The sequence below is a fragment of the Alpinimonas psychrophila genome, from assembly GCF_014137865.1.
GTDB lineage: Bacteria > Actinomycetota > Actinomycetes > Actinomycetales > Microbacteriaceae > Alpinimonas > Alpinimonas psychrophila.
Window position 1 is genome coordinate 919465 of record NZ_JACGWU010000001.1, and the last position, 55273, is coordinate 974737.

General features: G+C 59.6%; 60 protein-coding genes, 2 tRNA genes and 1 riboswitch (1 of these 63 cut by a window edge). Of the genes, 39 read left to right on the plus strand and 23 right to left on the minus strand.

Annotated elements, in window-relative coordinates; translation table 11 throughout:
• Positions 1 to 286, plus strand: partial view of a YhgE/Pip family protein gene (locus FB555_RS04300; RefSeq protein WP_182484158.1) — the final stretch only. The gene continues 1493 nt to the left of window position 1, outside the view; only the last 286 of its 1779 coding nucleotides appear in the window; its start codon lies beyond the left edge, outside the window; it ends in the stop codon at positions 284 to 286.
• Positions 287 to 337: 51 nt separating this feature from the next.
• Here the strand turns inward: FB555_RS04300 and FB555_RS04305 are convergent, their stop codons facing one another.
• From FB555_RS04305 to FB555_RS10930, 6 genes are all read right to left on the minus strand, one after another.
• Positions 338 to 1147 carry an SseB family protein gene (locus tag FB555_RS04305; RefSeq protein WP_246323512.1) on the minus strand — a complete coding sequence of 270 codons (810 nt, stop codon included), beginning with the start codon at positions 1145 to 1147 and terminating at the stop codon, positions 338 to 340.
• 12 nt (positions 1148 to 1159) lie between these two features.
• Positions 1160 to 1912 (minus strand): bifunctional 1-(5-phosphoribosyl)-5-((5-phosphoribosylamino)methylideneamino)imidazole-4-carboxamide isomerase/phosphoribosylanthranilate isomerase PriA, encoded by a 753-nt coding sequence (gene priA / locus FB555_RS04310; RefSeq protein ID WP_182484159.1) that lies wholly within the window; start codon positions 1910 to 1912, stop codon positions 1160 to 1162.
• Between the two features lie 47 nt (positions 1913 to 1959).
• Positions 1960 to 2592, minus strand: a complete 633-nt coding sequence (gene hisH / locus FB555_RS04315; protein ID WP_182484160.1) for an imidazole glycerol phosphate synthase subunit HisH — start codon at positions 2590 to 2592, stop codon at positions 1960 to 1962.
• The gene (gene hisB, locus FB555_RS04320) at positions 2589 to 3197 is read right to left on the minus strand and encodes an imidazoleglycerol-phosphate dehydratase HisB (protein WP_182484161.1); all 609 of its coding nucleotides are present in this window, start codon (positions 3195 to 3197) and stop codon (positions 2589 to 2591) included. The genes hisH and hisB overlap by 4 nt, the downstream gene beginning before the upstream one ends.
• Positions 3198 to 3272: 75 nt before the next feature.
• Positions 3273 to 4358, minus strand: coding sequence for a histidinol-phosphate transaminase (locus FB555_RS04325; RefSeq protein ID WP_182484162.1), 1086 nt, complete (start codon positions 4356 to 4358; stop codon positions 3273 to 3275).
• A 32-nt stretch (positions 4359 to 4390) separates the two neighbouring features.
• Positions 4391 to 4924 (minus strand): LysM peptidoglycan-binding domain-containing protein, encoded by a 534-nt coding sequence (locus FB555_RS10930; protein ID WP_246323513.1) that lies wholly within the window; start codon positions 4922 to 4924, stop codon positions 4391 to 4393.
• Positions 4925 to 5191: 267 nt separating this feature from the next.
• On the opposite strand from FB555_RS10930, the gene lexA reads away from it, so the two are divergent.
• Positions 5192 to 5899 carry a transcriptional repressor LexA gene (gene lexA, locus FB555_RS04335; RefSeq protein ID WP_182484163.1) on the plus strand — a complete coding sequence of 236 codons (708 nt, stop codon included), beginning with the start codon at positions 5192 to 5194 and terminating at the stop codon, positions 5897 to 5899.
• Positions 5900 to 5971: 72 nt separating this feature from the next.
• On the opposite strand, the gene ettA is transcribed toward lexA, so the two are convergent.
• The 4 genes from ettA to msrA form a co-directional block, all read right to left on the minus strand.
• Entirely contained in the window at positions 5972 to 7654 is a 1683-nt protein-coding gene (ettA, locus tag FB555_RS04340) for an energy-dependent translational throttle protein EttA (RefSeq protein WP_182484164.1), read from the minus strand.
• 22 nt (positions 7655 to 7676) lie between these two features.
• On the minus strand, positions 7677 to 8162 hold the full coding sequence (locus FB555_RS04345; protein WP_182484165.1) for a DUF6993 domain-containing protein: 486 nt from the start codon (positions 8160 to 8162) through the stop codon (positions 7677 to 7679).
• A gap of 128 nt (positions 8163 to 8290) precedes the next feature.
• The gene (gene ssb / locus FB555_RS04350; protein WP_182484166.1) at positions 8291 to 8764 is read right to left on the minus strand and encodes a single-stranded DNA-binding protein; all 474 of its coding nucleotides are present in this window, start codon (positions 8762 to 8764) and stop codon (positions 8291 to 8293) included.
• 120 nt (positions 8765 to 8884) lie between these two features.
• A complete protein-coding gene (gene msrA, locus FB555_RS04355) occupies positions 8885 to 9409 on the minus strand; it encodes a peptide-methionine (S)-S-oxide reductase MsrA (protein ID WP_182484167.1) in 525 nt (174 codons plus the stop codon).
• Positions 9410 to 9429: 20 nt separating this feature from the next.
• Between msrA and FB555_RS04360 the strand changes: the two genes are divergently transcribed.
• The 27 genes from FB555_RS04360 to FB555_RS04490 all read left to right on the plus strand — a co-directional run bounded on the left by FB555_RS04360 (position 9430) and on the right by FB555_RS04490 (position 32909).
• The gene (locus tag FB555_RS04360; RefSeq protein ID WP_182484168.1) at positions 9430 to 10362 is read left to right on the plus strand and encodes an EamA family transporter; all 933 of its coding nucleotides are present in this window, start codon (positions 9430 to 9432) and stop codon (positions 10360 to 10362) included.
• A gap of 45 nt (positions 10363 to 10407) precedes the next feature.
• Entirely contained in the window at positions 10408 to 11148 is a 741-nt protein-coding gene (locus tag FB555_RS04365) for a hypothetical protein (RefSeq protein ID WP_182484169.1), read from the plus strand.
• 12 nt (positions 11149 to 11160) lie between these two features.
• Positions 11161 to 11844: a DUF1345 domain-containing protein gene (locus FB555_RS04370; protein ID WP_246323514.1), complete on the plus strand. Its 684-nt coding sequence runs from the start codon at positions 11161 to 11163 to the stop codon at positions 11842 to 11844.
• A 79-nt stretch (positions 11845 to 11923) separates the two neighbouring features.
• Positions 11924 to 13294 (plus strand): NAD-dependent succinate-semialdehyde dehydrogenase, encoded by a 1371-nt coding sequence (locus tag FB555_RS04375; protein WP_182484170.1) that lies wholly within the window; start codon positions 11924 to 11926, stop codon positions 13292 to 13294.
• A 38-nt stretch (positions 13295 to 13332) separates the two neighbouring features.
• Complete coding sequence (locus FB555_RS04380) at positions 13333 to 13674, plus strand: metallopeptidase family protein (RefSeq protein ID WP_182484301.1); 342 nt, start codon at positions 13333 to 13335, stop codon at positions 13672 to 13674.
• Positions 13675 to 13746: 72 nt separating this feature from the next.
• Positions 13747 to 14511: a DUF1684 domain-containing protein gene (locus FB555_RS04385; RefSeq protein ID WP_182484171.1), complete on the plus strand. Its 765-nt coding sequence runs from the start codon at positions 13747 to 13749 to the stop codon at positions 14509 to 14511.
• Positions 14512 to 14574: 63 nt separating this feature from the next.
• The gene (locus FB555_RS04390; protein ID WP_182484172.1) at positions 14575 to 16077 is read left to right on the plus strand and encodes an ABC transporter substrate-binding protein; all 1503 of its coding nucleotides are present in this window, start codon (positions 14575 to 14577) and stop codon (positions 16075 to 16077) included.
• 74 nt (positions 16078 to 16151) lie between these two features.
• A complete protein-coding gene (locus FB555_RS04395) occupies positions 16152 to 17129 on the plus strand; it encodes an ABC transporter permease (protein ID WP_182484173.1) in 978 nt (325 codons plus the stop codon).
• On the plus strand, positions 17126 to 17950 hold the full coding sequence (locus FB555_RS04400) for an ABC transporter permease (RefSeq protein WP_182484174.1): 825 nt from the start codon (positions 17126 to 17128) through the stop codon (positions 17948 to 17950). The genes FB555_RS04395 and FB555_RS04400 overlap by 4 nt, the downstream gene beginning before the upstream one ends.
• Entirely contained in the window at positions 17947 to 18780 is an 834-nt protein-coding gene (locus FB555_RS04405; protein ID WP_182484175.1) for an ATP-binding cassette domain-containing protein, read from the plus strand. Before FB555_RS04400 ends, FB555_RS04405 begins: the two co-directional genes overlap by 4 nt.
• Complete coding sequence (locus tag FB555_RS04410) at positions 18777 to 19559, plus strand: ABC transporter ATP-binding protein (RefSeq protein ID WP_182484176.1); 783 nt, start codon at positions 18777 to 18779, stop codon at positions 19557 to 19559. Before FB555_RS04405 ends, FB555_RS04410 begins: the two co-directional genes overlap by 4 nt.
• A 34-nt stretch (positions 19560 to 19593) precedes the next feature.
• Positions 19594 to 19669 (plus strand) — tRNA-Arg (locus tag FB555_RS04415).
• A gap of 233 nt (positions 19670 to 19902) precedes the next feature.
• Positions 19903 to 21111: a substrate-binding domain-containing protein gene (locus tag FB555_RS04420; protein WP_182484177.1), complete on the plus strand. Its 1209-nt coding sequence runs from the start codon at positions 19903 to 19905 to the stop codon at positions 21109 to 21111.
• Positions 21112 to 21119: 8 nt separating this feature from the next.
• Positions 21120 to 21875, plus strand: coding sequence for an ABC transporter ATP-binding protein (locus FB555_RS04425; protein WP_182484178.1), 756 nt, complete (start codon positions 21120 to 21122; stop codon positions 21873 to 21875).
• Positions 21872 to 22600, plus strand: a complete 729-nt coding sequence (locus tag FB555_RS04430; RefSeq protein ID WP_182484179.1) for an ABC transporter ATP-binding protein — start codon at positions 21872 to 21874, stop codon at positions 22598 to 22600. The genes FB555_RS04425 and FB555_RS04430 overlap by 4 nt, the downstream gene beginning before the upstream one ends.
• A complete protein-coding gene (locus FB555_RS04435; RefSeq protein ID WP_182484180.1) occupies positions 22597 to 23472 on the plus strand; it encodes a branched-chain amino acid ABC transporter permease in 876 nt (291 codons plus the stop codon). The genes FB555_RS04430 and FB555_RS04435 overlap by 4 nt, the downstream gene beginning before the upstream one ends.
• Positions 23469 to 24572, plus strand: coding sequence for a branched-chain amino acid ABC transporter permease (locus FB555_RS04440; protein WP_182484181.1), 1104 nt, complete (start codon positions 23469 to 23471; stop codon positions 24570 to 24572). Before FB555_RS04435 ends, FB555_RS04440 begins: the two co-directional genes overlap by 4 nt.
• The gene (locus FB555_RS04445) at positions 24569 to 26128 is read left to right on the plus strand and encodes an AMP-binding protein (RefSeq protein WP_182484182.1); all 1560 of its coding nucleotides are present in this window, start codon (positions 24569 to 24571) and stop codon (positions 26126 to 26128) included. Before FB555_RS04440 ends, FB555_RS04445 begins: the two co-directional genes overlap by 4 nt.
• The gene (locus FB555_RS04450; protein WP_182484183.1) at positions 26125 to 26766 is read left to right on the plus strand and encodes a TetR/AcrR family transcriptional regulator; all 642 of its coding nucleotides are present in this window, start codon (positions 26125 to 26127) and stop codon (positions 26764 to 26766) included. The genes FB555_RS04445 and FB555_RS04450 overlap by 4 nt, the downstream gene beginning before the upstream one ends.
• A gap of 14 nt (positions 26767 to 26780) precedes the next feature.
• On the plus strand, positions 26781 to 27527 hold the full coding sequence (locus FB555_RS04455; RefSeq protein ID WP_182484184.1) for a 3-hydroxybutyrate dehydrogenase: 747 nt from the start codon (positions 26781 to 26783) through the stop codon (positions 27525 to 27527).
• Positions 27524 to 28435, plus strand: coding sequence for an alpha/beta fold hydrolase (locus FB555_RS04460; protein WP_182484185.1), 912 nt, complete (start codon positions 27524 to 27526; stop codon positions 28433 to 28435). Before FB555_RS04455 ends, FB555_RS04460 begins: the two co-directional genes overlap by 4 nt.
• Before the next feature lie 14 nt (positions 28436 to 28449).
• Entirely contained in the window at positions 28450 to 29511 is a 1062-nt protein-coding gene (locus FB555_RS04465) for an alpha/beta fold hydrolase (protein ID WP_182484186.1), read from the plus strand.
• Between the two features lie 114 nt (positions 29512 to 29625).
• Positions 29626 to 30774, plus strand: a complete 1149-nt coding sequence (locus FB555_RS04470) for a glycosyltransferase family 4 protein (RefSeq protein ID WP_182484187.1) — start codon at positions 29626 to 29628, stop codon at positions 30772 to 30774.
• Positions 30771 to 31409, plus strand: a complete 639-nt coding sequence (locus FB555_RS04475; protein WP_182484188.1) for a DedA family protein — start codon at positions 30771 to 30773, stop codon at positions 31407 to 31409. Before FB555_RS04470 ends, FB555_RS04475 begins: the two co-directional genes overlap by 4 nt.
• A gap of 9 nt (positions 31410 to 31418) precedes the next feature.
• The gene (orn, locus tag FB555_RS04480; protein WP_182484189.1) at positions 31419 to 32039 is read left to right on the plus strand and encodes an oligoribonuclease; all 621 of its coding nucleotides are present in this window, start codon (positions 31419 to 31421) and stop codon (positions 32037 to 32039) included.
• A 32-nt stretch (positions 32040 to 32071) separates the two neighbouring features.
• A tRNA-His gene (locus FB555_RS04485) sits at positions 32072 to 32147 on the plus strand.
• A 123-nt stretch (positions 32148 to 32270) separates the two neighbouring features.
• A complete protein-coding gene (locus FB555_RS04490) occupies positions 32271 to 32909 on the plus strand; it encodes a GNAT family N-acetyltransferase (RefSeq protein WP_182484190.1) in 639 nt (212 codons plus the stop codon).
• On the opposite strand, the gene FB555_RS04495 is transcribed toward FB555_RS04490, so the two are convergent.
• The 8 genes from FB555_RS04495 to FB555_RS04530 form a co-directional block, all read right to left on the minus strand.
• Positions 32910 to 33170 (minus strand): hypothetical protein, encoded by a 261-nt coding sequence (locus tag FB555_RS04495; protein ID WP_182484191.1) that lies wholly within the window; start codon positions 33168 to 33170, stop codon positions 32910 to 32912. It lies immediately after the preceding gene.
• Between the two features lie 9 nt (positions 33171 to 33179).
• A complete protein-coding gene (locus tag FB555_RS04500; RefSeq protein ID WP_182484192.1) occupies positions 33180 to 33749 on the minus strand; it encodes an AAA family ATPase in 570 nt (189 codons plus the stop codon).
• On the minus strand, positions 33739 to 34524 hold the full coding sequence (locus tag FB555_RS04505; RefSeq protein WP_182484193.1) for an energy-coupling factor transporter transmembrane component T family protein: 786 nt from the start codon (positions 34522 to 34524) through the stop codon (positions 33739 to 33741). The genes FB555_RS04500 and FB555_RS04505 overlap by 11 nt, the downstream gene beginning before the upstream one ends.
• A complete protein-coding gene (locus FB555_RS04510; protein ID WP_220475753.1) occupies positions 34521 to 36119 on the minus strand; it encodes an ABC transporter ATP-binding protein in 1599 nt (532 codons plus the stop codon). Before FB555_RS04510 ends, FB555_RS04505 begins: the two co-directional genes overlap by 4 nt.
• A 26-nt stretch (positions 36120 to 36145) precedes the next feature.
• Positions 36146 to 36796, minus strand: coding sequence for an ECF transporter S component (locus FB555_RS04515; RefSeq protein WP_343046399.1), 651 nt, complete (start codon positions 36794 to 36796; stop codon positions 36146 to 36148).
• A gap of 40 nt (positions 36797 to 36836) precedes the next feature.
• Positions 36837 to 36947: riboswitch (TPP riboswitch) on the minus strand.
• Positions 36913 to 38121, minus strand: a complete 1209-nt coding sequence (gene dinB / locus FB555_RS04520; protein WP_182484195.1) for a DNA polymerase IV — start codon at positions 38119 to 38121, stop codon at positions 36913 to 36915. (Overlaps the previous riboswitch by 35 nt.)
• Before the next feature lie 6 nt (positions 38122 to 38127).
• A complete protein-coding gene (locus FB555_RS04525) occupies positions 38128 to 40185 on the minus strand; it encodes an acetoacetate--CoA ligase (RefSeq protein ID WP_182484196.1) in 2058 nt (685 codons plus the stop codon).
• 47 nt (positions 40186 to 40232) lie between these two features.
• Positions 40233 to 41003 (minus strand): IclR family transcriptional regulator, encoded by a 771-nt coding sequence (locus tag FB555_RS04530; protein ID WP_182484197.1) that lies wholly within the window; start codon positions 41001 to 41003, stop codon positions 40233 to 40235.
• Positions 41004 to 41125: 122 nt separating this feature from the next.
• Between FB555_RS04530 and FB555_RS04535 the strand changes: the two genes are divergently transcribed.
• The 7 genes from FB555_RS04535 (at position 41126) to FB555_RS04565 (ending at position 49378) form a co-directional block, all read left to right on the plus strand.
• A complete protein-coding gene (locus FB555_RS04535) occupies positions 41126 to 42994 on the plus strand; it encodes a PEP-utilizing enzyme (protein ID WP_182484198.1) in 1869 nt (622 codons plus the stop codon).
• Complete coding sequence (locus FB555_RS04540) at positions 42994 to 44112, plus strand: PEP/pyruvate-binding domain-containing protein (protein WP_182484199.1); 1119 nt, start codon at positions 42994 to 42996, stop codon at positions 44110 to 44112. The genes FB555_RS04535 and FB555_RS04540 overlap by 1 nt, the downstream gene beginning before the upstream one ends.
• Complete coding sequence (locus tag FB555_RS04545) at positions 44109 to 44627, plus strand: acetyl-CoA carboxylase biotin carboxyl carrier protein (protein WP_182484200.1); 519 nt, start codon at positions 44109 to 44111, stop codon at positions 44625 to 44627. The genes FB555_RS04540 and FB555_RS04545 overlap by 4 nt, the downstream gene beginning before the upstream one ends.
• On the plus strand, positions 44624 to 46054 hold the full coding sequence (locus FB555_RS04550; protein ID WP_182484201.1) for an ATP-binding protein: 1431 nt from the start codon (positions 44624 to 44626) through the stop codon (positions 46052 to 46054). The genes FB555_RS04545 and FB555_RS04550 overlap by 4 nt, the downstream gene beginning before the upstream one ends.
• The gene (locus FB555_RS04555; protein WP_182484202.1) at positions 46051 to 47661 is read left to right on the plus strand and encodes a biotin carboxyl carrier protein; all 1611 of its coding nucleotides are present in this window, start codon (positions 46051 to 46053) and stop codon (positions 47659 to 47661) included. Before FB555_RS04550 ends, FB555_RS04555 begins: the two co-directional genes overlap by 4 nt.
• Positions 47658 to 48548, plus strand: coding sequence for an HAD-IIA family hydrolase (locus FB555_RS04560; protein ID WP_182484203.1), 891 nt, complete (start codon positions 47658 to 47660; stop codon positions 48546 to 48548). The genes FB555_RS04555 and FB555_RS04560 overlap by 4 nt, the downstream gene beginning before the upstream one ends.
• 77 nt (positions 48549 to 48625) lie before the next feature.
• Positions 48626 to 49378, plus strand: coding sequence for an SDR family NAD(P)-dependent oxidoreductase (locus tag FB555_RS04565; protein ID WP_182484204.1), 753 nt, complete (start codon positions 48626 to 48628; stop codon positions 49376 to 49378).
• A gap of 237 nt (positions 49379 to 49615) precedes the next feature.
• Here the strand turns inward: FB555_RS04565 and FB555_RS04570 are convergent, their stop codons facing one another.
• The 5 genes from FB555_RS04570 to FB555_RS04590 all read right to left on the minus strand — a co-directional run bounded on the left by FB555_RS04570 (position 49616) and on the right by FB555_RS04590 (position 54029).
• Positions 49616 to 49783: a hypothetical protein gene (locus FB555_RS04570; protein ID WP_182484205.1), complete on the minus strand. Its 168-nt coding sequence runs from the start codon at positions 49781 to 49783 to the stop codon at positions 49616 to 49618.
• A 60-nt stretch (positions 49784 to 49843) separates the two neighbouring features.
• On the minus strand, positions 49844 to 51346 hold the full coding sequence (gatB, locus tag FB555_RS04575; protein WP_182484206.1) for an Asp-tRNA(Asn)/Glu-tRNA(Gln) amidotransferase subunit GatB: 1503 nt from the start codon (positions 51344 to 51346) through the stop codon (positions 49844 to 49846).
• Positions 51346 to 52854, minus strand: a complete 1509-nt coding sequence (gene gatA / locus FB555_RS04580; RefSeq protein ID WP_182484207.1) for an Asp-tRNA(Asn)/Glu-tRNA(Gln) amidotransferase subunit GatA — start codon at positions 52852 to 52854, stop codon at positions 51346 to 51348. Before gatA ends, gatB begins: the two co-directional genes overlap by 1 nt.
• Positions 52854 to 53153, minus strand: coding sequence for an Asp-tRNA(Asn)/Glu-tRNA(Gln) amidotransferase subunit GatC (gatC, locus tag FB555_RS04585; protein ID WP_182484208.1), 300 nt, complete (start codon positions 53151 to 53153; stop codon positions 52854 to 52856). Before gatC ends, gatA begins: the two co-directional genes overlap by 1 nt.
• A gap of 252 nt (positions 53154 to 53405) precedes the next feature.
• On the minus strand, positions 53406 to 54029 hold the full coding sequence (locus tag FB555_RS04590; RefSeq protein WP_182484209.1) for an NAD(P)H-dependent oxidoreductase: 624 nt from the start codon (positions 54027 to 54029) through the stop codon (positions 53406 to 53408).
• Between the two features lie 67 nt (positions 54030 to 54096).
• On the opposite strand from FB555_RS04590, the gene FB555_RS04595 reads away from it, so the two are divergent.
• From FB555_RS04595 to FB555_RS04605, 3 genes are all read left to right on the plus strand, one after another.
• The gene (locus tag FB555_RS04595; protein WP_182484210.1) at positions 54097 to 54372 is read left to right on the plus strand and encodes a type II toxin-antitoxin system Phd/YefM family antitoxin; all 276 of its coding nucleotides are present in this window, start codon (positions 54097 to 54099) and stop codon (positions 54370 to 54372) included.
• Complete coding sequence (locus FB555_RS04600) at positions 54369 to 54632, plus strand: type II toxin-antitoxin system RelE family toxin (RefSeq protein ID WP_182484211.1); 264 nt, start codon at positions 54369 to 54371, stop codon at positions 54630 to 54632. The genes FB555_RS04595 and FB555_RS04600 overlap by 4 nt, the downstream gene beginning before the upstream one ends.
• 141 nt (positions 54633 to 54773) lie before the next feature.
• Positions 54774 to 55273, plus strand: a 500-nt coding sequence (locus FB555_RS04605; RefSeq protein ID WP_182484212.1) for an ABC transporter ATP-binding protein, incomplete at its 3' end; no start/stop codon positions are given.

Consider the following 55273-nt stretch of genomic DNA (forward strand, 5'->3'; position numbering starts at 1 on the left):
TACCGGGCGCCTCATTTCCCTGAGCATCGCCCTGCTCGTTCTGGTCACCGGCGTCATCGCCACCGTGCCGCCAGCTCTCGTGACCGCGCTCGGCTTTACGCCGGCAACCTCCGCTGTCACCAGTTTGCAAGCGGTGCTCAACGGGAGTCCGTTCATGGGACTCGGCGGCGCCATCACGGCTCTCATCATCTGGGCATTGGCAGCCTTGGCCGCAACCACCTTGGTCGTGGCCCGAAAGCGCCGCGTCAGCATTCGCCAACTCCTCAAGGCGGCAAAACCCGCCTAGGGCTCAAGTCTCAGAGCCCAGGTCTCAGGACGCAGAACTAGGGATTAAAGACTAAAGGCGAGGGTCCGGGTGGGCGTTGACATCAGCGTCGGGAATGAGGTGCACACGCAACGAGTCGACGCGTTCGGAAATGACTGGCTCCGCCGCCCACACGTCTGCTAGTGAATTGACGATGAGGAGCAGGTCATCCTGCTCGAGATGAGGGGCGAGCACAAGCTCGACCGTAAGCTCGTCGTTGTTACCGCGGGCATCCGGATCACCAGAATGCAACGTCAGGCCACGGATAGCTTGCTGGGCTGCGATGGACCGTGTAAAGGCTTCGATCACGAGCGGATCAACGTGGCTGGGAACCCACGAGAGAGACTGCGCGATGGCATCGACGGTTGGTCGCCGGATGACGAATTCGGACGCACTTCCGGGATCCAGAACAACCCATTGGGCACCGTCACCAGCCGCGGCAAGGGCGACGCGTGTTCCGTCGGCGGGCACGGGACGGGCATCCGTGCGCCATGCGGTCATCGCACTCACACTGGTAAAGACGGGAAGAACGGTGCGCTCCCCCGGGCCTGCCACCGTGACGATGCCGAGCTCCTGCGTTTTATCGACCATGAGACCCTCGGCATTGACTCCCACGTCGCCGGCCTCGGCCACCAACGGGATCAGAAAGCGAGCCGTGCGAATAGCGTCGACAACGGCGATATGGGTTGCTGTGCGCTCCGGCGACTGTGGATCACTGGCTCGAAAGCTTGCGAGGGCAGCCATCAGCGCGGGCGGTGCGGAGCCGTCATCACCAGCACTGGGATTCGGTTCGAACGAGCGCCCCGCCCATGACTGACCGGCAGAATCGGAGTGGTTGCTCAATGGAAGAATCTTCTACTTCGAGGCGACGGCCAGCGCCTGCTCGAGCGTGAACTTACCCGCGTAGAGGGCCTTGCCCACAATCGCGCCTTCAACTCCCACGGGCACCAGAGCGCGCAAAGCGATGAGGTCGTCGAGATTGGAGATACCACCGGATGCCACGACGGGCTTTCCCGTGCGCTTTGTGATGGCGGCCAGAAGGTCGAGGTTGGGCCCGTTCAACATACCGTCGCGCGTGACGTCGGTGACCACGTAACGTGCACAGCCGGCATCTTCCAGGCGAGCCAAGACATCCCAGATGTTGCCACCCTCTTTCGTCCAGCCGCGAGCCGCCAGAGTCTCGCCACGCACGTCAAGGCCCACGGCAATTTGATCACCAAATCGAGCGATTGCGGTGGCCGCCCATTCAGGATCTTCCAACGCGGCGGTTCCGAGGTTGACGCGCGTCGCTCCACTTTCGAGGGCATTGATAAGGCTCTCATCATCACGAATGCCACCCGATAGCTCAATTTTGACCCCCGGAACCTCGGTGATCACTCGGCGCAGGAGGCTGCGGTTTTCTCCGCGCCCAAAAGCAGCATCGAGGTCAACGAGGTGAATCCACTCCGCCCCTTGACGTGCCCAATCCGCGGCCGCATCCACGGGGTCCCCGTAGTTCGTCTCCGTGCCGAGCTCGCCCTGGGTGAGCCGGACGGCCTTGCCTTCGGCCACATCAACGGCGGGCAGAAGTTCGAGGGCGGGAAACTGCTTCGAAACGGAGGTCGTCATGATAGAAATCCTTGAATTGAGGTAACTGCGGGGGTACGCAAAGTGGTCTAAAGAGTTGCGAGCCAGTTTTTCAAGAAGCGGATGCCCGCCTCCCCTGACTTTTCGGGGTGAAACTGTGTGGCACAGAGTGGACCATTCTCCACCGCGGCAACGAAACGTTCGCCGTGTTCGGCCCACGTCACTTTCGGCGCCGGGAATGGTGGCATTACGTCAAGGGTCCAGTCGGTGGCCGCGAAGGAGTGAACGAAGTAGAACCGCTCGTCGTGGAGGCCGTCAAAGAGCACCGAGTCTTTGGGGGCATCAATATTGTTCCATCCCATGTGCGGCAGAATGGGCGCGTTTAGTTTGCGCACGGTTCCCGGCCACTCCCCGAGCCCCTGGGTATCCACTCCCCCTTCGACACCGTTCTCAAACATGACCTGCATGCCCACGCAAATACCGAGAACCGGCCGCGAACCTGCCAGGCGACGGTCAATGATTTCACCGCCGTCCACGGCGTTGAGCGCCTCCATAACGGCAGCAAAAGCACCAACACCGGGCACAAGAAGCCCATCGGCTTGCGCACACTTTTGCTTATCGCGCGTCAGCTCGACAGTTGCCCCGGCAAGTTCAACGGCTTTGATGGCCGAATGAATATTGCCAGTGCCATAATCAAAAACGACGACGGTCTTTCGACTCACAAAGCACCCTTGGTACTGGGAATTCCGCTCACGAGAGGATCCAGGGCCTTGGCCTGGCGGAAAGCGCGTGCGAACGCCTTGAACTCGGCTTCGGCGATGTGGTGAGGGTCGCGACCAGCGAGAACCCGGATGTGCGTCGTCAGTCCTGCGTTGAAGGTGATGGCTTCGAAGACGTGGCGAACCATCGATCCCGTGAAGTGGCCACCGATGAGGTGGAATTCAAAACCTGCAGGCTCACCGGTGTGAACGAGAAATGGACGCCCTGAAATATCTACTACCGCCTGGACGAGCGCCTCGTCTAGGGGCACGAGCGCGTCACCGAACCGAGAGATACCGGCTTTATCGCCGAGAGCTTCCCGAATCGCGAGCCCCAAGGAGATTCCGATGTCCTCCACAGTGTGATGCACATCAATGTGCGTGTCCCCCGTGGCCTTGACCGACAGATCGGTGAGGGAGTGCTTGGCAAACGCCGTCAACATGTGGTCGAAGAAGGGAACCGACGTCGAAATATCGGAAACGCCCGTGCCATCGAGGTTGAGCGTCAATTCGATGCTCGATTCACTCGTGGCCCGTCGAATTGTGGCGGTGCGCTGACGTGTACTCATGAGGACAACTTTAGCGCGACGGCCGCAAATGCAACGCCTCGCGCTCCGTGGGGTAACGCGCCCACCGAGTCGGTACTAGCGCTGCGCAGCATCGAGAGCAGCGATGGCAGTGAGAAACTCGGTCGTCTCTGCCTGGGTACCGGCCGTAACCCGCAAGTGGTGGGGCATCCAAATATCGCGAATGATGATGCCTTGCGACAGGAGCTTCTCGAACACTGCATGTGGATCAGCCACGTTTCCGAACAAGACGAAGTTGGCAGAACTCTCGTACGGCGTGAACCCCAATACGGCCAACTCGTGAACGAGGCGGTCACGTTGCGTCTTGATGTCATCGACCATGGCCAGCATTGCGGGCGTGTGTGCCAAGGCACCGATCGCCGCAGCCTGGGTCAATGCGGAGAGGTGATAGGGCAACCGAACGAGACGAAGCGCATCAACAACAGCAGGATCGGCCGCGAGATAACCGACGCGCGCGCCAGCGAAAGCGAAGGCCTTGCTCATCGTGCGCGAGACAATGAGGCGCGGTCGCCCCTGCAGAAGGCTCAGGGCCGTTCCGTGGGACGTCGGCGCGAATTCAACGTATGCCTCATCCACGAAGACGATGCCCTTCGTTGCGTCATAGGCCGCTGTGATTGTCTCGAGGGAAACCGGTGTGCCGGTGGGGTTATTCGGGGCGCAGAAAAATGTGACGTCTGGCGTGTGGGCGCGAATTGCTGCCACCGCGGTTTCGGGTGAAATGTAGAAGCCTTCATCGCGTTCGGCCGTTAGCCACTGTGTGCCGGTGGCCGCCGCAATGATCGGATGCATCGAATATGTCGGCGGAAAAGCCAACACAGACCTTCCGGGACCCCCGAAAGCCTGAAGGACATGCTGGATGACCTCGTTCGACCCGTTGGCGGCCCAAATATTCTCGATCTCGAGCCCGTGACCGAGGTACTGAGCCAGACTGGCCCGAAGTTCTGTGAACTCGCGGTCAGGGTAACGGTTGATGGTCGTCAGAGCTTGCGCAATGCGCGACATAATTTCTGCAATGACCTGCTGCGGCACCGGATGCGTATTCTCGTTGACGTTGAGTTCAACACGAACATGGGCTTGGGGTGCTCCATAAGGCGTTAGTCCTCGGAGGTCATCACGAATGGGCAAATCACTAAGGCTGGTCACCCTTCAAGTTTATGACGACCGACGACAGTGCATTACTTGCTGTAGGCCTGAGGAATTGCGAGTCGTTGTCCTGGCTGAATGTCGCCGTTGATCTGGTTGAGCGAGACAATCTCGGCGATAACGTCACGAGGATCAGCAGCGGGTGCAAGAGCAGATGCCAGTTGCCAGAGCGATTGACCCGCTTCAACGGTCACGTACGCAAACGAGTTGGGCGCCGTCTCTGCGGTGGCAATGGCACCACCGCCGTTGAGGGCGAAAACAAAAGCTGCAATGACGATGGGTAGCGCAACGAGGGCGGCCATGACTCGACGCCCCCGGCGCGTCAGGCGCAGACTCGTTCTCGGCGCGGTACCTGCAACCGGTGCGGCAAGTGCCGCCGGTGCGGCTGGGAGGAAGTTGACGAAGATCACGTTGTCACTCTGACCAGCACCACTGACATTGGAACCGAGAGCGCTACCGGGCTTCACCTGGCCACTGCTGCACGGCTCGTCAATGTACCCATCTCCGTCAGACCCGAAGCCCGAGGGTCGGTGCGTCATTGCCGTGAAAGCTAAAGCTGCACTCATGTCAATCTCCTTAGATGAAATCTCGCACCGGATACTCGGCCGGGAGCACCCGGTGCGAAGATATGTTCCGAATATATATTCGAATAAACTATCTGTCAAGACATATATTCGAACGAATCGAGCATTATTTAGAAGAACACTCGAATAAATGTTTGTATTTACGCAAATATTCGAATACTGTTTCGGTATTCGGGGATATCCCACCAGGGACCACTGACACCGGAACCTAACGGTGGCCGTCTCACCGGCTCAAGGAAAAGAGAGAGCATGTCTGAGGATTCCATCGCCGCCGATCGGGTAGCCACCCGCCGTCGCAAGGACCTAAGCCCGAAACAGCGCACCATCCTTGAAATGATTGCGCGATTCATCGACGTCAACGGCTATGCCCCGACCATGCAAGAGATCGGCGATGCCGTTGGACTCAAGTCCCTCTCGAGCGTGACGCACCAGTTGGGCCAACTGGAACTCGCTGGCTTCATGCGTCGCGATCCCAAGCGATCTCGCACCATTGAATTGCTAATCGACATTCCCGTCGGTGATCCGTCTGTCGAGCCAACGGAATCTGAACAGACTCATTACGACAACGTCATCCCCATTGGAGATGCCGCTCTCGTGCCACTTGTCGGCCGAATCGCCGCGGGTATTCCCATTACGGCCGATCAACAGGTTGAAGAAGTATTTCCCCTCCCCCGACAGCTGGTCGGGCAGGGCGATCTCTTCATGCTCAAGGTTGTTGGCGATTCCATGATTGACGCCGCCATCTGCGACGGTGACTGGGTTGTCATTCGAACCCAGAAGACGGCCGAGAATGGTGAGATCGTTGCCGCCATGCTCGATGACGAAGCAACCGTCAAGGTCTTCCGCCAGCGCGATGGTCACACGTGGCTTTTGCCGCGTAACAGCAATTTTGAGCCGATTCTCGGTGACTACGCTCAGATTTTGGGCAAGGTTGTTGCCGTACTTCGGTCACTCTAGCTCGGAGACGCGTAATTAGCGGTAGAAGACACCACCTTCATGTGACGCCCTCTTCGTCCATTCTTTTTTTCGTTAGTCGCGCGTGAGCTTGCGGTACGTGCTGCGGTGGGGGTTCGCTGCATCAGCGCCGAGACGCTCCACTTTGTTCTCTTCGTAGGCGTCGAAGTTGCCTTCGAACCAGTACCAGTTACCGGGGTTTTCTTCGGTGCCCTCGTAGGACAAGATGTGTGTGGCGATGCGGTCGAGGAACCACCTATCGTGAGTGATGACCACAGCGCAGCCGGGGAACTCGAGCAACGCGTTTTCGAGACTTGACAGTGTTTCAACGTCGAGGTCGTTGGTGGGCTCATCGAGCAGGAGGAGGTTTCCACCTTCCTTGAGGGTCAGCGCCAAGTTGAGGCGGTTGCGCTCACCACCGGAGAGAATTCCGGCACGCTTTTGCTGGTCGGGGCCTTTGAATCCAAAGGTCGAAACGTAGGCGCGGCTGGGCACTTCAACGTTGCCGACCTGGATGAAGTCAAAGCCACCGGAGACGACCTCCCACAGGTTCTTGTTTGGGTCAATACCGCCACGGCTCTGGTCGACGTAAGAGACCTTTACCGTTTCACCGATCTTGACTTCGCCGCCATCGGCTGGCTCGAGGCCCACGATGGTCTTGAAGAGTGTGGTCTTACCCACACCGTTGGGACCGATGATGCCGACGATGCCATTGCGAGGCAGCGAGAAGGAGAGGCCGTCGATCAGAACCCGATCGCCGAAGCCTTTCTTGAGGTTCTTGACCTCGAGAACAGTGGAGCCCAGACGGGGTCCTGGTGGAATCTGAATCTCTTCGAAGTCCAGTTTTCTGGTGCGGTCTGCTTCAGCGGCCATTTCTTCGTAGCGGCCCAAGCGCGCCTTGGACTTAGCCTGACGGCCCTTGGAGTTGCTGCGAACCCACTCGAGCTCTTCTTGCAAACGCTTAGAGAGCTTGGCGTCCTTCTTACCTTGGACTTCAAGACGAGCGGCCTTCTTCTCTAGGTAGGTAGAGTAGTTGCCCTCGTAGGGATAGAGCTTGCCGCGGTCGACTTCAGCGATCCATTCGGCGACGTGATCCAAGAAGTACCGATCGTGGGTGACGGCCAGAACGGCCCCGGGATACTTGGCCAGGTGCTGCTCGAGCCACAGGACGCTCTCGGCATCGAGGTGGTTAGTGGGCTCATCGAGTAGGAGGAGGTCTGGCTTCTGAAGCAGGAGCTTGCAGAGCGCGACGCGACGCTTCTCACCTCCGGAGAGGACGGAGATTTCGGAGTCGGAGGGTGGGCAACGAAGCGCATCCATCGCTTGCTCGAGCTGAGAATCCAGGTCCCATGCATCCGCGGCATCAATCTGTTCCTGGAGGATACCCATTTCGCCCAAGAGGGTGTCATAGTCCGCATCGGGCTCTGCGAGCTCGACAGAAATCTCATTGAAGCGGTCAATCTTGGCCTTGATCGGGCCAACACCTTCCTGCACGTTCTCGAGAACCGTTTTGGTCTCATCGAGAACCGGTTCCTGCATGAGGATGCCAACGGAATAACCCGCACTCAGCTTGGCTTCGCCGTTGCTAGGGGTATCCATGCCCGCCATAATTTTGAGGATGGTGGACTTACCGGCACCGTTAGGCCCGACCACACCGATCTTCGCACCGGGGAAGAACGACATGGTGACATCGTCAAGAATGACTTTGTCACCAACCGCCTTGCGGGCACGGACCATGGAATAAATGAACTCAGCCATGAGGCAATTCTACCGGCGGGGATTAGAGACGCTGAACCTGCGAGCCGATGAGGCAACCGCCCTGGGCTAAGACCGGGAGGACAATGCCGTGCACACCCGTGATGACGGGACCATATTGCGCGATGATGCACTCGCCCGCATAAAGTACGGCAATCGTGGAACTGTCCGAGGCCAATCCCACAGCCGTTCGCGAGAATGTGAACTGGATTGCCTCGCGATCGAAGCCGTTCTGCAATTCGAGAACAGCAACATCATAGGACGAGACCGCAGGATCAACGGCAATAGCCTGCGCGACGATGGATTCAAAATATGGCAAATTTTGCGTTGCTGTTCCTCCCGCGAGAAAGACAGGAGGGGGGGCCGTGTTTGCCGTGGGGAAGGGGCGTGGCTCCCCCGTGTGACCGGCCGAAGGTGTCTCACTCGAAGCGGGCGGCTGAGCGCCGGACTGGCATCCGCTGAGCAACAACGTCAGCCCCAAAAAAACTGCGGTGGTCGAAAGAAGTCGCAACGTTTTTTCCTTGAATCAAAAATGAATGAGGGTCGTGAAAATAAGTGTAGGCGGGCATCGACTTCCAGTTTGCAAGCTGGGAGTAAATACCCGCCACGTGGTTTTAGCGTGAGCCGGAACTAATGTCCCTAAGCCGCCACGACAGTTGTGTCTGCTCGATCGTTGTCAGCATCGGCACTAATTTCGTTATCGGTGTCCTCGAGGGAAACAGGGGTCACGTCCTCCCAGCTGCTGGTGGCCGGGACAGAAACATGGCGGGTGTAAACACTCGTGCCCCACGAGAGGTCGTGACCGAGGGCATCCGCCTCAATTTCTACGTTGGTTCCCGAACGATCCGTGCTCTCCCAATCACGAACACGCAATCGGCCGCTAACCACGACCCTGTCACCTTTGGCAACCGAGCCAGCCGCATTGGTGGCGAGGGCTCGAAAAGTAGAAACAGTGAACCAGTTCGTGTCGCCATCGACCCATTTGGCGAGTGCCCGGTCATAGCGACGTTGACTCGACGCAAGGCGAAAACTCGTAATGGCGAGGCCCTCGCTGGTCGTTACGTGACGCGGAGACGTTGCGACAACGCCGGTGAGAAAAATCGTGTCGGTCATGATGACCCCTTTCAGTTGTAGAACACGTCTACGAACTGTGGCGCGCCAGGGTCCAAAAAATGTCGCCCTTGGTAGCTGTTGGGGACAACTCTTGGCAGGAGCGCCGGGGGTGGAGGGGAACTAATCCTTGATGTATGGGGCGAAGCTCTTGCGAATTTTGTTCACCTTGGGTAACGCTACGGCAAGGCAGTAACCCTGCCCCGGGTTGCGGGCAAAGAAATCCTGATGGTATTCCTCGGCCTCATAAAATGCCCCGAGCGGTTCAATTGTCGTCACCACTGGGGCATCCCACCAGGTAGCCGCCAACGCGATGGCCTTTTCGAAAAGCTCACGCTGCGCGTCATCAGCGGGGAACATCGCCGAGCGGTACTGCGTTCCCACGTCGTTTCCCTGACGGTTCAGCTGGGTGGGGTCGTGCAGGGAGAAGAACACGTCCAGGATGACCTGATCCGGGATCACGGCAGGATCAAACGTCACAGCAACCGCCTCTACGTGGCCCGTCAAACCCGTGCACACCTCTTCATAGCTGGGGTTTGCGCCCTCGCCTCCGATGTACCCAGAGACCACGGCAGAAACGCCATTCAAAGTGCGATAAACGGCATCAAGACACCAGAAACAACCGCCGGCTAATACGAAAGTGTGCATGCCCCTAGATTAGACACAACATGGGTTACATCATTGGTTTTTTTGCGGCCATCCTTTTCGGCTCCAACGGAAGTGTCGTTAAGGTCGTCGTGAATTCCGGCGTGTCTGCGGCCCAAATCACGTTCTTTCGAGTTGTCGTGGCACTGCTCATCTCATTCGTAATTTTGCTGCTCACCGAACGTACCGCCTTTCGAATTAGTCGCAAACGGATGCTCGGCATGGCCATCCTTGGAATCGCTGGCGTTGCCATGCTGCAGTGGTTTTATGCCCTGGCCATCGCGCGCATCCCTGTTGGTATCGCGCTGCTCTTCGAGTACCTCGCTGTGCTCGCTGTCGCTGTCATCGCCCGGTTCGTTTTCAAGGAAGCCGTGCGTGGCCGCATCTGGATCGCCATTGGACTGGTCCTCGTAGGCCTCGCGGTGGTTGCCCAAATCTGGACCAGCAACGTCGAAGGCCTCGGGATGGTCTTCGCGCTCGGCGCTGCCACTGCCTACACCGTCTATTTCTTGATGGGGGAACGAGCGCTGACGGGGATGTCCGTCATGTCGATGACATTTTGGGCGATGCTGTTTGCGTCACTCTTCTGGGGAATTTTTAGCGGATGGTGGCAGATGGATTTTTCCCTCTTCACACAGAACATCTCGATGACCGGCTCACTGTCCGCCGTCATGCTTCCCCTGTGGGTGCCGCTCTTGTGGGCCGTGACCATCGGTTCGTTCGTCGCCTTTTATCTTTCCTTTTCCGCGCTGAAACATCTGAAGGCAACATCCGCGGGAATTGTGGCATCGTCAGAAGTCATCTTCGCCTTCATCGTAGCTTGGCTGTGGCTGGGCGAGGCCCTCTCGTCTACGCAAATTGTCGGGGCCCTCGTCGTGGTGGCTGGCATTATTTTGGCGCAGACAGCACGGCCCGGCAAAGTCATCGACCTCGACCTCGCATCCCGACAACAATAGGCGTGGCTTCGCGTCACATGATCAAACACCGGGTATTGTCGCCACATGCAGTGGTTGAATGACATCCAAGATTGGTTCCTCGCGAGCGAGAACCGCAACACCGTCCTCACGGGAATCATCCTTTTCATCTCGATGATTCTTGCCCTCGTAATTGGGGCGCTCATCGGTAATTCCGTGAGCAAGCGTCACATTCGCTCCAGCGACGATTTGGCCAAGGCTGCCGTCATCGCTGCCTTGATTGATGCGGCCACCGAGGCATCCGTCTGGAACGGTCTCAGCCCTCAAGAGCAGATTATGAGCGACCGTGCTGTGGGCCAGATTGACGTTCGCGTGCGCCTCATGCCCGTCAAGGGCGCTGCAGCTGCTGCCGATTGGGCGGCACACCAACTTTCCGAAATGAAGCGAACTTCCGCGACATTTGGGTATCAGCTGGATCCTGTTGTGGCCGAGTTTCGCGACCGCCTTCTTCTCTGGGTCAACAGCCCTGGCCGTGCCAACAAGATTTTTGCCCGCGACCTTGAGCGGTGGGCATACCAGTCCGTCCAGCCAGAGGCGGCCGCGGCTGCCAGCCAGGATGCGTGGGTTGCCGAGCAATATACGCAGGAGCACCAGCAAGACGGGCTCTCGAATCTTTTAGGCAATGCTCCGGTTCCCGTCGCTTCGACCGCCTCCGCACCCGTCGTACAGTCTGAGACAGAGCAACTTCTCGATGACGTGGATGGCCTTTCAGCCTTGCGCCCACCGGCGAACGACGAGGACGATCAGAACCTTCCCCGCGTCTTCTAAGCGGATTTGCTCGTGCCCCGAACACAGGCAAGCCCCCGCAAGGCCGAACATCGTTGGCCGGCATTCGCCGCCATCGCTGTCATGCTCCTCCTCGACATTTACTCACCGCCAACGTTCATCCCGAAGATTGCCCTGATCGTCACGGTTGGCGTGCTCCTCATCCCGCTGATCGTTTTGAACCCCCATCGCCTGACCCGGGAGACCCGATGGTCGCGGTGGCTCTCCATCGGCCTTGCCTTGGTTCTGGCGATTGCCAACCAGGTGGATGTGGTGTGGATTATCCACGGTCTTATTTCGGGCGGAACCGGAGGAATCACCGTATTGTGGGGCGCCCTCCAAGTGTGGGTCGCCAGTGTCGTGACCTTTGCTCTCATTTACTGGGAGCTGGACCGCGGCGGCCCGGTCGCTCGAGGAACCCTGACACGAGTGCAACTTCAATTGGCGGACTTCAAATTTCCACAGGATGAAGATGAGTCTTCCGTCGCAGAAGTGACCAAACGTTCTTCCACGCGGAGCGATTGGCGTCCCGGCTTCGTCGATTATCTCTACATGTCATCCACAAACATGATGGCTTTTAGCCCAACCGATGTGATGCCGCTCAGTTCCCGCGCCAAACTCTTCATGATGTTGCAAAGCATGACGGGCTTCGTGCTCTTGGCTCTCGTCATTGCGCGGTCCGTTAATATTTTGGCGTGAGATTCCTGAACATGGATGCCGCGCGTTGAGTGTTCTCGATATCATCAAAGCACGCCATTTTTACCGCAAAGGAGCACCCATGAGCACCTACATCGTTACGAATCCAGCAACCGGCGAAACCGGCCCGCAGTTCACCTCTGCAACGAGCGCCCAACTCAATGAGGCGATGAAAACGGCCGATGCGGCGCACTCGGGATGGTCACGTTCGACCACGGTTGCCGAGCGTTCGGTCATGATTGAACGCGTCGCAGAGTTGCACCGTGAACGTCGTGAGGTTCTCGCCGAAATTATCGTGCGCGAAATGGGAAAACCACTGGAGCAGGCCCTCGGTGAGGTTGACTTCAGTGCCGACATCTACTCGTTCTACGCCACACATGGCGAGAAGTTCCTCGCCGACGAAAATCTCGAACTGATGGATGCCGAAGGAACCGCCTTCGTTAGACGCTCCTCCTTGGGAGTCCTCCTTGGCATCATGCCGTGGAACTTCCCTTACTACCAAGTCGCCCGCTTCGCGGGCCCCAATCTCGTTCTCGGCAACACCATCCTCCTCAAGCACGCCTCACAGTGCCCCGAATCTGCCGCCGCGATTGAGCAAATCTTCCTGGACGCCGGATTCCCGGTCGGTGCCTACCAAAACGTCTACGCTGACAGCGACCAGATCGCCACCATGATTGCCGATCCCCGCGTTGTGGGCGTCTCTCTCACCGGTTCCGAGCGCGCCGGGGCCGCCGTGGCCGAGGTCGCTGGCCGCAACCTCAAAAAGGTCGTTCTGGAGCTCGGCGGTTCCGACCCCTTCATTCTGCTGAGCACCGACGACCTCGATGCAACCGTGGACGCTGCCGTTTCCGGCCGCATCGACAACAACGGTCAGGCGTGCAACGCTGCCAAGCGTTTTGTGGTCATTGCCGATCTCTACGACTCATTTGTGGAGAAGTTCAGCGCCAAGGTCGCCGCTTTAACCCCCAGCGATCCCATGGATTCAGACACCGTTCTCGGCCCGCTGTCCTCGCTCGGAGCCTCCAACACGTTGCAGGAGCAACTCGATCGTGCCGTGGCCCAAGGCGCCGTCGCCACCGTTTCGGGCACTCGCACGGGAACGTACTTCCCGGCCGCTGTGCTCACCGGCGTCACACCCGCCAATGACGCTCACACCGAGGAGTTCTTTGGCCCCGTCGCCATCGTCTACAGCGTCAAGGATGAGGCGGAGGCAATTGCGATTGCCAATGACACTCCATTCGGGCTCGGTTCCTACCTCTTCTCCACAGACCGCGCGCAAGTCTTGCGTGTCGCCGACCAGATCGAGGCCGGAATGGTGTTCGTCAACGGTGTTGGCCTCGACAGCCCCGAGCTCCCCTTCGGCGGCATCAAGCGTTCCGGCTTCGGTCGCGAGTTGGGTCGTTTCGGGATCGAAGAATTCGTGAACCGTAAGCTCGTCCGCATCCTGAAATAGTGGATGATCTCAGCGCGGCCAGCGCTGGTAGCTTCGCAATGTCGTTGCAAGAATTCGAGCTCCTCGTTTCTGAGGAGCTCGATTCTTTGCCCGCACATGTCATGGATCAGCTCGACAATGTCATTTTCGTCGTTGAAGAACGATCGAACAACTCAGCTGGCCCTCTATTAGGCCTCTATCAAGGGACAGCGATAACAGACCGCTTTGACTACGGTCTAGGTGAGTTACCCGACCAAATCGTTCTCTACTGGGCCGAGCATGTTGATTCCTGCAACACGGTGGAGGAATTGCGCCAGCAGGTCCACATCACCTTGGTTCATGAAATAGCGCACTATTTTGGAATCGATGATGAGCATCTTCATGAGCTCGGCTGGGGATAGCCTTTTGGGGTTTTGCAACAAACGGAAATGCAAATTGACCATCCCGAGAGGGCGCTGGATGATGGAGAGACAATGCCCCTCACAAACCAAACCCCCACATCCACTCCAACCACGACTGTGACAACCCACGAAGCCTGGCACTCTGACCGCCTTCGAACCCTCGTGTCTCCCCAGGGTAATCTCGCCCTCATCCAAACCCGCTGGCTTTCGCCCGGCACTGAGGTGAGTGACAAGGAAGCCTTGGCCGATCAGCCGGCCGCCGTGACGCTCACCCGGTTGCAACGCGCAAACCTCGATACCGGCGAACCCGAATCTGGTTACCGTCTCTGGGATGCCGCCAGTTCCGCCATTCTGAACTTCGATTCCGTCTCCGTTTTTGACTACAACCCAGACTGGGTGATCGAAGCCACATTCGCGCAGGCAGAAGCAAACCGAACCATCCCGTTTGAGCACATCCGCGACAATGGCGGTTCCCGTGAGTTGGCGGTGCCCGGTGACATCACGTTCACCCGCGATGGACACGAGTATCGTCTGAGCGCCTTCGACGATGGTGGTGTGCTGTTGCTCGTGTTCGGTGATCCCACCAATGGGCGGCCCGCGGAAGATGCTGGCACTTATGGTTCTGGGCGATTCCTTTTTGTGGCCCGCCCTTCGGCTGCCGATCGCTTTGACGCCGAGGGGCCCGTCGTTCTGGACTTCAACCGCGCATTTGTGCCTCCCTGCGGCTTCTCGAGCGAGTACAACTGTCCGCTACCCCCTCCACAGAACCGCTTCCCCATCGATGTCACCGCTGGCGAGCGCCTCGTCATATTTTCGGATGGGTACCAACTGCACTAAAGGTACCTTTCGCCACGCCCGCACCAGCATGCCCCGGACCACTGCACAATCACAAGGAGAACCGTGAAATCCCCCCGAACTGCCCTTGCCGCCCTTGCCGTTGGCATCGTCGCTGTCCTTGCACTGTCATCGTGCGCCTCCGGCCCTGCCACCGGGACCAACAGTGCCGACGCCACCATAAATGTCGGCTCGGTGTACGAGCCCCAGAACCTCGACAACACAGGCGGCGGCGGCCAAGGCGTCACCGAGGCGCTCAACGGCAACGTCTACGAGGGGCTTTTCAGGCTCTCCGACTCAGGTGACGTCACTCCATTGCTTGCACGTGAATACTCAGTTTCCCCTGATGGACTCACCTACACCGTCACGTTGCAAAACAACGTGACGTTCCACTCCGGAGCGACACTGACCTCGGCTGATGTGAAGTCCAGCATCGAACGGGTCACCGCTGCGGATTCTCAATCTTCGCGCAAGAGCAGCCTGGCTGTGATTGCGGGAATTGAAACCCCGGATGCGAACACGGTCGTTGTCACTCTCGCGACGAAGTCAATCTCCTTCGTTTACAACCTCAGCTACGTCTGGATTGTGAACGCTCTCGCAACGGATCTTAAGACAACGGAGGACGGCACCGGCCCCTACGAACTAGGCACGTGGAAGCGTGGCAGTTCCTTGAGCTTGACGCGTTTCGACTCCTATTGGGGCACCGCCGCAAAGAACAAGGATGTGGTCTTCAACTACTACACGGATGCGACGGCACTCAATAACGCCCTCCTGACCAATGCCATTGACGTCATCACGAGCTCGCAGAGCCCGGATGCCCTGGCCCAGTTCGCTGACAACCCCGACTTCGTCATCAACGATGGCAACTCGACCACAAAACTGCTCCTCGCTTTTAACGACAAGCAGGCACCGTTCGACAACGTGGCCGTTCGCCAGGCCGTCACCGAGGCTATCGACAACAAGAAGCTGCTCAATTCGATCTGGGGCGACTACGGCACGCTCACCGGGTCGATGGTCCCGCCGACGGACCCATGGTACGAAGACCTCACCTCAGTGCACCCCTACGACCAGGTTACGGCGAAGCAAAAACTTGCCGATGCTGGATTCCCAGACGGCTTCACTTTCACGCTCGATACCCCAAACTATGATCCTCACCCTGCTGCGGCCGAGTTCATTAAGAGTGAACTCGCGCAGGTTGGAATCACCGTCAACATCAACGTGATTACTCCCGACGAGTGGTACACAAAGGTTTACAAGAACCATGACTTCGCGGCGACACTGCAGGAGCACGTAAACGACCGCGATGTTGTCTTCTACGGCAACCCCGACTTCTACTGGGGTTACGACAACGCAAAGGTCTCCGCTCTCATCAAAGAGGCCGAGCAGTCGGACACAACCGATCAGCAGACGGCCAAGTTGACAGCAGCAAACGACATCATCGTGGCCGATGCCGCGAGCGATTGGCTGTACTTGTACCCGCAGATCGTGGTGGCCTCCACCTCGATTAGTGGGTACCCGCTCAACGGCCTGAACTCGCAGTTCTACGTTTACGACATCGTCAAGAGCTAAAGCTCCTCACTCGTTACCGCCCCGGAACACGCCGCACATCACTGCCTGTTCCGGGGCGGTAGCCTTGGATACTCATGGCCGTTTACCTCCTCCGCAGACTGGTCTTCCTGCTGGTCTCACTCCTTCTGGCTAGCGCAGTGCTTTTTGCCCTTCTGCGACTGCTCCCGGGCGATCCTGCAAACGCGCTTCTTTCCGTGGGGGCGACAGCCGAACAGATTGAGGCGGCCCGCCAGTCCATCGGCTCCGACCTCCCCCTTGGCCAGCAGTTTGTGGCGTGGCTCGGTCACATCTTCACGTTGGACTTGGGAACGTCTTTCATCAGCGGTGTCCCGGTGGGGCCTGACATCGCATCTCGTCTTGTCGTCACGATTCCCCTCACCCTCATCTCGTTCGTGCTCGCTGTTCTGATTGCCGTTCCCGTGGGCTATGTCGCGGCGCGCCGTTCTCATCGCTGGTACGGAATGACACTTTCCGGGGTCTCCCAGTTCGGACTGGCCGTACCAATCTTCTGGATCGGGATCCTTCTCATCTCCTTTTTTGCGCTCACCCTGAGGGCCTTGCCAGCCGGCGGATTCCCGCGGCAAGATTGGGCTGACCCATTGGACGCCATTCGATCGCTCACCCTGCCCGTTATAACAATCACCATCGTCATGACGGCATCCATCACGCGTTACGTGCGATCTGCCACCCTCGATGTTCTCGGAAGCGATTATCTGCGGACCGCTCGCTCGCTCGGGGCAAGTTTTCGACAGGCCATGTGGCACCATGGTCTTCGCAACGCTTCGGTGCCTGTCGTCGCAATCCTCGGTATCGAGTTGGCCACCACATTTCTTGGAGCAGTGGTGGTAGAGAGCGTCTTTGCGCTTCCCGGCCTCGGCAACATGCTTCTGACGGGAATCGCCCAGCACGATTACCCTGTCATTCAAGGGGTGCTCTTAGTGAGCACCTTCCTCGTTCTCATCGTCGGATTCATAGCGGATGTTGTACAGCGCCTGATCGACCCACGCCTGCGAGGCAACATGACTGGCCAGCGCGCGGCGGTTGTCCGTTGACCCGCCGTCGAGACCGCTCCGCGGCGCTGATCGCGGGCCTGATCTGCGTGGGGCTGATCATCGCCATCGCCCTCGTGTCACTGCTCTACCAGCCCTACGACCCCAGCGACACTAGCGGTGGTCGCCTCGTGGCACCATCACTGGCGCACTGGGCTGGAACCGACCAACTCGGCCGTGATCTGCTCACGCGGTTGATGATGGGTGCGCAGATTGCCCTTGTCGCCGGCGGCGGTTCGGTCGTTATTGGTGGGGTTCTCGGCATCGTATTGGGCCTCGGCGCCGCGTTCGCCACGCGCTGGCTGGATGACACCCTGTCGGCCGTTCTCGACATCCTGATCGCGTTTCCGACACTTCTCCTGGCCATGCTCGTCATTGCAGCCCAGGGGGCGTCGCTCGGTTCAGCAGTTCTGGCCATCGGGCTGGCAATGAGCGCCATCGTTGCACGCCTCGTTCGCATCCTCGCTAAGCGTGTGCTCGCGCAGGACTACATCACAGCGGCCCGTACCTCGGGATCGAGTTGGCCCAGCATTATTGGGCACCACATTTTGCCCAACATTTGGCCGACGGTTCTCGTGAGCCTCGCCATCCAATTTGGGGCTGCCGTGCTCGCCGAGGCGAGCCTGTCGTACCTCGGCCTTGGCGCCCCGCCCCCTAATCCATCCTGGGGGTCGCTCCTTCAACAAGCTCAGGCCACGGTCTACACCGCACCGCTCGGAGCGATCGCGCCCGGCATTCTGTTGGTGCTCTTGGTTGTGGGAATGAACCTGCTCGCTGACGGTCTTCGCGATGTCGGGGACCCAACCCAGAGGAGACGGGCATGAGCGAGAACCCCGGTCTGATCGTGCGTGACCTTGAGATCTTCAGTGCCGACGGCCAAACCCTCGTGGGCCCGGTGTCATTTGACTTCAATCCCGGGCAGCGACTCGGCCTCATTGGCGAGTCTGGAAGCGGAAAATCGCTCGCAGCACTTGCAATCATTGGGCTGCTACCCGATGGCCTTTCTTCCCGAGGGAGCATCGAGCTCGGTGGCCGTCAACTCGTCGGAGCCCCCGAGCGCATTATGAACACCGTGCGCGGCACAGATGTTGCCGTTGTATTCCAGGAACCCCTCACGGCCCTCGATCCGTTGATGAGAATTGGTAAGCAACTAGCTGAGCCTCTGCGGAGGCGCGCTGCGGCCGATGGGGAACGGTTGACGCGTCAGCAGTTGAGACTTCTCGTTCGGGAGCGTCTCGCCGATGTTCGCCTCCCCGATCCAGACGCTATCGCCCTGGCGTTCCCTCACCAGATTTCCGGCGGCCAGCGACAGCGGGCGGCGCTCGCCATAGCGCTTTCCGGCAGGCCAAGCCTGCTCATTGCCGACGAGCCAACCACCGCCCTCGACGTGACGGTGCAATCTGAGATCCTCGACTTACTCGATCGCCTCGTTGACGAGCGCGGCATGTCACTTCTATTTATCAGCCACGACCTGGCCGTTGTTGCTCGCATCGCACCACGCGTGGTTGTTCTCCAAAAAGGTTTAGTCGTCGAAGAGGGGATGCTGGCCGACGTTCTAGCCAATCCTCGCCATGCCTACACACACGAGCTCGTCGACAGTGCTCGTTCACTGGATAATGCGCTTGATGACGCACTGAATGGGAGGGACGCATGACTCCGGTGCTCGAGGCTCGCAATATTCACTTCGGATATCGACGCAACCAGGAGGTCCTCACCGATGTCTCTTTTGCGGTGGAAGAAGGGTCGAACGTCGGCCTAGTCGGGGAATCCGGGGCGGGCAAAACAACGCTGCTGCGCATCCTACTCGGGTTAGCAATCCCGTCCGCTGGCCAGGTGTTCTCCGATGGCATGCCCTTTGACGCACGCGACCGAAAGCAGCTACGCGCGTATCGACGGATGACGCAAACAGTTTTTCAGGATCCCTATTCCTCCTTAGACCCACGGCAAACTATTGGTCAAATCCTCGCTGAGCCCCTGCGATCCCTAGGAATCACGACCAACGCGACAGAAATTCGCCAGCACATGGCGGAGTCTTTGCGTGCGGTCGGCCTTCCCACTGACATCACGAAGCGCTATCCGGCAGAATTCTCCGGCGGTCAACGACAAAGAATCGCGATTGCCCGAGCGATCGCTCCCAACCCTCGTGTTCTCCTTGCCGACGAACCCGTGAGCGCCCTCGATGTCTCCACGCGCATCAAAGTCATCGACCTCCTCGCCGAACTTGGCCGCGGAGTCGATGGCCGCACAGGGATGTCGGTCGTACTGGTTACACACGATCTCGGTGTAGTCGCCGCCCTCTGCGACCGTGTCGTCATTCTGGAGAACGGCCGCGTCGTCGAGCAGGGCGACACCCGCTCCGTAATGGGACTCCCCCAAAACGGGTACACCAAGCGCCTCCTCGCAAGCGTCCCCCGTTTGCCTGTAGTCCCCTAACGCAAGGCCTCGTCTGTCGTAAGATTGGGGTCATGCCCTCGTAGCTCAGAGGATAGAGCAGGAGCTTTCTAATCTCTTGGTCGCAGGTTCGAGTCCTGCCGAGGGCACCATCATTCTTCGAGAATCAAGCACCCCTTTCTCGGGGCCTGCTCTGCTTTCCCGTCCGCCGACCAGCCGGCCTCAGCACCAAAGCTGATGCCCCAGGTGCCTATTAGTTGCGCAATGACAACAATGTCCGGGTGATGCTTGACAGATGACTCCCCCGCCTTTACTGTACAAGAGACATGAATCACCTCTCATGTTGACCTCTTTATCCTTCTACGGCAGCAGGAAAGGTTTCATCATGCACGTTCACAGCAAGTTCGTTCTACCAGCGGTAATCGCAGTTCTCGGCCTCACCTTGGCAGGATGCGCGCCCACGAGCAGCGACGCATCCGGCCCATCGACGAATGGCGCGGGATTGCCTGCCGTTGATGTTTCCATCATCACGTCCCAGACGGGCCCCTTGGCCGCCTATGGCGCAACGTACCTCGCCGGCTGGGATGCTGGACTTGATTACGCAACGCAGGGCACGGGCACAGTTGATGGTCGCGCCGTCAACGTAACGATTGCCGACGACGCCGGCGATGTCGACAAGGCTGTGACGGCAGCCAAGACCGTCATTGGTCAGGGCAAGAAGATAATCGTCGGAACAGCGTCGTCGGGAATCGCCCTTGCCCTAGCCGAACAGGCTGAGCAAAACAAGATTCTGTACATCTCCGGGCCCGCTGCAGCGGATGGCGTAACCGGCATCAACGCGCACACATTCCGGTCTGGACGTCAGAGTTACCAAGATGTCGCAACCGCCGGAACTTTCATCGGTGACCCCAAGGGCAAATCCATTTTGGTCTTTGCCCAAAACACGGCTTTCGGCCAAGGTAACGTTGCTGCGGCGACGGCGGTCCTGGGCGCTAAGGGCGCAACTGTCACCAGCCTCCTCGTACCAGAGGACGCGACGGAGTTCACCCCGTTCGCTCAGCAAATCATCAACGCGACTCCAGATATGGTGTTCGTTGCTTGGGCCGGTGCGACGTCGGCAGCAATGTGGGAATCACTGTCTCAGCAGGGGGTCTTCGACAAGGTTCCTGTCGTGACAGGGTTGGGAAACGTTGCCACTTACGGTGCTTACGGGGCAGCAAGTAGCAAGATTAGTTTCCTTAATCACTACTTCGCCGGGGCTACGGACAACGCGGTCAACACGGCAATGATCGCCTCGCTCACCAAGTCTGGCGCTGTAGCCGATCTCTTCTCTCCTGATGGCTTCAACGCTGCCGTCATGGTGGTCCAGGCCATTCGTGCCGGTGGCGGTGACGACGTAGCCAAAATGATCACAAGCCTGGAAGGCTGGACTTTCGACGGACCAAAGGGATCCATGACGATTCGCGCAGAAGATCACGCGATGATTCAGCCGATGTTCCAAGTCAAGCTTGTCGCTGATGGGGCCAACTGGAAACCCGAACTCGTCGACGTTGTCGACGCCCAGGTCGTGACTCCTCCCATCGTGCAGAAGTAAGGCGAACCATGTCGGCCCGACCCATGCTCGCCGTTGAGCATCTCTGCCTTTCCATCGGTGGCGCACGCATCATCGATGATGTCACTTTCGCAGTGGCACCTGGAGAGATGCTCGGCGTGATCGGCCCCAATGGGGCAGGCAAGACAACGCTCTTCAACCTCATTTCAGGTTTACTGGCGCCATCGACTGGCACAGTGTTTCTGAATGGAAGAGATGTCACGGCCGAACCGATTCACAAACGAGCACGGGCCGGTCTCGGCCGCACCTTTCAAACCTCCAGCCTCTTCACTGGGCTCACGGCAACCGAGAATGTTCGGTTGGCGGCCCAGGCGAAACTTGGAGCAGCAACGTCCGTTATCCGCTTCCCGCGGAGAACGGACGTTGCTACCACTATTGCCAACGACAGGCTCGCGGAGGTCGGCCTCTCGCACCATGCAAAAACTATTGCGGGTGTCTTGTCTCATGGGGACAAGCGAAAGCTCGAGATTGCGATGCTTCTCGCGACCGATCCACGCGTCATCTTGCTGGACGAACCGATGGCCGGAGTGGCGTCCGGCGACGTGCACGGACTCACCGACGTGATTCGTCAGGTTCACGCCTCCGGTCGCACCGTTCTCCTTGTTGAGCACCACATGGAGGTCGTCCTTGGCCTCGTGGACCGCGTTGCCGTGATGCACCACGGTGAGCTACTCGCGTGCGACACCCCCACCGTCGTCATGGCGGACCCGGCCGTGCAGGCCGCCTACCTAGGAGCACCCCTATGACCGCTCCCATCCTCCGCGTCGAAGGTCTTGGCGCACGAATCGCCGGGCAACAAGTTGTGGAAAGTGTCACTTTCGAGGTCCCAGCGCGCGGTGTCACCGCTCTTCTGGGGCGAAACGGTGTGGGCAAAACCAGCACGCTTAAAGGAATTCTTGGCCTCATCGAGCGGTGGGGCGCGGTCGAGTTCAACGGCGAGCGCATAGACAACCTGGCGACGCATCGCATCATTCAGAGCGGTATTGGCTACGTACCCGAAGACCGCGAGGTGTTCGCAAGCCTGTCCGTCGCCGAGAACATGCGACTCGCTGAGCGCAATGGCGGCCCTAACCGCGAACTCGTTGATGAGCTCTTCCCTGAACTTCTCGCTCGGGCCGGGCAACTCGCGGGAACACTCTCGGGTGGCCAGCAACAGATGGTCTCCCTCGCTCGCGCTCTGGTCAATGACAACACGTTGCTGCTCATCGACGAGCCCACAAAGGGGCTCGCTCCCCTCATTGTTCTTGATGTCACAACTGCGCTTGGACGTGCCGCCGAGGCGGTCCCCATCCTGCTCGTCGAACAAAACTTGCAGGTTGTGCGAGCTCTCGCCGACACAGTGGTCGTGTTAGAAAGTGGCCTCGTCGTCTTCACTGGCCCCGCGAACGAGTTCTTAGATAACGAAGAGTTGACAACGGAACTACTCGGCGTGCATCTCACAGATGTCGGCGCGACGGGAGACAACGCATGAGTACCATTGTGCTCCTCATCATCACCGGGCTCGGACTCGGTGCGCTCTATTTTCTTGTGGCTTCCGGCCTTTCCCTTATTTATGGGCTCATGGGCGTCCTTAACTTTGCCCACGGATCGTTCCTCACTCTCGGGGCGTTCGCGGGCTTAGAAATCGCACGGCGAATGGATGGGGCGAGCTGGATCACTCTCTTCGCTTCCCTCGTCGTCGGCGCCGTTGTCGGGGCAGTAGTTGCCGCAGCAACGGAGTTTTTCCTGATTAGGCGGCTCTATAACCGCCATATTGAGCAGGTGCTCGTCACCGTTGGGCTTGCACTGGCAACTGTCGCTCTTTTTGATGGAATCTGGGGAACGGACCCAACCTATGTCACTGGCCCCGCATGGTTCTCTGAAACCACGGAAATCCTCGGGGCGAAAGTCCCGAATGATCGATTTGTTCTCATCATTGCTGCCGTCCTGGTCCTCCTTGGGATCGTTCTCTTTCTCAAGTTCACGCGCTTTGGCCTGATTATCAGAGCCGGTGTGGAGAACCGTTCGATGGTTACGGCCCTGGGCATTGACGTTCGTAAAGCCTTCACGGTCGTCTTTGCTATTGGTGGAGCCGCAGCCGGACTGGGGGGCGTTCTCGCGTCGCATTACTTCGGCTACGTCTCGCCGCAATTGGGTGGGTCACTGCTGATCTTTGCCTTCATCGTGACCGTCATTGGCGGCCTCGGTTCTCTCGCTGGGGCAGCCATAGCATCCGCTCTCGTCGCCGTTTTGCAACAGTTTGCAAACTACTACCTGGGTGGGACGGGTGACCTGACGGTCGTCCTTCTGCTCGCAGCCGTTCTGCTGATTCGACCCACCGGACTACTCGGGAGCAAGGCATGAAACTTCTGACGCACATGAAGCCATGGATGTGGTGGGCCGTCGGCGGCGCAATTGCCGTTTTCGCCGCTCTGCTTCCCCTCATCAACCTGTCTATTCCCGGCATTTTGCCGGGGCCCACGTATACGCCAGGAACCCTTCAACTTCTGGCCCTCGCGCTTCTGTTCTCCTCGCTTGCGCTGAGTTACCACTTGCTCTTCGGTGTCGGAGGAATGCTGTCCTTTGGCCACGCCCTCTACTTTGCTCTGGGCGCCTATGGGCTAGGAATCGTTCTCAAAACCACGCAACTTTCGTTGGTGCCCGCTATGGGCCTCACTGTCGCTGCGGTCATCTGCATTGCTTACCTCCTGGGCGCTCTCAGCTTGCGGGTGACAGGGATTTCGTTCGCGATGGTCACGCTTGCTTTCGCGCAGGCCGGCAACGTGCTGGTGCGGCGCAACCCCCAAATAACGGGAGGTGATGAGGGACTTCAGCTGGAGACCCAAAACGTCCCGGACTTCTTGCTTGGGGTCCTCAACACCCGCAACCTCTACTGGGTAGCTCTCGCACTCCTGATTATTGTTTTCATCGTGGTTGCACTGTTCGAGCACTCCCGAGCAGGGCATGTGGTCACGGCAACTCGGGAAAACGAACTGCGCGTCAGGGTCATCGGAATCCGACCTTTCATGGTCAAACTAGTCACGTTCTCGATAGCATCTGTGCTGGCAGCCCTCGTGGGAATGGTGCACCTTCTGCTCCAAAGTGGCGTCACGGCACGAGCAAGTTCTGCTGACTTCACCCTGACGATTCTGGTGATCGTTGTTCTGGGCGGAGTGGGCTCGCGATGGGGCGCCGTCGTGGGAGCCATCGTTTACACTTTGCTCGATCAGCGACTCACAGCCCTCGCGTCCTCCGATGCAATTGCTGGCCTCCCCGCTATTCTGAGGATTCCCCTGTCTGAACCGCTCTTTATTTTGGGAACACTCTTTATTCTCGTGGTGCTTTTTCTTCCGGGAGGAATTGCGGGAGCGGTTCAACGGATGGATAAAGGTGGTGTGCGTCGCAATCCTGCGAAGGAGACTTCGTCGGAGATCGCACGGGACAAAATCGAGGAGGTAACGTGATTGAACGTGACGGGCTTCACACTTTAGGGCGATGGACTCGCGACCGCGCCATTGCGACCCCCCATCGTGTCGCAGTGGACGATCGCGGTGTTGTCCTCACCTACATTGACCTCGATTGCAGATCCACAAATCTTGCGGAGTCCCTTCTTCAGGCAGGGTATGGAGTCGGTGATCGGATCGCGACCGTCACAGGAAACAGTGCGGACCACGTTGTCCTCTTCTTCGCCTGCGCAAAAGCCGGTTTTATCCTCGTGCCTCTTTCGTGGCGACTCACCCCACGGGAACTCGCCCAGCAACTCGAAACGGCAGATCCGGCGCTCCTCCTCATCGAGGAAGAGTTCAGTTCCTTGGCGGGGGAAGCCCTCAACCGACTCCTCTCCCCCATGGCGGTCGGATCCCTCGGCGCCCATGGCATTGAGCGCAAAATCGTCTCCCCCATCCGCACGACAACAGAGGAGGTCATTCGGCGCCCTGTGCGCGATGACGACGCCCTCCTCCTCATCTTTACGTCGGGCACTTTAGAGCAGGCAAAAGCGGCCATCCTCACGCACGCGAACTGTTTTTGGACAAATCTTTCCCTCTCCCGCACGGCCGAGATCACGCGCGGTGATACCGTTCTCGCCGTGATGCCGCAATACCACGTGGGCGGATGGAACATCCAGCCGCTCCTGGCCTGGTGGATGGGCGCAACCGTCGTGTTGGAGAGGACCTTTGATCCGGGCCGCGTCCTCAAGCTCATTGCCGACCGGGGAATCACCACAATGATGGGCGTACCGGCCAACTATCTCATCCTGGCTGAGCACCCAGCCTTCGCGACAACCGATCTTTCCAGTCTCAGTCACGCCATTGTGGGCGGTGCACCAATGCCGGAACCACTTCTGCGCGTGTGGCACGAACGTGGTGTTGCGCTCACGCAGGGCTACGGTCTCACCGAAGCGTCACCAAACGTCTTGTGCCTACCGGATGAAGAGGCTCGATCACACATCGGATCTGCCGGCAAACCTTACCCTCATGTTGAAGTCGCTGTGACGGATCCGATAACGGGTGAAATCTTGCAAGGCGTGTGCACCGGCGAGCTTATGGTTCGAGGCCCTGGCGTTTTTGCCGGATACTTTCGTGCTCCCGACGCCACGAAAGCAGTGCTGCGTAACGGATGGCTTGCCACCGGTGACCTTGTAAGTCGAGACGAAGACGGAAACTATCGAATCATCGACCGAATCAAGGACATTTTTATCACCGGCGGTGAAAGCGTTGCTCCTGCAGAAATCGAGGGCATCCTTTTTGGACACCCCGCAGTGGCTGATGTTTCCGTCGTTGGTGTCCCGGACGACCGTTGGGGTGAGGTCGGCGTCGCGTGGGTTGTTCTACGTTCGGGGGTAGCAACCGACGAGACCGACCTCTTAACGTTCTGCAGTTCACTCTTAGCGCGATTCAAAGTACCGAAACAGATCATTTTCGTAGCCGAAATTCCTCGCTCCGCTAGCAACAAAGCCATGCGGCGCGCTCTCCTGGCGGAGTGGAAAACGGCTTCCGAAAACCGAGAGGATGCCAAATGACAACTTTGCCCGTGACAGAGCGCGGCAACCGCACGCGCGCAAAACTCCTCGAGGCCGCAGAAGTAGTCTTCGCAAAGTATGGCTACTCCGAGGCATCCGTCGTGCGCCTGACGGAACATGCTGGCGTTGGCCAGGGAACGTTCTACTTGTATTTCGCGAGCAAACTTGAAATCTTCGAAGTCCTCGTCGAAGACCTCAACCGCCGAGTGCGCCATGCCATGAGCGAAGCCGCTTCTGGCAGCTCAAATCGCCTGGAATCCGAGCGTGCCGGATTCCGCGCCTTCTTTGAATTCACTGCCCAGCATCCGGCCCTGTACAGAGTTGTGCGCGAAGCCGAATTTGTCTCGCCGAAATCCCTTCGCCTTCATTATTCGCGCATCGTTTCGGGCTACATCGAAGGGTTGCAGGAGGCACAAAGCCACGGCGAAGTTGGCGACATTGATCCCACGGTGGCCGCTTGGGCCCTGATGGGAATCGGTGAAATGATTGGCATGCGCTGGGTTCTGTGGGGCGACGGTGAACCATCTGGCGATGATGCCGACCCCACTGCCAGCGGAACGTCGCGCGTTCCGGAGGCCGTCTTCGAAGACATGATGCGATTCATCCAGCGGGCGCTCAGTGCACCCGGTGAGCGATAGGAAAAGGGTCAACGATGATCGATCTCACGGGTAAAAAAGCGCTCGTCACGGGAGCAGCCAGCGGCATCGGCGCTGCTTGCGCCACTGTACTCGCCGCGGCAGGCGCGCGAGTCGTGGTGGCTGATGTCGACGGTGACAAGGCAAAGAATTTTGCCCAGGCAATCAACGGGGAGCCCTGGCAAATTGACCTCACGGATAAGGCGGCGCTTGCCGAGCTCACACTGGACGTCGATATCCTCGTCAATAATGCTGGCATCCAACACGTCAGCCCAATCGAGACGTTTGATCCAGAGACGTTCTCGCGCATCATCGACCTGATGGTGGTGGCGCCTTTTCTTCTCATCCGGGCATCTTTGCCCCACATGTACGCCAATGGTTTCGGCCGCATCGTCAACCTCAGTTCCGTGCACGGGCTCCGGGCATCTCCCTACAAATCCGCTTATGTCACAGCAAAACACGGCCTTGAGGGCTTGTCCAAGGTCACCGCTCTCGAGGGCGGCGAACACGGCGTCACCAGTAACTGTGTGAACCCGGGCTATGTGCGCACCCCGCTCGTAGAGAAACAAATTGCTGATCAGGCCCGCGTTCATGGGATTCCCGAGCGTGAGGTCGTGGAAAAAGTGATGTTGACGGAGAGCGCCATTAAACGCTTGCTCGAACCCAGTGAGGTTGCTGACCTCGTTCTCTGGCTCTGCGGAAGCACTGCCGGCATGGTCACGGGCGCTTCTTACTCAATGGACGGCGGTTGGAGCGCACGATGAGTATCTATCGGAAGATCAGTGTTCCCGTGACCGGCGGCGATCTTGTCACCGGTGAATGGGTTCCCGAAACGATAACCGCTGGGACTGTTCTCGCCGTGCATGGGATTACCGCATCCCACATGACATGGCCGCTCGTCGCCAATGCCTTACCTCATGTTCGGTTCATTGCACCCGATCTCCGTGGTCGGGGCGGGAGCAGATCTCTCCCGGGGCCATGGGGCATGCCCGCGCATGCTGAAGATCTCGTCCGCGTCCTCGACGCTGCCGGAGTGGATCGCGCCGTTATTGTCGGCCACTCGATGGGAGCTTTTGCTGCGGTTACTCTGGCCCACACGCATCCGGATCGCGTCGAGAGACTCGTTCTCATCGATGGCGGCCTCCCCTTGCCGATTGTCGAAAAAACCAGCGATGACGGTCTGCCGCAGGCACTCCTCGGACCTGCCGCCGCTCGGTTATCCATGGCGTTTCCCGACCGTGAGGCCTATCGCCAATTCTGGCGCGCGCATCCGGCATTCGCAGGCCAATGGAACTCTACGGTCGAGGCTTACGTCGACTACGATCTCGTCGGAGACGACTCCCAGCTTCACGCCTCTAGTTCCATTGACGCGGTCATGGTGGATTCCCAGCAGCTGAACGGGGGGACAGACTATTTCGAAGCGCTCGCGTCAATGCCGTCCCCCATTCACTTCCTCCGGGCCCCCCGCGGCCTCCTCAATCAACTCCCCGGCCTGTATTCTCCCGAGCAAATGGTGCGCTGGAAGGTCAAGCTCCCGAACCTCACAGTGCATGACGTCTCGGGCGTCAACCACTACACAATCGTCATGAGCGAGCGGGGCGCTGACGCTGTTGTTGAGGTCATCAATGACGTCATGTCCACCCCTCAACCATCCGTGCCTCAACCGCAATAAAGGAGCCGTGCACCATGACAACAACACTTCTTCCCGGCATCGTCAGGCACGATATTCGAACGCCACGCCTCACAGCATCCGTGCTGGAACGCCCCGCCACCGTAGCTAACCGCACGGTGGTATTCATCCATGGCAATGTTTCATCCTCGTCATTTTGGCAACCGAGCATGCTTGCCCTCTCCCCAGACGTGCGAGCCATCGCCATCGATCTTCGCGGCTTCGGCGACAGCGAGATCCTGCCCGTCAACGCAACGAGAGGCTTGCGCGACTTTTCGGACGACGTTGCGTCTGTCTTGGCCGAACTCGGAATTGAGCGAGCCAATTTCGTGGGCTGGAGCTTGGGTGGCGGTGTCGTCCTGCAGCTCCTCCTCGAGCATCCGGAGAAAGTTCTCTCCGTTTCGCTCATTTCCCCGGTCTCCCCCTATGGTTTCGGGGGCACGCAGGGTGCCGAGGGCCACCTCATCAACGCGGACGCTTCCGGCACGGGGGGCGGCGGTGCCAATCCTGACTTCGTGGCGCGACTTCTCGCACAGGACACCAGCGACGAATCCCCTACGTCACCGCGCTCCGTCTACCGTTCGACGTATGTCGCGGATGCCGCCCACGGTTCTGAGAATGAAGATCTCTGGGTTGAATCGATGCTCTCGACGGCAACAGGAATCGACAATTACCCCGGGGACTCAACAACGACCGATTCTTGGCCCGGATTTGCCCCCGGCACACGAGGGGTGCTGAACACTTTGGCACCCAAGTACTTTGACGTTTCCGGCATCGTCGAGCTAACTGTGAAACCCGCAATTTTATGGGTGCGTGGCGCGAATGACGCCATCGTTTCTGACGCGTCATTTTTCGACCTCAACTATCTCGGTCAACTCGGAATGATTCCCGGCTGGCCGGGGATCGACGTTGCGCCCCCGCAACCGATGATCCAACAGACACGGGATGTCTTCGAAAAATACCAAGATGCTGGCGGTAGCTACCAGGAAATCGTCTTCGAAAATTGTGGACATTCTGCTCATCTCGAACGTCCCGCTGAGTTTCTCGAAGCCCTGCAAAAAGTCCTTGTGGTCAGCTGAAGCCGCTTTCGCGTCGCCGAGTGACGTTCACGTGCAATAGATATTTACCTTCTGTTCACGCGCCTTTTACTCAAAGACTCCCGCTAGTGCAGGGTAACTTTTTAGCCTTTAGTCATGGGAATGCGCGTAGCAATCGTGACCGAGTCCTTTCTTCCATCGCTGAATGGTGTGACCAATTCTGTGCTCCGAGTGCTCGACACACTCGCCGCCGAGGGTCACGACGCAATCGTGATTGCCCCCACCGCTCCGTCCGGCCGTCACAACGGGTTTCGAGTGATTCGCACACCCGCGATTCCCTTTATGCAGTTTCCCGTCGGCATCCCCAACCTGTCGCTGCAGGCAACACTGGCGGAATACAAGCCAGACGTCATCCATGTCGCATCACCATTTCTCCTCGGCGGTCAGGCGATTGCCGCGGCGAACCGATTGGGGATCCCGACGGTGGCTATCTACCAGACGGATATCGCCGGTTACCTTCAGCGTTATGGAATGCAGTTTGCCCGGCCGCTCGTCGACAAAATGGTGGCCGCCATTCACTCCCCTGCGACGCTCAACTTGGCGCCGACACCCGAGAGTGCCGCCTACCTCGTGAAACTCGGTGTTCCCCGCGTTGCCATCTGGGGGCGGGGTGTAGATCTCGATCTCTTTCATCCCCACCGCCGGGCCGCACGCCTTAGCAAGATAGGCATTTCTGTCGGTCAGCGGGCCCCAGGATCTATAACATCCGCAGAACCCCTGACTATTGGCTTCGTCGGACGTCTGGCTCCAGAGAAGCAAGTTCACAAGATGAAGACACTCTTCGGCATCCCGAACACTCGCTTCATTGTCGTGGGAGACGGCCCCGAACGCCGGAGGCTGGAAGCAGACTTCGCCGGTCATCCCGTCACCTTCATGGGTGCTTTGCGCGGTAACGACTTGGCCGAGGCGTATGCGAGCCTCGACGTTTTTGTCCACTTTGGCACAGAAGAGACCTTCGGCCAAACGATTCAGGAAGCCCAGGCAACAGGACTTCCCGTAGTGGCTCCTGCGAGCGGCGGCCCGCGGTTCTTGATTGAGCACGGAACATCCGGCTATCTTGCTGACCCCGGCGATCCGGCCAGCTTCGTGAATTACGTCACTCGCCTTGCCGAGGACGCACCGTTGCGTTCCCGCATGGGGGTCTCTGCGCGGAGGTCTGTCTTAAATAAGTCGTGGGAAGCCAATAATGCGCTGCTCCTGGAGCACCTCAGCCACGCCTGCCGGTTCACGAGTCTGCGCACATGAACTGGTTTGACGCTCACGCGATCATCGCGGGGTTGGGGGCGTTCGCTGTCGTGGGAGTGGCGGCCATTATTTTCTTCGAAACCGCCACCATCCTGGGGTCATTCTTGCCGGGCGATTCGCTTCTCTTCCTCTTGGGATTAACTCTCGCGACAGCCCTCAGCTCTTTTCCTTTCTGGCTGGCAATCGTGCTTGTCTTTACCGCCGCATTTGCTGGCTCCGAAGCGGGATTTTGGTTGGGACGCCGCATGGGGCCTCATATTTTCGAGCGCCGACCCACGTTCTTCTTTAACCCGCGCGTTCTCGCCCGGGCAAGACTCTTTTTCGAAAACTACGGCGCTCGTGCCGTGATTCTCGCCCGTTTTGTTCCCGTCCTCCGCGCCCTGATCCCCATGTTTGCGGGAATGACAGGATTTGCGCCGCGCCGCTATGTCGTTCTCAACCTCATCGGTGCACTCGCCTGGGTCGGCGGACTCATGGTGGCAGGATTCCTCCTCGGACAGCTCGCCTTCGTACGCGAACACATCGAACTCTGCGTCATTTCCTTTGTGGTGGCATCTTCCTTGCCACTCCCCATCGAGCTTCTGCGGGCACACCTCAAGCGCACCTCCGAAATCGGTGTCAGTGCACCTCGGTAGACTTCAACAATGGCAAATATCGAAGATCGCCTCGTGTGGATCGACTGCGAAATGACCGGACTAGACCTCGCGTTAGATGAACTCGTTGAGGTGGCCGTGGTCGTGACGGACTCGGAGTTGAACCCCGTTCATCCCGGATTTACGATTGTGGTCAAGCCCAGCGACGCCGCTCTCGCCAACATGGGTGAATTCGTGACCGCGATGCACACATCATCCGGTCTCATCACCGAGCTCGCCGACGGGCATTCTCTAGCGGATGCCGAGGCTCAGGTTCTGTCATACATCAATGAGCACGTTCCTTCAGGGCAAAAGCCACCCATGTCGGGCAACTCAATTGGGACCGATCGAGCTTTTGTCGCCAAGTACATGCCGACATTGAACTATCGATTACACTATCGAAACATCGACGTCTCCTCGATGAAAGAGCTGGCGCGCCGGTGGTTCCCGCGGGTCTACTTCAATTCCCCCGTAAAAGATGGTGGGCACCGTGCTTTGGCCGACATTCTTGAGTCAATTCGCGAACTGGATTACTACCGCTCGGCTCTGTTTGTGCCCGAGCCTGGGCCCACAAGTGCCGCTGCGGCAAAAATTTCCAAGACAGTCGTGACAAAGCATTCCCGTTCTGTGTAATAAGATTAGGAGTTGTCGTTTCGACACTCTTGGTGGGTATAGCTCAGCTGGTAGAGCGCCTGGTTGTGGTCCCGGAGGTCGCGGGTTCAAGCCCCGTTACTCACCCCAAGTAAAAGTAAGGCCGAAGCCTGTTGGTTTCGGCCTTACTTTTTTCTCTTAGCCAGTCGCTAGGCCGGCGATCGTGTATCCGCCCTTGACCTCAGCGCAGGGAACAGCGTTAGTCTGGGCACCATGACCTCTCGCGATTCGCCCAATGTCAATAACTCCGTCAATGCCTCGGGCATTCGTATTGCCGGTGCCGACGATATTGATGCCGTTGTCGACACTGTCACGTCGGCATTTCTTGAAGACCCGCTCTGGGCGCCTGTCTTCGCCGGTTTAGAAAACCCCTCTGCTGCGTCGTCTCGACTCTGGCGCTTGTACGTGTCATCCGCCGCCCTTCGCTACCCCTGGACGTTTATCACCGCAAACTCAGAAGCCGCCGCCGTCTGGTACCCACCGGGTTCGGAAGACCTCACGGAAGCCGAGGCCGCAGGATTCGAATCCTTTCTCGTCGATCTCGTAGGTCAATCCCGAGCCGACGAAGTGACGGCGATCAACGCCGCTTTCGAAGACGCGCATCCTGTTGAGCCATGCTTCTACCTCAGCCTGCTTGCCACCCACGGTGATCATCGCGGCCGCGGCGTGGGAATGAACCTGCTCCGCGAGAGCCTTGACCACATCGATGCCCTCAAGATGCCGGCTTACCTCGAGTCCTCTAATCCCGCCAATGACCGTCGATACGCGAGCGTTGGGTTTGAGGTGGCGAACGTGGTCACGGTGCCCTCTGGGCAAAGAGTCACCACAATGTGGCGCCCAGCGAAAGGCTAATTAATCGTTTTCGTCCTCAGAAACGAAGGTGTCACTATCGGGCTGATCAAACGAATACTGTACGTGAAGGCCCCCCGCGACCTCTTTGGTGCCGGAGGCGACGTAGCGAAAAATCGACTCCATGCCATCGACCAGAGCAACCATACTGAGACGCTCGTCATGGTTTCCTCGAACGAGAACACGACGCTCCGACGTGTTTGCTAAGGGGCCGTCAATAAACTCGGCGGTGAAGTAAACGTCAGCGTGATCTGGAGTAGTCATGGGTCTACGTTACTCGGTCGCGACCAAAATGATGTTTGCGAACCGCTCGGAATTTTCACGTCGCAGACGTACCGCAAATTGCTCATTCCACGTCTCCCAATGCGCTTCAAAGTCTTCCCCACCACGGGACAGCGCGCGTTGGCGTCGAACATCCTCTGACGCCGTAACCCACACGCGAACACTGGCGTGTTGGAGGGCCTGCTCGCCCAACGAGCCGCATCCTTCAATAATGAGTGGGAGGGACGGATCCACGTCATGCCAGGTCGTCAGAGACGCACTCGCCCAGTCGTAGCGTTGCCATGAGGCGCTCTCCCCGCGGCTTCGCGCTACGAGGAGGCGTTCGGCCACGATGGCGGCCGCACCGAGCCCATCCCATCCCGGATAGATGTCATCGAGACGAACGAGTTGAACTCCCGGAATATTCTCGACGAGGAAGTCGGCCACGGTAGATTTACCCGCACCGCTGGGGCCGTCGATGACAATTGCCGGATTCGCACCGGATGCAGCAACGAAGGCGACGAGTTCGTGCAGATTCGGAGTGAAGGCCAGTCCCCACGAAGGATGAGGATTAGGAGACAATGAAGTTCCACTCCCCCGTGACGACCGCTGTCGTAACGGCCACGGCAGCGAGCAGCACGCCGGCCACAACGAACAGAAAATCTCGAGGCCCAAAAACGGACGTTCGCGCCCACGTGCGCGAAGTTTCTCCGCCAAACGCTCGTGCCTCCATCGCCGTGGCCAAAACACTGCCCCGGCGAACAGAGAGCACCAGCAAGGCGAACCCTTGAGAGAACAATCTCGTTATCGCGGCGAGAGGGCCCTGACCATCGGCGATGCCGCGCGCTCGCCGCGCCAGCGACAGCATGCGCCAGTCATCAGCCATCAGACTCACCATGCGAACGGCTGCCAAGGCACCGATGACAAAACGCGACGGGAGGCGCCACAGTTGGGCCAGGGCATCCGCTAAATCGGTGGGGTCCGTCGTGGCAAAAAGAATGATTCCCGGAAGTCCGATGGCGAGCACGCGCAAGGTGATGGCAATGGCAAGGTTCACCGAATCCGTCGTGATGTGCCACGGCCCCGCTTGCCAGAGGAGGTCACCGCCGGGGCGACCGTAGAGCACGGTCGAAATTCCAGCAAACGGGGCGGCGATGACGATGGGGGCCAGCATTCGCCATAACGCGCGGGGCGCGAGGCCGACAAATGGCAACAAAATGAGCTCAAGACTTAAGGCGATGGCGGCGGAGACCCAATCCAAGGAAAACAGAAGCACCAGTCCGATGACGGCAGCAACCAGAAACTTCGCCAACGGGTTGACGCGCGCGAGCGGGCTTGTTGCCGTTGCAGCGCTCATCGTGTGGCCTCGGCCGACCGAGTTTCGGTTTCGCCGGTGCGGAGGTCGTTCGTGGCAGGGTCCGGCAATGTCGTGCGAATATCCGCCAGCTCAGCGACCAGTTTTTCGTCATGCGTGATCGTCACGATGGCGTGACCTTCGTCCCGGAGCTCAGCAAATAGAGTCACCAACTCCGCCCACGTGCGGGCATCTTGGCCAAAAGTGGGCTCATCGAGAATGAGGACTCGCGGGGCGGTGGCTAGAGCGGTAGCCACCGAGAGTCGCCGCTTCTCCCCGCCCGAAAGGGTAAAGGGGTGGGCCTCGGCGAGATGAGCGAGGTGCAGTCGCTCCAGAAGTTCATCGATGCGGAGTCGGAAATCCTCCGCGACATGGGGGGAGACTGTGGGGCGTCCGAATCGCGATCCCCTTCGATCGAGGGCTCGCGGTCCCACCATCAGCTCCTCCCTCACAGAGCCTGTCAAAAACTGGTGTTCTGGAGACTGAAATACCATGCCGATTCGGGTCATGAGCTCGCGCGACCGCCAGTCAATAGGGTGTCGACCCCTCGCGTTCCCGGCGAGGTCAGTGGAGGCCTGGACCGATCCGGAAATTACCGGTATCAGCCCGGCGAGAGTGAGGGCCAACGTTGATTTTCCGGACCCATTCGGCCCGACAACGGCATGGACTTGCGCCGAATCAATGTTGATGGAGAGATCTGTGGCCGCCGCTGGCCCACCAATCCTGCGGCCTACAGTCAGGGCGCTCCCCTGCAGCAAGGGTCCAAGGGTGAGAAAGGAGGAGCCCCCCTGGGTTGAAAGAAGAATTGGTGCGAGGGGCCGACTTGTGGGAATACTCGCAATGGGGTCGGGCAACCAAATGCCGGCTTCGGTGAGGCGCTCGCGCGTTCCTTCCAGAACGGAGGCAGGAGCGCCATCGCGCAGAATGCTGCCGTCAGAATCCAACACAATGACACGGGTCGCCAGATCCCACCAGATGTCGACACGGTGTTCGACGATGAGGAGAGTGGCACCGGATTCTCGCGCCACGGCCTCCACGGCATCCCGAATCTCCCGCACCCCATCTGGGTCCAGATTGGCGGTGGGTTCGTCGAGAATGATCAGCCCCGGGCGCATGGCGAGCACACCGGCGAGGGCCAAACGCTGCTTTTGCCCGCCTGAAAGCTCGGCGGTGGAGTGATCCAGCGGCTGGTTGAGTCCGACGGCGGCCAAGGCGGCACGCACGCGCTGCCAAATCTCGGCCTGAGGAACGCCCAAGTTTTCGCAACCGAAGGCAACATCGTCGCCAACGCGGTGCAGAATAACTTGATTTTCGGGGTCCTGAAGAACAAGACCGACGCGGCCGCGGGAATGTCGACTGGGTTGGCCATCGATGAGGAGTTGGCCACTCTCGTGGCCCTCGTCCTCTCCCAGGACTCCGGCCAGGCCGGCGACGAGGGTGCTTTTGCCAGAGCCGGATGCTCCGAGGAGCAGAACCCGTTCACCGGGGTCGATATCAAGGTCAAGGAGGTTAAACATTGGGCGCGATCGACTGCCGTAGCGCCAACTCCAACCGCGGGCACTCACGTGAGCACCCGCGGTCGATTGAGATGTTGGCATCATGGCCTTTTATTTCGAAGAAATAATCAGCTCTGCCCTGGAACGCTCTGGCGTCCGGCAGCGAAACGGGAGAGTGCCCCTGCACGGGCAAGCCCGCGCACCGCAAACCACGGCAGAAGTCCGCCAATGACCGCGCCCGAAATGATGCCGCAGATGACATAGGTGATCTGGAACGGGACGTCGATCCCCGCGTACCAAACAATCAAATCATTGATCGACATGGCCAGCCCCGCGCCAGCACCGGCGAGCACACCAACATAGAGACGCCAGCTGGAGTACAGAAACAAGGCGAAGATAATCTCGGCGCCGAGTCCCTGAATGAGCCCGGACATCAGAGTACCGAAGCCCCACTGACTACCGATCAGTGCCGAGACGATCGCCGCAACGAGCTCCGTGTACAGAGCCGCACCGGGCTTGCGCACAATGAGGCCACCAAGGACAGCGGCGAAGAGCCAGCCGCCGCCCAGCAGTGCGCTGAGCCCTGGCGTGACGGTGAGAACCGCGGAGAGCGGCCCATAGGCCAGACCCCACGCCCAGAAGATGACACCGGATGCGACACCGATAACACTGGCGACGACGATGTCGACAACGCGCCAACGGTAGCGCGAAGGCCCGCCGTTGCCGTGAGGAGACGTGGAAATTATGGACGATGTTGCATTGCTTATAGTTGCGTGCACTTTCGTGCCCCTTTCAAGATGTGAATAGAGGGCACGGGATTATCGTGAGAAGAATGCCTCCCTGCGCTGGCATGATCCAGATCAGGTTCGACGGTCGAAAGTTATGAACTTTCCTCTCAGCCCGGTATACCGGACTCCCGTGTTTCCTCCATTGTACGCATCAGCGACGCCGGCATGACCGCATTGCGCCCAAACTTTTCGGCCACCTGATCGACAGCAATCTCGGCATCGCGCCAGGCATCATCCTCGTCCTCCCACAGCGTGAAGGCTTGGCCACCTTCTTCGACCAACGCCGAGGCACGCACGCCAATCAAACGCACAGACCGGCTTCCACGTTTCAGCTCGTCGAGGAGCTCGACAACCGTGCGATGAATCTCCCGACCGACGCTCGTGGCATCGCTCAGAGTGCGGCTTCTAGTGAGCGAGGTGAAGTCGGAGAATGTCACCTTCAGGCCGACGGTGCGGGCCTCGAGACCGGCGTGACGAAGTTGGCCGGCAACGCGAGCGGACTGATCGAGGAGAGCGGCTTTGAGGGCGACGTCGTCCCGAACATCCGTCTCAAATGTATGTTCCCGGCCGATGCTTTTCTCGGAGCGTTCGGTGCTGACCAGGCGCGGGTCTCGCCCCCATGAGAGCTCGTGAAGCTGACGGCCAGCGGATTCCCCTAGTGCCGACACAAGACTCGTTACGGGGGTATCGGCAACCTCGCCCACGGTGTGCAGGCCGCGGCGCTTTAGGACCTCAGCAGTTTTGGCACCGACCCCCCACAACGCATTGATGGGCAACGGACGCAGAAACGCCAGCGTATTTTCAGGTTCTACGACGAGCAGGCCGTTCGGTTTTGACTTCGTCGACGCGAGTTTGGCCATGAACTTTGTGCTGGCGATCCCGACCGAGCAGGTCAGTCCCGTCTCTGCCAGCACCCGACGCCGAATTTCGGTGGCAATCTGAACTGGAGAACCCAAAAGGCGGCGAGCCCCGCTCACATCCAGAAAAGCTTCATCAATGGAAAGTGGTTCGACGAGCGGCGTGAAATCGCGAAAAATCGCCATTACCATCGCGGAATATTTTGTATACAGCCCCCGGTGTGGCTCCAGCACGATGACGGTGGCGCAGATGCGCTTGGCCATTGACAGCGCCATGGCGCTACGAATCCCGAGAGCCCGCGCCTCGTAGGTGGCGCTCGTCACCACGCTACGAGAAGAATTGTGAGCAACGACCGCCGGAAGCCCAACGGCTTCGGGGTGATCCAACAATTCGACGGACGCAAAAAATGCATCCATGTCGATATGTAAAATGTTGGCTCCCGAAGGCTGCTGTGACATGACGTGCTAACTGCCCTTCAAAACCGCCCGCACGTGTTCGACGATGGTGTCAAGGTGTTCGGGGTGAGCGAGTGCGCCCACATCAATGACGGTACCGCTCACGGCGCCCGCGATGATGCGCTTCAAGGGTATTTCGAGACGTTTACCAGTTGAGGTTCGCGGGATACTCGGCACGAAGGCAACAAAATCTGGCACGTGGCGCGGCGATAGTTCGGTGCGAATGATCGTGCGAATGCTCTTCTCCAACACGGCACGGTCCTCAGCGCTTACTGGTGCTCCACCTTGCGCGCCTGACGCGGCAACGAGGAGAACCAGCTTGCCCATTCCACCACCGTCTTCGAAGTGCAACACCATGCTGTCGGTGATGCCCGGAAGCGGGTCGAGAATGGCGTAGAACTCGGCCGTTCCGAGACGAACGCCGCCGCGGTTGAGCGTGGCATCAGATCGCCCAGTGATGACCCAGGTATCGCGCGGCGTGCGAACGAGCCAGTCGCCGTGACGCCAGATTCCAGGGTACGTGTCGAAGTAGCTGGCCAGATAGCGCTCGTTATTGGTGTCTCCCCAGAAAAAGACGGGCATCGAGGGCATGGGCTTCGTGCAGACCAATTCACCAGCAACACCCGTGACCGCGTGGCCGGATTCGTCCCAGGAATCAACCGCGACCCCGAGTGGGCGGCAGGACATTTCCCCCGCGTATACGCCTGTGAGCGGGCCACCACCCAAGAATCCCGAACAGATGTCCGTTCCTCCCGAGGTAGGGGCAAGCATGAGATCGGGGTTGACCGCGGCGTAGACCCAGGCCGCGACATCCGCTGCTAACGGCGAACCGGAGCACTGAATCTCGCGCACGTTACTCAGATCCCAGGTCGTTCCGGGAGTCAGCCCGGCATGGGCGCAAGCCGCGAGATATGCCGACCCCGTAACCATGTACGTTGCTTTTGTCTCTGCCAAGATGGCCCACTGGGACCACTCGCCGTCGAGGGCCGGCCAGTTGGGGTCACCGTCCATGAGAACGAGTCCGCCACCCACAAGCAGGGTCGAAATACTGAGCGTCCACACCATCCACCCGGTGGTCGTGAACCAGAAGGTTTTCTCCCCCGGGGAGAGGTCAAACTGGAGGCCAATGACCTTGAAGTGTTCGATGAGGATGCCACCGTGGCAGTGCACAATGGCCTTGGGCTTGCCCGTGGTGCCGGAGGAAAACAAGATAACGAGAGGATGCTCGAACGCAACTGCCTCGAACGTAATGTCGTCGCCACTGATGTCTTTTCCGCTCTCGCCTTTACCGGCGGCCGTGAATTCTTCGTAGGACAGCACGCCGAAAGGAACCTCGCACGCCGCGTCAGCGTACGGAAGTAGGACACTCTTCAACTGCGGCAGCGCGGCACGGATGCGTGCCAATTCGTCGGCTCGTGAGATTTTCTTGGAACCCCACGTGTAGCCATCGATGGCGATGATGATGGACGGGTCAAGCTGGGTGATGCGGTCGAGCACACTCTGCGGGCCCATTTCGGGGGGCACCGAGCACCAGATGGCGCCGAGCGACGCGGTGGCAATGTACGCCGCGACCGTCTCGGGAATGTTGGGAAGGTAGCCGACGACGCGGTCGTTGACGCCAATGCCCTGTGCCTTGAGACCGCTCTGAATGCCGGAAATTTCGTGCAGGAGACGCGTGCCACTCCACTCGGCGCTCCCATTCGTCTGGCTGCGCACGGTGAGAACGATGCCCTCGCCCTGCTGGCGAAGCGCCCGAACGATGTGCTCGGCGAAGTTCAGCCGCGCCCCGGGGAACCACTGGGTGCCGGGCATAGCCGGTCCGCCGGGGACAACAGGCCCCAAGACGGCGGAATACGGCTCATGCGCGATGATGTCAAACTCGCGCCAAATGCGGGCCCAAAAATCCTCGAGGTTATCCACTGACCACTGCCAGGCATCCTCGTAATCGTCAAAGACCTGACCAGTCTCGTGCTCAACCTGGGTCAAGAATCGCCCCATCCGCGACCGATTCCACTCGCTCTTGGCCACTGCTGGCCGCAATAGTGAGCCCATTTCTACATTCTGCATGAATTCCGTATTTTTCGTTGAGTGAAAAGTTTTTGTGCTGATGAGCTTTAGGATTCGATTTCTTCGAGTCGACGCCCCAGTGCATTGGCTGCTCGAAGCACCGACGGAGCGAACGTATCGAGGTCCTCGCGCGCCGCGTAATTGACGATTCCGATGGAGGCCCGAATAACCCCGTTGACGAGAACGGGGGCCGCAACGGAGGTTGAACCCACCAGGTATTCCTGGTGGCTTTTCGCGTATCCCTGTGCCTTGATGACGGCCAAGTCTTTGGCGAGAGCCCGCTTGTTTGTCTGCGTTTCGGGGGTGTACCGCGGTAGTTGCATAGCCATGACAACTTCGATGAAGGACTCTGGGCTGTAGGCCAAGAGAACCTTGCCCACTCCGGTCGCGTGCAAGGGAATGCGGGCGCCGATACGGCTCTGCACCGGAACAGATTCCTCACTCGTGAGTTTCTCGACATAGATGGCGTCAACGCCATCGCGCACTGCTAACTGCACGATTTCACGGCAGTCGTACTGCAAGTTGAGAAGAAAAGGCATCGCGATTTCGCGAAGGTGACCGTGCACGGGAGTGAGCAGCCCCATCTCCCACAGTTTGACCCCCAAGCTGTAACGCCCCGCATCATCGCGGTCGAGAAACCCACCCTCTTCGAGCTCACCCGCAAAGCGAAAAACAGTCGGGATCGGCAGTCCAGCGATGCGCGCCAGTTGGCTGAGAGTCAGGCTCGGCTCAGAAACGTTAAAGGCGCCCAGCACCGCCAGGGCACGTGCCGTCACGGACTTTGACGTGTTTTTCGGGTAAACAACTTCGTTGTTCATTCACCACACCTAAATTGTTGATATTTCTTTTCACTGAATGAAAAATCTCGTTGTACTATGTTGTCACACGTACGACACTATTCATAGACGCCCTTCATCAAAGAAGATAAAAAGGAGCAGGCATGTCCGGCCACGAAAACGCAACGAACCCCACAGTAGAGCGAAGCTTTCCCGACCCTTACGAGATTGAGACGCCCGCCGGCGCCGAAGGTTGGCAAGACCTCTACGCCTACCACAACCTCTTCATCGTCGGCCGCCGTAAAGAAGACGGTGCCAAGACGTGGTTTAGAAACTCGCTCCACTTTCCCGAGGTGTCCTACCCCTTCGACCAGATCACGATTGACTGCGCGTTCGCCGGCACCGGCGTGACCAACACTCGGATCTACGCATTACCGCCCGCAAAGGGCCTCGACGTTCGCGTGGTCAACGGCTACACCTACATGAGCGCGCTCCCCAGCCCCGAAGGCGAAGAGTTGCAGCGTCGCGCCGAAGAATTCGGCCCCCGAGCCGGCCACTACTTCCAGAACTGGAACGACCTCTACGCCGACTGGGAGGTCCGCGTCAAGAACGCCATCTCGGCGGTTAAGAGCATTGAGGTTCCGCTCCTCACCGAATTCGAGCCTCTCGAGTTCGTCACGAAGACCCGCGGCGCCACTCAGGCCAACCGCCTGCTCGAGAACTACTTCGAGCTCATTGCTGCCGGTGACCAGATTTGGACCCTGCACTCCGAGTTCTTGAACCTCGGCTATGCCGCCTACCTCCAGTTCTTGCTGCTGTGCAAGCTGCACTTCCCCGAGCTCCAGGACCAGACAATTTCGCGCATGGTCTCCGGCGTCGACGTTCTCCTCTTCCGTCCCGATGACGAGCTGCGAAAGCTCGCTCGCCTCTCGGAGAAGCTCGGCGTCAGCGAGATCATCTTCACCGCCAAGAGCGAAGCAGACCTCATCGCCGGTCTCAGCGGGTCCGCCGCGGGAGACGAATGGCTCGCGGCCCTCGATGAAGCCAAGAACCCCTGGTTCTACTTTTCTAACGGCAGTGGCATGTACCACTCGCACCGCAGCTGGATTGATGACATGTCCATGCCAATTCAGGGCATCGGCGACTACATCCACCGCTTGCGCAAGGGCGACGACCTCTCGCGCCCCATCGAGAAGCTGCAGACCGAGCGCGATGAACTCGTTACTCACTACCGCGGTCTTCTCGACGAGGAAGATGTCGCGTCGTTCGACGAGGCCCTCGGCCTCTCGCGCACGGTGTTCCCCTACGTCGAGAACCACAACTTTTACATCGAGCACTGGTTCCTGACAGAGTTCTGGAACAAGGTTCGCGAGTTCGGCCAGCGTTTCGTGGAGTGGGGTTTCTGGGAAGATCAGAACGACATCTTCTTCCTGCGTCGCGCCGAGGTCGTCGAAGCTGTCATCGACTTGCAGGTTGCCTGGGCCTCCGGCGGAACCCCTCAGGGTGGTTACTACTGGCCCGCCGTCATCAAGCGCCGCAAGGAAATCTACGCCGCACTTTCCGCGTGGAACCCACCTCCCGCGCTCGGCCCTGTGCCCAAGGACGTCAGCGAACCCCTCACCATCATGCTCTGGGGCATCACCCCGGAGACAGTCGATCGTTGGCTCACCGCTCAAGAAGGTGGCGCCAGCAAGACCGAACTGGGTGGCTTCGCAGCTTCTCCCGGCATCGCCGAGGGTCTCGCTCGCGTTGTCTTGCGCCCCGATGAACTCGACACCGTGAAGGAGGGCGAGATTCTCGTCGCTCCCGTTACGAGCCCGAGCTGGACGCCGGTCTTCGGTCGCATCCGCGCCGCCGTTTCTGACATCGGTGGCATCATGTGCCACGCCGCCATCGTGTCCCGCGAATACGGCCTTCCCGCCGTTGTGGGAACCGGATTCGGTACGACCACTATCAAAACGGGCCAGCTCATCCGTGTCGATGGGAATGCCGGAACCGTCACCATCCTGAACGAAATCCCGGTCATCAACTAATGAATATGACTGCTGGGCCCTACACAAAACCGTTTGGCCAGCTTGTTGCCGCTGACCGCCCCAGCGTGGGAGGAAAGTGCGCCAGTTTGGGTGAACTTGTGTCGGCCGGGCTTCCTGTGCCGGACGGGTTCGCGGTCACCGTAGACGCGTTCGAGGACTACCGTGACGATTCGACCCTGCGCGAGGAGCTTAAAAACCTCGTGCAGGCCGTCGATGCCACGAGTGCTTCCGCCCTGCAGTTAGCTCATGACAAGGCCGTGGAACTCGTGCTGAGTCACCCGCTTCCCGGAACGATTGAAGAGGACATCCGCTCGGCCTATCTGGCTCTGTCGCGGGAGACCGCGCAGCGTCGAGGTCTTGCTGACACGGATAACATTCCCGTCGCCGTGCGTTCCTCCTCGGTCGATGAGGATGGCGATGCCGCCAGTTTCGCCGGTCAGCAGGAGACTTATCTCTGGGTCGTGGGCGAGGATGACGTTATTGCCAAAGTGCGCGAGTGCTGGGCAAGCATGTATTCGCCTCAGGCGATTGCCTACCGTCACGGCATGGACGATGTGGATGCCCACGACGCCTCCATGATCTCGGTGGCCGTTCAGCTCATGGCTGATGCCGACGTTGCCGGGGTCACCTTCACCGTCAGCCCTCGCACCGGTGACCGCTCGGTCATCGCCATCAACGCGAGCTGGGGTCTTGGCCAGTCGGTTGTGTCGGGCGAAGTGACGCCCGACGAGTATTGGCTGAACAAGATCGGGCCCGAAATCACGACCACGCGCGTGGCTCACAAGTTGCACGAATACGTGCCGGCTGCGAGTGGTGTCGGCGTTGTGCTGCAGGATATTCCCGTGGAACGCCAAGACATCGCGTGCCTCTCTGAAGTGGATGTCATCGCCCTGGCCGAGATCGCCCTGCGGGTCGAGAAGCACTACGGCTGCCCGCAAGACATCGAGTGGGCTTTGGAGCACAACACCGACGGCAGTAGCACCGTCATGCTGTTGCAGTCGCGCCCCGAGACCAACTGGAAAAAGCGAAAAGAAGAAAAGGCCGCAGCGGCCAAGACATCGAGCACAAGCGGATTGATGGGCTTCATGTCCACCGTGACAAAAGGAGCAACCTCATGAGCGCCGACACGAACCCCAGCTGGCAAGACCTACTCGACCTCGTCACGCAGCTGAACGACAGCAATTACGAGTCGGCCAGCGTGCAGTTTGGTAACGTCTCCGTTCGACTCTCCAACGTTGCTGGCTTTCAGGATGGTGGGGCCGCGGTTTCGGCGCCGGTTGCCGCTCTTGCTGCACTTGCTGCTCCTGTTGCCGCCGCACCCGTTGGTATCGCTGTCACCCCTCTGGCTGCAGCCCCCGTCGCCGCACCCGCCGCGGTTGTCCCCGTTGGCGACCGCATCGATGCCCCCATGATCGGTGTCTTCTACCGCCGCCCGTCCCCCGGAGCTCCCGCGTTCATCGAGCCCGGTGACCACGTCGAGGCCGACACCACCATCGGCATCATCGAGATCATGAAACTCATGAACCCCATCACTGCGGGCAAGGCCGGCGTCATCACCGTGTTCCTCGCCGAGGACGCTGCCGCCGTTGAGTTTGGTCAAGGCCTCGCCATGATCACCGTGGATGCTTCATGAGCTCCATCCCAACTCCTGACGCGCTTGCCACCGAACTAAAGGAAGATGCGGCTGACACACGCCCCGTCATTCTCATTGCAAACCGTGGCGAAATCGCCGTGCGCATCATCGCTGCCGCCAAGCGCATCGGCGCGAGCCCCGTGCTTGCCGCGAGCGTCATTGACGCCGATTCTCCTGCCGCCCGCATGGCCGATCGCGTTGTCGTGATCGGCGCCTCCCCTGCGGGAGCCTCCTACCTCCGCCCCGAACAGGTGGCCCAGGCCGCCGTCAATGTCGGTGCTGCTGCCGTGCATCCGGGGTATGGATTCTTGAGTGAACAACCCCACTTGGCCGAACTTCTCGCTGAAGAAGGAATCGCTTTTGTCGGCCCTCGCCCCGAAACCCTGCGCGCCGTGGGCGACAAGGGCAGTGCCCGCAAGGTTGCGATTGCCGCCAACGTTCCTGTCGCTGCCGGCGTCGAAATTGATGACGTGGATGACGTGCAAGCCCTCGTCGCACTCGGCAACGGCATCGGCTACCCCCTTCTCATCAAAGCTATTCATGGTGGCGGCGGTCGCGGGATCCGTCTCGTCGAAAACTCCGAACAGCTTGCCGTTCTCGTTCCTCAGGCTGCCGCCGAGGCCCTCGGCGCCTTCGGAAACGGTGCCCTCTATCTCGAGCGCTACTACGGCTCTGCCCGACACGTTGAGGTGCAGGTCTTCGGCGATGGCGAGGGCGGCGTTCAGATCTTTGGTGACCGCGACTGCTCCGTGCAGCGTCGGCACCAGAAGCTCATCGAAGAGTGCCCGGCCCCCGGTTTGACGGATGTCCGGCGCAAGATTTTGCACGACGCCTCGCGTGCGCTCGTCATCGCCCTCAAGTATCGCGGTGCCGGAACCGTCGAGTTTCTCGTCGATACCCTCAGCGATGACGTTGTCTTTCTCGAGGTGAATGCGCGCATTCAGGTCGAGCATCCGGTTACCGAAGAGGCCTTTGGCGTCGACCTCGTTGCCGCCCAGCTTCGGTTGGCACTGGGGCTTGATCCTGAGCTTCCGGATGTACCGCCCGTTCCCCCGGCGACCGTCATCGAGTTGCGCCTCAACGCCGAGGACCCCAACGAAGACTTTCGCCCGAACTCCGGTGACATCACAGCCGTTTCGTGGCCACGAGGTCCCGGCATCCGGGTCGACACGCAAATTGAGGCCGGCTACCGGTTCCCTCTTTACTACGACAGCCTGATGGCCAAGCTCATCGTGCGCGCTCACAACCGTGACGCTGCCGTCGCCGCCATTGCCTCGGCTGCTGCCAACACGCGCATCGAGGGCATCAAAACCACGCTACCGATGCACCACTTCGTGCTCGCGCACCCCGACTTTATCCGCGGCCAAGTGCCCACCTCGTGGTTCGCTCCCGTCTGGGAAAACCACTCGAACGGAGCCACCTCATGACCACCGAACCTTGGCCAGCGGCCGCCGCACCCCACCTCGCCGGCAAAGCCGATTTCTCGAAGCGCCGCCCCATCCGCATTGTTGACACCAGCGTGCGCGATGGCAACCAGAGCCTCTGGGCTGCCGCCGGAATCACCACTGGAATGGTCGAAGCAGTTGGGCCTTTGCTCGATCAGGTTGGCCTCGAAGCCCTCGACTTCACCAGCTCGACGAACCTCTCGATGGGCGTCAAGTTTCACAACGAGAACCCGTGGGAGCGCATCTCGCGCACCCGTGCCGCCATGCCGAACACGCACCTGGCCGCCATCACGACCGGAATGCGTTTCATGTCGTGGGAGAAGGCCTCCGAAACCGTGTTTCGCATGTCCCTGCGCCTCATGGCCAAGCACGGTCTGAGCCGTCTGCAAATTGCGGAACCCATGAACGACGTGGACATCACGTTGCGGGTGGCGCAGTGGGCCAAGGAAGAGGGCATCGAGCAGGTCGTCGCGGCCGTCGTCTTCACCGAGAGCCCCGTGCACACCGATGATCGCTACCGCAGCAACACGCTCGCCTACGCGAACTCCCCCTTCATCGACAGCATTTACCTCAAGGATCCCGGGGGGTTGCTGACCGCCGAACGCGTGAGCCAACTCGTTCCCGTCATGCGCGTTGCCGCCGGAAAAAAGACCCTCGAGCTGCACAGTCACTGCACCACGGGCGCTGCACCGCACCTGTACCTCGTCGGCGCCGAACTCGGTATCGACGTGTTGCACACCGGCCTCGGCCCCCTCTCCAACGGCACTGCCCAGCCCAGCTTCGAACACCTCGTGGCTAACCTCGATGCCCTCGGCATTCCCGTTGACGCCGATCGCGAGGCGGCCGCGGCTGCCGCGGAGATGTTGCAATCGTTCGCGGATGCGCAAGGTCTTAAGGCCGGCGCTCCCAGCGAATACGACCTCAGCTTTCACGTGCACCAGGTTCCCGGCGGCATGATGGGCACCATGAAACGCCAGCTCAGCGAGATTGGCATGCTGGATGCCCTGCCTCAGGTCATCGAGGAAGCCGGCCGCGTGCGTGGCGAACTCGGCTACCCCATCATGGTCACCCCGTTCAGCCAGTTCGTCGGCAGTCAAGCTCTGATGAACGTGCTCGCGGAGCGCAGTGGCCAGGAACGATATAGCCGCATCCCCGACGAGGTGCTCAAGTTCGTCCTCGGCCAATTCGGCACTCCCGAGGGCTCCATTCTGCCTGAGGTGCTGCAGCGCGTCGCCGACATGCCTCGCTCCAAGGAGCTGTCGGTCCCCGTGGTCGAGAAGTCTCTCGAAGAGTTGCACACCGAATACGCGACCAAGTTTGGCCGCGCTCTGACCGAGGAGGAGCTGATGCTTCGCCTCGTGCTGCCGGCCGAACAACTCGATGGCATGCTCGCCTCCGGGCCCGCGCCCGCGTGGAAAGCCGGTTCGCGTGCATCCCGTGCCAACGCATCTGGAACCACCGCCCCTGTTACCAACGCGGCCACCTTTATCGCGGCCGCCAACACCCTTCCCGACTGGAAATATCTCGCCGTCAACTTCGCCGGCCAGAGCATTACCCTTCAGCGCCCGACCACCGGAGAAACAAAATGACCAACCCAGAAATCCTTGCCCGCCTCGCTCGCGTGCGCGGCATCATGTTTGATATTGACGGATGCCTTGTCATCTCGGATGGCCCCAGCGGCCAGGGCGGTTCCGTTCTCCCCGGCGCCAAAGAAGCCATCGACCAGGCTCGTGCCACCGGTCGCACGGTGTGTGTCTTCACCAACGGCAGCGCTCAGAAGCCCGAAGACATCGCGCAACTCCTGCGCGACTTCGGTCTTGACGTGCGGGACGAAGAAGTACTCACCCCGGCCGTTGTGGCCGCCGAGGTCATGAAGGAACGCTTCGGCAACAAGCCCCTCCTCGTCTTTGGGGGCGAGGGCGTTCTGCACGACTTCCACAAACGTGGGCTCAACGTTGTCGATCTGGAATCAGCTTTTGCGGGCACTCCGACCAATGCGGCAGCCGTTGTCATCGGCTGGGATATTGACTTTGGGCGGGCAAAACTGCAGATTGCCGCCGAAGCGATTGTGGGCGGTGCCGAACTCTTCTGCACCTCCGACGCCCCCATGTTTGCCTCGCACGAGCGCCTGAACGTCGGCGTTTCTGGCTTCATCGTGACAGGCCTGGCGCACGTCACGGGCGTGCCCTACAGCATTTTGGGCAAGCCGTCGACTGAGGCAATGGATGTCGTGAGCCGGGTTCTTGGAGCCAGCCCCCAAGAGATCCTTGTCATCGGGGACGACATCAACTTGGAGTCCGCCATGGCACGCCGCGCTGGTGCCCTCGCTGGGTTAGTCCTCACGGGAACCAGCACGCTGGCCAGGTTGGCCGAAGCCCCCGCCGATGTTGCTCCCGAAATCGTGATCAACAGCATGAGCGAACTCGTCGACATGTTTACCGAGGCCGACAAAGCGCACGCTCTCACGTCGCACTAGGAAAATCCGCTAGCGACAGCGCGCCAACAGCATCCCGATCACTGAGAACACCCGAACATTCCAATGGAGGAATAGTCATGACGGCATTTGATGGACACGTTGCCCTGATCACCGGCGCGGGGCAGGGACTCGGTGCGGCTATCGCCCTCGAACTTGGTTCGCTCGGGGCGGCCGTCGCTGTGACCGACGTGAACCTCGCCAATGCCGACGCAATCGCCACCCAGATTACGACGGCCGGCGGGCAAGCGATTGCTCTGCCCCTCAACACGACGTCACCGGCCGAGCAGGAGGCGGCCGTTGCCGCGACCGTCAAGGCCTTCGGCAAGCTGACGCTGGCGGTCAACAACGCCGGAATTGGAACCCCCAGTGCTCTCGTCGGGGACCTCGATCTTGAGGCGTGGAACCACATGATCAATGTGAACCTCAACGGTGTTGCCTATGGCCTTCGGTACCAGATCCCCGCCATGTTGGCTTCCGGCGGCGGAGCCATCGTAAATATGTCTTCCGTCCTCGGCTCCATCGGCGTGGTCGGCGTTCCCGCCGCCTACACCGCCGCCAAACACGGCGTAGTGGGCCTCACCAAAAATGCCGCTCTCGAATATGCCGATCAGGGCATACGTATCAACAGTGTCGGCCCCGCTTTCATCAAGACGCCCCTGCTGGCCAATCTCCCCGACGAAGCCCTGCCCGCACTCGCGGCATCTCACCCTATGGGGCGCCTCGGCGAACCAGAGGAAGTATCGGCACTCGTGTGCTTCTTGCTTTCAGACCGCGCATCCTTCATCACCGGGGGGTACTACCTCATTGACGGCGGTTACACCGCTCGCTAGCCCCGCTTTTGCCGAGGCCTCCCTTTCGCCGAGACCGCACCAAATCCGACCTCACGAACGCCACCTGCGTCGAGACCCCATGTTGTCCGACTTTTTTCGCGACATCCCGGATTTGGTGGAGTCTCGACGGGACGCCACCGACGCTCGGTCAGATTTCGCGGTGTATCGGCAAAAACAGTAAAGGCACCATCGTTTCCCGAGAGGGACGACGGTGCCTTTGCTTTTAGAAAGTAGTTGTTAGAGGCGACGCATCATGTGGAACGGGATGGCGAGCGCCAGGCAGAACACCAGGATGCCGGAGAAGAAGATCACTCCGCCGAACTCGGGGAACTCAAAAGCCGCTGCCAAGAGGCCCTGGCTGGCACCGAGCAGTCCCAGTGCGATGAGGAAGATAATGACTCTCACAATGTTCTCCTTGAATTCTTTTGTGGCCATCCGCTCAAGCGGTGAATCACTGGTTTTAGTTTAGAGGGCGGCGGCGCGTTCCAACACGAGTTCACGCACACGAGCCGCATCAGCTTTGCCCTGCATTGCCTTCATAACTGCACCAATGACGGCACCGGCTGCCTGTAGCTTGCCCTCGCGAATCTTCTCGAGAACGTCGGGCTGGGACTTCAGGGCCTCGTCGATTGCGGCGATGAGAGCACCGTCGTCGCTGACAACAGCAAGACCACGGGCATCGACAACCTCGCGCGGCGAACCCTCGCCGGCAATGACACCCTCGAGTACCTGGCGAGCCAGACGGTCGGTCAGCGTGCCATCGTCGATCAGCAGTTGAAGTTCGGCAACCTGTGCCGGTGTGACGAGCGAGGTGGGCTCGGCATCGGCGATATTGGCCAGACGAGCAATCTCGCCCGTCCACCACTTGCGCGCGGTCTGCGGCGAGGCGCCTTGAGCGACCGTCTCGGTGATTTCATTCAGGAGGCCGGAGTTCACGACATCCTGGAATTCAAGGTCACTAAAGTTCCAGTCAGCTTTCAAGCGACGACGACGCTCGGCAGGCTTCTCGGGAAGCGCGGCACGCAGTTCCTCGATGAGCTCGGGGGCAGGAACAACAGGGAGAAGGTCGGGCTCAGGGAAGTACCGGTAGTCATCGGCGTCAGACTTGGGGCGACCGGCACTGGTAGCTCCGGTATCTTCATGCCAATGGCGCGTCTCCTGCGTGATGGTGCCGCCGCCGGCCAAAATTGCCGCCTGACGTTGGATCTCGTAGCGAACCGCACGCTCGACCGAACGCAGCGAGTTGACGTTCTTGGTCTCGGTACGCGTGCCGAGCGTGCCGCTGCCACGGGGGCTGAGTGACACGTTGGCGTCGCAACGCAGGTTTCCGCGCTCCATCTTCGCGTCAGAGATGCCGAGGGCCACCACCATGTCGCGAATGGTGGAGACGTAGGCCTTGGCCAGCTCAGGAGCATCCGCTTCGGCACCGTAAATAATTCTGGTGACAATTTCGACGAGAGGAACTCCCGCACGGTTGAAGTCGACGAGCGAATACTCGGCACCCTGGATCCGGCCGGCCGAACCGCCCACGTGGGTGAGCTTGCCGGCGTCTTCCTCCATGTGAGCACGCTCGATATCAATCTGGAAGAGGCGGCCATCCGCCAGTTCCACCTCGACGTTGCCGTTGATAGCAATGGGCTGATCGAATTGCGAGATCTGGTAGTTCTTGGCGAGGTCAGGGTAGAAGTAGTTCTTGCGAGCGAAGGTTGACGACGGCGCGATGTCACAGCCGAGCGCGAGACCCAAACTGATCGAGTAGCGCACGGCTTGCTCGTTCACCACGGGAAGCGCGCCCGGGAGCCCGAGACAGGTGGGCGTGATGTTGGTGTTGGGCTCGCTACCAAAGTTGTTGGGGGCGGCCGAGAACATCTTGGTCTTGGTGGAGAGTTCGACGTGAACTTCAAAGCCGAGGACCGGTTCGAACAGCTCGAGAGCCTTATCGAAGTCCATGAGTTTTGCCTTCGCCATTAGCGGGCACCTTCCATCAAAACGGGAGCTTGGCTGAGGAGAGTGTGGCCCCACTTTTCTTCCAAGAGAGACTCGAGGGCGCCACCCACGTTGTAGAGGCGGTGATCCGCGCGAGCGGGAGCCAAGAACTGAATACCCACGGGCAGACCGTCCTCTTGGGCCAAACCAACGGGCAATGACATCCCCGGGATGCCGGCAAGGTTGGCGGGAATGGTCGCGATGTCGCCGCGCCACATGGCCATGGGATCATCCAGTTTCTCGCCGAGTTTCCACGCCGTGGTGGGGGCCGTGGGTGAGGCAAGCACATCCACATTGGCAAACGCGACGTCAAAGTCGCGCTGCACGAGCGTTCGCACTTTCTGGGCACTGCCGTAGTACGCGTCGTAGTAACCGGCCGATAGTGCGTAGGTTCCCAAAATGATGCGGCGCTTGACCTCGGCGCCAAAGCCAGCCTCACGGGTCGCGGCCATGACCTGTTCGACCGTGCCACCACCCACGGGGTTGACGCGCATACCGAAGCGAACCGAGTCGTACTTGGCCAGGTTGCTGGATGCCTCAGCCGGCAAAATCAGATAGTACGCGGCAACGGCATACTGCAGGCTGGGCAAGCTGACTTCGACAACCTCGGCACCGTTTGCTTCGAGAAGAGCAAGCGCCTCGTGAAAACGAGCGAGGACGCCGGGCTGGAAGCCCTCGCCATCGAGTTCGGAGACGACCCCGATACGAAGGCCCTTCACGTTGGCGTTGCGCACGGCCTCGGCCATGGAGGGCCACTCATCGCGCAGCGAAGTGGAGTCGTGGCGGTCGTGACCGCCGATGATGTCGTGCAGCAGCGCCGAGTCGAGAACCGTGCGGGACACGGGTCCTATCTGGTCGAGGCTGGAGGCAAGCGCGATCGCGCCATAGCGGCTGACACCACCGTAGGTGGGCTTCACACCGACGGTTCCCGTGACGTGAGCGGGCTGACGAATCGAGCCGCCGGTGTCGGAGCCCAGCGCAAAGGGGGCCTCGAAGGCAGCAACAGCTGCAGCCGAACCACCACCGGAACCACCAGGGATACGGTCAAGATCCCACGGGTTATGCGTGGGGCCATAAGCCGAGTGCTCGGTGGAGGACCCCATCGCGAACTCGTCCATATTGGTCTTGCCGAGGGGCACAAGGCCAGCCTCGCGAATCTTGGTCACGACGGTGGCGTCGTAGGGCGACATCCACCCCTGAAGAATGAGCGAGCCGCTCGTGGAAGGCATGTCGGTGGTGACCAGCACATCTTTGATGGCAAGAGGAACACCATCGAGAGCATTCAGGATGTCGCCCGCCTTGCGACGCGCATCCGACGCCTTGGCGGCAGCCAGTGACACCTCGGGGTTGACGTGCAAGAAGGCATGAACGGCGCCATCGACGGCCGCGATGCGGTCAAGGTGGGCCTGCGTTACTTCAACGCTCGAGGTTGCTCCGGAGGCCAGAGCTGTTGCGAGCTCAGCTGCGGTGTGGCGAATCAGATCCGTCATTATTGTTCTTCTCCCAGGATTGCGGAGACCTTGAAACGGCTGCCGTCATGTTCGGGGGCCTGCGTCAAAACCTGTGCGGTGTCGAGAACGTCGGCGACGACATCTTCGCGGTAGACGTTGACCAAAGGAATGGGGTGGCTCGTGATCGGCACATCGGCTGTGGCGACAGACGAGACGGAAGCAACGGCTTCGACAATCTGCCCGAGTTCCAGAGTCAGACTCGCGATTTCGGCTTCGGAAAGGTCAATTCGCGCGAGGCCGGCCAGATGGCGAACCTGTTCGGCGGTGATGTCAGACATGATCTCAAGTTTATCGCGGTGTGGGTTGGTGGGTTCACCGGGTGTACGCAGCGGATGGGAGGTAGCGATCATTCTCGTTTGTCACCAAGTGGGCGTAAATGGTGACCGCACTCGACGCAACCAACATCGAGTTTCCCCGGATGGCTGTCCAACTCGCCGCAGGGCGAACCATCCGTGACGGGTCGACGAAGGAATAACCAGTGAGGCCGCCATCCAGGACCAGTGGATGCGAGCACTGCTCGGGAGGGAGTTCTACTTTGCCGATGCGTCCTTGCGTGCCAGCTCTGCTGTCTTGAGCAACCAGGCGGAGCGACGTTCCAAGGTGCTGAAACGAACGCGGTCAAACCGAGTGATGCCCTTGGTCTTGACTCCTACAAACCAAAGGATGGGGAACTTGAGCGAAGCGGCGCTGGCACCGCGGTACCAGATTTTGTCGAAGAAAGCTGGCGCATCCATCGTGATGAATACCCGCGCTGTTCGGCCAGTCAGGAACTTATTCCAGGCCGTACCCTTCTTATTGGCAAAAACGAAGCCAGCCAAGAAAACGCGATCAAAAAAGCCCTTGAGTACAGCGGGGTAGGTTCCCCACCAGACGGGGTAGGCAAAAACGAAATGTTCGGCCCAATCAATAGTTTCGGCCATGTCGTGAATTTCCGGACCGAGACGCACTGTGTCCTCCAGCCCGGCGACTTTGAGGTCACGTCGGTCGTGGGTCACAGATTCAAATGCAATGGCGGCAAGATCAAGGATGCGAACCTCAGCCCCATGGGCACGAGCGGAAGCGACATAGGCGTCAGTTATTGCGTGACTGAAACTCCCGGGAATCGGATGCCCGATGATGACGGCAATCCGCTTCATGGGTTGACTTGAGATCATGCAATTAGACTACTTGTACTTCTAAGGCACTCTTGTACAAAGCTTGCTGTAAACGTACAATTTATACATGTCGATCACAGCCCCCGTCACCGTCTCAGATGCACGCGACCAGCTCGCGGCAATCATCGACCGCGTTCGCGCCGAGCACGAACCCGTATACCTGTCTCGGCGGGGCCAGCGGGTTGCCGCCGTCATCGATGCCGACGATTTGGAGCGTCTGATCGAATTGGCCGAAGACATGGCTGACATACGTGCCGCTGAAGAATCTCGGGAAGAAATGCGGCGCACACAAAATGAACCGACGCCTTGGGAGACGGTGAAGGCAGACCTCGGCCTCGCATGACCTACTCGGTTAAAATCGCACCTGCCGCCGAACGCCAACTTCGCAAACTCGATGCTCCGGTTCGCCGCCGAGTTCAGGGAGCACTCGACCTTTTGGCAGAGAATCCACGGCCTCCCAAGGGGATTCAGCTCGTCGGTGGCTCTGGCGAGTGGCGAGTTCGGACGGGCGACTACCGCATCATCTATGAGATTCATGACGACCACTTGATTGTGCTCGTCTTGCGACTCGGTCATCGCCGCGAGATTTACGAATCTCGCTAGAAAATCTCGTCAATTTGCCTAAGGTGCCGAAGCTTCCAGCGGGCTAAAATTGGCTTGACCGAGCCCGGTCGAAAAACCGGCCGCTGACGGAAAAGTCCGCTTCGGCATCGCGACAGTCGGCTTCCAGGGGGAATTCAGAACATGATTCGGGTAGACCACTTATCTAAGAGCTATGGCTCCATCAAGGCGGTGAAAGACCTGTCATTCGAGGTTGAGGCCGGGAGCGTCCTCGCTTTCCTCGGCACCAACGGTGCGGGTAAGAGCACGACAATCTCCTGCCTGACCACAGTGTTGTCCCCAGATTCCGGAACGATGGAGATTGCCGGCCACCGGGTTGGTCGCGACGACGATGACATCCGCCGCGAAATTGGGGTTGTCTTCCAGACGTCACTGCTCGACCCAACGCTGAAGGTCAAAGAGAATCTCGCCGACCGGGCCGCGTTTTATGGCATCACGGGCGACGAGCGTACCCGCCGCATCAACGAACTGGCCAGCATGATCGATATCGGTGATTTTCTCGACAAGCCCTACGGTTCTCTCTCGGGGGGCCAAATGCGCCGGGTTGATATTGCGCGTGCTCTCATCCACCAACCGGCCCTGCTCTTTCTCGACGAGCCGACCGCGGGCCTGGATCCGCAGAG

Coding starts and splice junctions, on each gene's coding strand:
- priA (WP_182484159.1), bottom strand. CDS start 1,912: ATGACGACCTCCGTTTCGAAGCAGTTTCCCGCCCTCGAACTTCTGCCC.
- hisB (WP_182484161.1), bottom strand. CDS start 3,197: ATGAGTACACGTCAGCGCACCGCCACAATTCGACGGGCCACGAGTGAA.
- FB555_RS10930 (WP_246323513.1), bottom strand. CDS start 4,924: ATGAGTGCAGCTTTAGCTTTCACGGCAATGACGCACCGACCCTCGGGC.
- lexA (WP_182484163.1), top strand. CDS start 5,192: ATGTCTGAGGATTCCATCGCCGCCGATCGGGTAGCCACCCGCCGTCGC.
- ettA (WP_182484164.1), bottom strand. CDS start 7,654: ATGGCTGAGTTCATTTATTCCATGGTCCGTGCCCGCAAGGCGGTTGGT.
- ssb (WP_182484166.1), bottom strand. CDS start 8,764: ATGACCGACACGATTTTTCTCACCGGCGTTGTCGCAACGTCTCCGCGT.
- msrA (WP_182484167.1), bottom strand. CDS start 9,409: ATGCACACTTTCGTATTAGCCGGCGGTTGTTTCTGGTGTCTTGATGCC.
- FB555_RS04360 (WP_182484168.1), top strand. CDS start 9,430: ATGGGTTACATCATTGGTTTTTTTGCGGCCATCCTTTTCGGCTCCAAC.
- FB555_RS04365 (WP_182484169.1), top strand. CDS start 10,408: ATGCAGTGGTTGAATGACATCCAAGATTGGTTCCTCGCGAGCGAGAAC.
- FB555_RS04375 (WP_182484170.1), top strand. CDS start 11,924: ATGAGCACCTACATCGTTACGAATCCAGCAACCGGCGAAACCGGCCCG.
- FB555_RS04380 (WP_182484301.1), top strand. CDS start 13,333: ATGTCGTTGCAAGAATTCGAGCTCCTCGTTTCTGAGGAGCTCGATTCT.
- FB555_RS04385 (WP_182484171.1), top strand. CDS start 13,747: ATGCCCCTCACAAACCAAACCCCCACATCCACTCCAACCACGACTGTG.
- FB555_RS04395 (WP_182484173.1), top strand. CDS start 16,152: ATGGCCGTTTACCTCCTCCGCAGACTGGTCTTCCTGCTGGTCTCACTC.
- FB555_RS04405 (WP_182484175.1), top strand. CDS start 17,947: ATGAGCGAGAACCCCGGTCTGATCGTGCGTGACCTTGAGATCTTCAGT.
- FB555_RS04410 (WP_182484176.1), top strand. CDS start 18,777: ATGACTCCGGTGCTCGAGGCTCGCAATATTCACTTCGGATATCGACGC.
- FB555_RS04420 (WP_182484177.1), top strand. CDS start 19,903: ATGCACGTTCACAGCAAGTTCGTTCTACCAGCGGTAATCGCAGTTCTC.
- FB555_RS04425 (WP_182484178.1), top strand. CDS start 21,120: ATGTCGGCCCGACCCATGCTCGCCGTTGAGCATCTCTGCCTTTCCATC.
- FB555_RS04430 (WP_182484179.1), top strand. CDS start 21,872: ATGACCGCTCCCATCCTCCGCGTCGAAGGTCTTGGCGCACGAATCGCC.
- FB555_RS04435 (WP_182484180.1), top strand. CDS start 22,597: ATGAGTACCATTGTGCTCCTCATCATCACCGGGCTCGGACTCGGTGCG.
- FB555_RS04440 (WP_182484181.1), top strand. CDS start 23,469: ATGAAACTTCTGACGCACATGAAGCCATGGATGTGGTGGGCCGTCGGC.
- FB555_RS04450 (WP_182484183.1), top strand. CDS start 26,125: ATGACAACTTTGCCCGTGACAGAGCGCGGCAACCGCACGCGCGCAAAA.
- FB555_RS04455 (WP_182484184.1), top strand. CDS start 26,781: ATGATCGATCTCACGGGTAAAAAAGCGCTCGTCACGGGAGCAGCCAGC.
- FB555_RS04460 (WP_182484185.1), top strand. CDS start 27,524: ATGAGTATCTATCGGAAGATCAGTGTTCCCGTGACCGGCGGCGATCTT.
- FB555_RS04465 (WP_182484186.1), top strand. CDS start 28,450: ATGACAACAACACTTCTTCCCGGCATCGTCAGGCACGATATTCGAACG.
- FB555_RS04470 (WP_182484187.1), top strand. CDS start 29,626: ATGGGAATGCGCGTAGCAATCGTGACCGAGTCCTTTCTTCCATCGCTG.
- FB555_RS04475 (WP_182484188.1), top strand. CDS start 30,771: ATGAACTGGTTTGACGCTCACGCGATCATCGCGGGGTTGGGGGCGTTC.
- orn (WP_182484189.1), top strand. CDS start 31,419: ATGGCAAATATCGAAGATCGCCTCGTGTGGATCGACTGCGAAATGACC.
- FB555_RS04490 (WP_182484190.1), top strand. CDS start 32,271: ATGACCTCTCGCGATTCGCCCAATGTCAATAACTCCGTCAATGCCTCG.
- FB555_RS04495 (WP_182484191.1), bottom strand. CDS start 33,170: ATGACTACTCCAGATCACGCTGACGTTTACTTCACCGCCGAGTTTATT.
- FB555_RS04505 (WP_182484193.1), bottom strand. CDS start 34,524: ATGAGCGCTGCAACGGCAACAAGCCCGCTCGCGCGCGTCAACCCGTTG.
- FB555_RS04510 (WP_220475753.1), bottom strand. CDS start 36,119: ATGCCAACATCTCAATCGACCGCGGGTGCTCACGTGAGTGCCCGCGGT.
- dinB (WP_182484195.1), bottom strand. CDS start 38,121: ATGTCACAGCAGCCTTCGGGAGCCAACATTTTACATATCGACATGGAT.
- FB555_RS04525 (WP_182484196.1), bottom strand. CDS start 40,185: ATGCAGAATGTAGAAATGGGCTCACTATTGCGGCCAGCAGTGGCCAAG.
- FB555_RS04530 (WP_182484197.1), bottom strand. CDS start 41,003: ATGAACAACGAAGTTGTTTACCCGAAAAACACGTCAAAGTCCGTGACG.
- FB555_RS04535 (WP_182484198.1), top strand. CDS start 41,126: ATGTCCGGCCACGAAAACGCAACGAACCCCACAGTAGAGCGAAGCTTT.
- FB555_RS04540 (WP_182484199.1), top strand. CDS start 42,994: ATGAATATGACTGCTGGGCCCTACACAAAACCGTTTGGCCAGCTTGTT.
- FB555_RS04545 (WP_182484200.1), top strand. CDS start 44,109: ATGAGCGCCGACACGAACCCCAGCTGGCAAGACCTACTCGACCTCGTC.
- FB555_RS04550 (WP_182484201.1), top strand. CDS start 44,624: ATGAGCTCCATCCCAACTCCTGACGCGCTTGCCACCGAACTAAAGGAA.
- FB555_RS04555 (WP_182484202.1), top strand. CDS start 46,051: ATGACCACCGAACCTTGGCCAGCGGCCGCCGCACCCCACCTCGCCGGC.
- FB555_RS04560 (WP_182484203.1), top strand. CDS start 47,658: ATGACCAACCCAGAAATCCTTGCCCGCCTCGCTCGCGTGCGCGGCATC.
- FB555_RS04565 (WP_182484204.1), top strand. CDS start 48,626: ATGACGGCATTTGATGGACACGTTGCCCTGATCACCGGCGCGGGGCAG.
- gatB (WP_182484206.1), bottom strand. CDS start 51,346: ATGGCGAAGGCAAAACTCATGGACTTCGATAAGGCTCTCGAGCTGTTC.
- gatA (WP_182484207.1), bottom strand. CDS start 52,854: ATGACGGATCTGATTCGCCACACCGCAGCTGAGCTCGCAACAGCTCTG.
- gatC (WP_182484208.1), bottom strand. CDS start 53,153: ATGTCTGACATCACCGCCGAACAGGTTCGCCATCTGGCCGGCCTCGCG.
- FB555_RS04590 (WP_182484209.1), bottom strand. CDS start 54,029: ATGATCTCAAGTCAACCCATGAAGCGGATTGCCGTCATCATCGGGCAT.
- FB555_RS04595 (WP_182484210.1), top strand. CDS start 54,097: ATGTCGATCACAGCCCCCGTCACCGTCTCAGATGCACGCGACCAGCTC.
- FB555_RS04600 (WP_182484211.1), top strand. CDS start 54,369: ATGACCTACTCGGTTAAAATCGCACCTGCCGCCGAACGCCAACTTCGC.